Origin of the sequence: Citrobacter freundii complex sp. CFNIH4, from assembly GCF_002934505.1 — a bacterium.
In the GTDB taxonomy this organism is placed as follows: domain Bacteria; phylum Pseudomonadota; class Gammaproteobacteria; order Enterobacterales; family Enterobacteriaceae; genus Citrobacter; species Citrobacter freundii.
Genome location: NZ_CP026231.1, coordinates 2,343,120 through 2,398,076, shown reverse-complemented (window position 1 = coordinate 2,398,076; position 54,957 = coordinate 2,343,120). Strand labels below are relative to the sequence as shown.

General features: G+C 52.2%; 64 protein-coding genes, 2 tRNA genes, 2 pseudogenes and 1 riboswitch (2 of these 69 running past the window's edge). Of the genes and pseudogenes, 34 read left to right on the top strand and 34 right to left on the bottom strand.

Annotated elements, in window-relative coordinates:
- From sbmC to C2U41_RS12480, 3 genes are all read left to right on the top strand, one after another.
- A protein-coding gene (gene sbmC / locus C2U41_RS12490) for a DNA gyrase inhibitor SbmC (protein ID WP_003838984.1) crosses the window boundary here: on the top strand, positions 1–141 show its 3' portion. The gene continues 327 nt to the left of window position 1, outside the view; 141 of the gene's 468 nt are visible here — the last part of the coding sequence; its start codon lies off the left edge, out of view; its stop codon occupies positions 139–141.
- Positions 142–248: 107 nt separating this feature from the next.
- A complete protein-coding gene (locus C2U41_RS12485) occupies positions 249–1,307 on the top strand; it encodes an FUSC family protein (protein WP_003030186.1) in 1,059 nt (352 codons plus the stop codon).
- Between the two features lie 238 nt (positions 1,308–1,545).
- Positions 1,546–1,881 (top strand): DUF496 family protein, encoded by a 336-nt coding sequence (locus C2U41_RS12480; protein WP_003030187.1) that lies wholly within the window; start codon positions 1,546–1,548, stop codon positions 1,879–1,881.
- Between the two features lie 40 nt (positions 1,882–1,921).
- On the opposite strand, the gene C2U41_RS12475 is transcribed toward C2U41_RS12480, so the two are convergent.
- The 21 genes from C2U41_RS12475 to pduA all read right to left on the bottom strand — a co-directional run bounded on the left by C2U41_RS12475 (position 1,922) and on the right by pduA (position 18,682).
- Positions 1,922–2,788, bottom strand: coding sequence for a GHMP family kinase ATP-binding protein (locus tag C2U41_RS12475; RefSeq protein WP_032936756.1), 867 nt, complete (start codon positions 2,786–2,788; stop codon positions 1,922–1,924).
- A gap of 92 nt (positions 2,789–2,880) precedes the next feature.
- The gene (locus C2U41_RS12470; RefSeq protein WP_003030191.1) at positions 2,881–4,095 is read right to left on the bottom strand and encodes an acetate/propionate family kinase; all 1,215 of its coding nucleotides are present in this window, start codon (positions 4,093–4,095) and stop codon (positions 2,881–2,883) included.
- On the bottom strand, positions 4,080–4,532 hold the full coding sequence (gene pduV / locus C2U41_RS12465; protein WP_003030195.1) for a propanediol utilization protein PduV: 453 nt from the start codon (positions 4,530–4,532) through the stop codon (positions 4,080–4,082). Before pduV ends, C2U41_RS12470 begins: the two co-directional genes overlap by 16 nt.
- A gap of 4 nt (positions 4,533–4,536) precedes the next feature.
- The gene (gene pduU, locus C2U41_RS12460) at positions 4,537–4,887 is read right to left on the bottom strand and encodes a propanediol utilization microcompartment protein PduU (RefSeq protein WP_003030198.1); all 351 of its coding nucleotides are present in this window, start codon (positions 4,885–4,887) and stop codon (positions 4,537–4,539) included.
- On the bottom strand, positions 4,887–5,441 hold the full coding sequence (gene pduT / locus C2U41_RS12455) for a propanediol utilization microcompartment protein PduT (protein ID WP_003030201.1): 555 nt from the start codon (positions 5,439–5,441) through the stop codon (positions 4,887–4,889). Before pduT ends, pduU begins: the two co-directional genes overlap by 1 nt.
- Positions 5,442–5,443: 2 nt before the next feature.
- Positions 5,444–6,799, bottom strand: a complete 1,356-nt coding sequence (gene pduS / locus C2U41_RS12450; protein WP_103848411.1) for a cobalamin reductase PduS — start codon at positions 6,797–6,799, stop codon at positions 5,444–5,446.
- Positions 6,796–7,908, bottom strand: coding sequence for a 1-propanol dehydrogenase PduQ (locus C2U41_RS12445; protein ID WP_103848412.1), 1,113 nt, complete (start codon positions 7,906–7,908; stop codon positions 6,796–6,798). The genes pduS and C2U41_RS12445 overlap by 4 nt, the downstream gene beginning before the upstream one ends.
- Positions 7,909–7,918: 10 nt before the next feature.
- The gene (gene pduP, locus C2U41_RS12440; RefSeq protein WP_103848413.1) at positions 7,919–9,304 is read right to left on the bottom strand and encodes a CoA-acylating propionaldehyde dehydrogenase PduP; all 1,386 of its coding nucleotides are present in this window, start codon (positions 9,302–9,304) and stop codon (positions 7,919–7,921) included.
- On the bottom strand, positions 9,301–10,308 hold the full coding sequence (gene pduO, locus C2U41_RS12435) for a two-domain cob(I)yrinic acid a,c-diamide adenosyltransferase PduO (RefSeq protein ID WP_103848414.1): 1,008 nt from the start codon (positions 10,306–10,308) through the stop codon (positions 9,301–9,303). The genes pduP and pduO overlap by 4 nt, the downstream gene beginning before the upstream one ends.
- A gap of 8 nt (positions 10,309–10,316) precedes the next feature.
- Entirely contained in the window at positions 10,317–10,592 is a 276-nt protein-coding gene (locus C2U41_RS12430) for a EutN/CcmL family microcompartment protein (RefSeq protein WP_003030211.1), read from the bottom strand.
- A gap of 3 nt (positions 10,593–10,595) precedes the next feature.
- Positions 10,596–11,087, bottom strand: a complete 492-nt coding sequence (pduM, locus tag C2U41_RS12425; RefSeq protein ID WP_003839004.1) for a microcompartment protein PduM — start codon at positions 11,085–11,087, stop codon at positions 10,596–10,598.
- Complete coding sequence (locus C2U41_RS12420; RefSeq protein ID WP_003839005.1) at positions 11,084–11,716, bottom strand: phosphate propanoyltransferase; 633 nt, start codon at positions 11,714–11,716, stop codon at positions 11,084–11,086. Before C2U41_RS12420 ends, pduM begins: the two co-directional genes overlap by 4 nt.
- Complete coding sequence (locus C2U41_RS12415) at positions 11,716–12,180, bottom strand: BMC domain-containing protein (protein ID WP_016150574.1); 465 nt, start codon at positions 12,178–12,180, stop codon at positions 11,716–11,718. Before C2U41_RS12415 ends, C2U41_RS12420 begins: the two co-directional genes overlap by 1 nt.
- Positions 12,181–12,204: 24 nt before the next feature.
- On the bottom strand, positions 12,205–12,480 hold the full coding sequence (gene pduJ / locus C2U41_RS12410; protein ID WP_001057752.1) for a propanediol utilization microcompartment protein PduJ: 276 nt from the start codon (positions 12,478–12,480) through the stop codon (positions 12,205–12,207).
- A gap of 19 nt (positions 12,481–12,499) precedes the next feature.
- A complete protein-coding gene (locus C2U41_RS12405) occupies positions 12,500–12,850 on the bottom strand; it encodes a glycerol dehydratase reactivase beta/small subunit family protein (RefSeq protein ID WP_003844243.1) in 351 nt (116 codons plus the stop codon).
- Entirely contained in the window at positions 12,840–14,672 is a 1,833-nt protein-coding gene (locus C2U41_RS12400) for a diol dehydratase reactivase subunit alpha (RefSeq protein ID WP_003839013.1), read from the bottom strand. The genes C2U41_RS12405 and C2U41_RS12400 overlap by 11 nt, the downstream gene beginning before the upstream one ends.
- Positions 14,673–14,687: 15 nt before the next feature.
- Entirely contained in the window at positions 14,688–15,206 is a 519-nt protein-coding gene (gene pduE, locus C2U41_RS12395; protein WP_016150572.1) for a propanediol dehydratase small subunit PduE, read from the bottom strand.
- 14 nt (positions 15,207–15,220) lie between these two features.
- Positions 15,221–15,895: a propanediol dehydratase medium subunit PduD gene (gene pduD, locus C2U41_RS12390; protein WP_032936764.1), complete on the bottom strand. Its 675-nt coding sequence runs from the start codon at positions 15,893–15,895 to the stop codon at positions 15,221–15,223.
- Positions 15,896–15,905: 10 nt separating this feature from the next.
- Positions 15,906–17,570, bottom strand: coding sequence for a propanediol dehydratase large subunit PduC (gene pduC, locus C2U41_RS12385; protein ID WP_003030249.1), 1,665 nt, complete (start codon positions 17,568–17,570; stop codon positions 15,906–15,908).
- Positions 17,571–17,588: 18 nt separating this feature from the next.
- Positions 17,589–18,401 (bottom strand): propanediol utilization microcompartment protein PduB, encoded by an 813-nt coding sequence (gene pduB / locus C2U41_RS12380; RefSeq protein ID WP_003030252.1) that lies wholly within the window; start codon positions 18,399–18,401, stop codon positions 17,589–17,591.
- Positions 18,401–18,682, bottom strand: a complete 282-nt coding sequence (gene pduA, locus C2U41_RS12375) for a propanediol utilization microcompartment protein PduA (protein ID WP_003030255.1) — start codon at positions 18,680–18,682, stop codon at positions 18,401–18,403. Before pduA ends, pduB begins: the two co-directional genes overlap by 1 nt.
- 525 nt (positions 18,683–19,207) lie before the next feature.
- Here pduA and pduF point away from each other — a divergent pair.
- The 23 genes from pduF (at position 19,208) to ldtA (ending at position 39,272) form a co-directional block, all read left to right on the top strand.
- Positions 19,208–20,017, top strand: a complete 810-nt coding sequence (pduF, locus tag C2U41_RS12370) for a propanediol diffusion facilitator PduF (protein ID WP_103848415.1) — start codon at positions 19,208–19,210, stop codon at positions 20,015–20,017.
- 203 nt (positions 20,018–20,220) lie between these two features.
- The gene (gene pocR, locus C2U41_RS12365; protein WP_003030260.1) at positions 20,221–21,132 is read left to right on the top strand and encodes a transcriptional regulator PocR; all 912 of its coding nucleotides are present in this window, start codon (positions 20,221–20,223) and stop codon (positions 21,130–21,132) included.
- A gap of 332 nt (positions 21,133–21,464) precedes the next feature.
- Positions 21,465–21,639: riboswitch (cobalamin riboswitch) on the top strand.
- Between the two features lie 88 nt (positions 21,640–21,727).
- Positions 21,728–23,107: a cobyrinate a,c-diamide synthase gene (locus C2U41_RS12360; protein WP_048217359.1), complete on the top strand. Its 1,380-nt coding sequence runs from the start codon at positions 21,728–21,730 to the stop codon at positions 23,105–23,107.
- Entirely contained in the window at positions 23,104–24,063 is a 960-nt protein-coding gene (cbiB, locus tag C2U41_RS12355; protein WP_003839024.1) for an adenosylcobinamide-phosphate synthase CbiB, read from the top strand. Before C2U41_RS12360 ends, cbiB begins: the two co-directional genes overlap by 4 nt.
- A gap of 10 nt (positions 24,064–24,073) precedes the next feature.
- Positions 24,074–24,706, top strand: coding sequence for a cobalt-precorrin-8 methylmutase (locus tag C2U41_RS12350; RefSeq protein ID WP_003030267.1), 633 nt, complete (start codon positions 24,074–24,076; stop codon positions 24,704–24,706).
- The gene (cbiD, locus tag C2U41_RS12345; RefSeq protein WP_032943892.1) at positions 24,703–25,839 is read left to right on the top strand and encodes a cobalt-precorrin-5B (C(1))-methyltransferase CbiD; all 1,137 of its coding nucleotides are present in this window, start codon (positions 24,703–24,705) and stop codon (positions 25,837–25,839) included. Before C2U41_RS12350 ends, cbiD begins: the two co-directional genes overlap by 4 nt.
- Positions 25,833–26,438 carry a cobalt-precorrin-7 (C(5))-methyltransferase gene (locus C2U41_RS12340; protein WP_016150568.1) on the top strand — a complete coding sequence of 202 codons (606 nt, stop codon included), beginning with the start codon at positions 25,833–25,835 and terminating at the stop codon, positions 26,436–26,438. Before cbiD ends, C2U41_RS12340 begins: the two co-directional genes overlap by 7 nt.
- The gene (locus tag C2U41_RS12335) at positions 26,428–26,997 is read left to right on the top strand and encodes a decarboxylating cobalt-precorrin-6B (C(15))-methyltransferase (protein ID WP_003030273.1); all 570 of its coding nucleotides are present in this window, start codon (positions 26,428–26,430) and stop codon (positions 26,995–26,997) included. The genes C2U41_RS12340 and C2U41_RS12335 overlap by 11 nt, the downstream gene beginning before the upstream one ends.
- The gene (locus C2U41_RS12330) at positions 26,990–27,763 is read left to right on the top strand and encodes a cobalt-precorrin-4 methyltransferase (RefSeq protein ID WP_003030275.1); all 774 of its coding nucleotides are present in this window, start codon (positions 26,990–26,992) and stop codon (positions 27,761–27,763) included. The genes C2U41_RS12335 and C2U41_RS12330 overlap by 8 nt, the downstream gene beginning before the upstream one ends.
- Positions 27,744–28,799 carry a cobalt-precorrin 5A hydrolase gene (gene cbiG / locus C2U41_RS12325; protein ID WP_003030276.1) on the top strand — a complete coding sequence of 352 codons (1,056 nt, stop codon included), beginning with the start codon at positions 27,744–27,746 and terminating at the stop codon, positions 28,797–28,799. Before C2U41_RS12330 ends, cbiG begins: the two co-directional genes overlap by 20 nt.
- Complete coding sequence (locus C2U41_RS12320; RefSeq protein WP_003030278.1) at positions 28,799–29,524, top strand: precorrin-3B C(17)-methyltransferase; 726 nt, start codon at positions 28,799–28,801, stop codon at positions 29,522–29,524. Before cbiG ends, C2U41_RS12320 begins: the two co-directional genes overlap by 1 nt.
- Positions 29,521–30,306, top strand: a complete 786-nt coding sequence (locus C2U41_RS12315; RefSeq protein WP_103848416.1) for a cobalt-precorrin-6A reductase — start codon at positions 29,521–29,523, stop codon at positions 30,304–30,306. The genes C2U41_RS12320 and C2U41_RS12315 overlap by 4 nt, the downstream gene beginning before the upstream one ends.
- A 10-nt stretch (positions 30,307–30,316) precedes the next feature.
- Positions 30,317–31,111, top strand: coding sequence for a sirohydrochlorin cobaltochelatase (gene cbiK / locus C2U41_RS12310; protein ID WP_103848417.1), 795 nt, complete (start codon positions 30,317–30,319; stop codon positions 31,109–31,111).
- A complete protein-coding gene (locus C2U41_RS12305) occupies positions 31,108–31,821 on the top strand; it encodes a cobalt-factor II C(20)-methyltransferase (RefSeq protein WP_003839034.1) in 714 nt (237 codons plus the stop codon). The genes cbiK and C2U41_RS12305 overlap by 4 nt, the downstream gene beginning before the upstream one ends.
- A complete protein-coding gene (cbiM, locus tag C2U41_RS12300; protein ID WP_003834098.1) occupies positions 31,818–32,555 on the top strand; it encodes a cobalt ECF transporter S component CbiM in 738 nt (245 codons plus the stop codon). The genes C2U41_RS12305 and cbiM overlap by 4 nt, the downstream gene beginning before the upstream one ends.
- Before the next feature lie 2 nt (positions 32,556–32,557).
- Positions 32,558–32,839 (top strand): energy-coupling factor ABC transporter substrate-binding protein, encoded by a 282-nt coding sequence (locus tag C2U41_RS12295; RefSeq protein WP_003030289.1) that lies wholly within the window; start codon positions 32,558–32,560, stop codon positions 32,837–32,839.
- Complete coding sequence (locus C2U41_RS12290) at positions 32,826–33,503, top strand: energy-coupling factor ABC transporter transmembrane protein (protein ID WP_003030290.1); 678 nt, start codon at positions 32,826–32,828, stop codon at positions 33,501–33,503. The genes C2U41_RS12295 and C2U41_RS12290 overlap by 14 nt, the downstream gene beginning before the upstream one ends.
- Before the next feature lie 8 nt (positions 33,504–33,511).
- The gene (locus C2U41_RS12285) at positions 33,512–34,327 is read left to right on the top strand and encodes an energy-coupling factor ABC transporter ATP-binding protein (protein ID WP_003839037.1); all 816 of its coding nucleotides are present in this window, start codon (positions 33,512–33,514) and stop codon (positions 34,325–34,327) included.
- Positions 34,324–35,844, top strand: coding sequence for a cobyric acid synthase (locus C2U41_RS12280; protein ID WP_003844229.1), 1,521 nt, complete (start codon positions 34,324–34,326; stop codon positions 35,842–35,844). Before C2U41_RS12285 ends, C2U41_RS12280 begins: the two co-directional genes overlap by 4 nt.
- Positions 35,841–36,386 (top strand): bifunctional adenosylcobinamide kinase/adenosylcobinamide-phosphate guanylyltransferase, encoded by a 546-nt coding sequence (cobU, locus tag C2U41_RS12275; RefSeq protein ID WP_003030294.1) that lies wholly within the window; start codon positions 35,841–35,843, stop codon positions 36,384–36,386. The genes C2U41_RS12280 and cobU overlap by 4 nt, the downstream gene beginning before the upstream one ends.
- The gene (gene cobS / locus C2U41_RS12270; protein WP_103848418.1) at positions 36,383–37,126 is read left to right on the top strand and encodes an adenosylcobinamide-GDP ribazoletransferase; all 744 of its coding nucleotides are present in this window, start codon (positions 36,383–36,385) and stop codon (positions 37,124–37,126) included. The genes cobU and cobS overlap by 4 nt, the downstream gene beginning before the upstream one ends.
- A 24-nt stretch (positions 37,127–37,150) precedes the next feature.
- A complete protein-coding gene (gene cobT / locus C2U41_RS12265; RefSeq protein WP_103848419.1) occupies positions 37,151–38,215 on the top strand; it encodes a nicotinate-nucleotide--dimethylbenzimidazole phosphoribosyltransferase in 1,065 nt (354 codons plus the stop codon).
- A gap of 127 nt (positions 38,216–38,342) precedes the next feature.
- The gene (gene ldtA / locus C2U41_RS12260) at positions 38,343–39,272 is read left to right on the top strand and encodes a L,D-transpeptidase (RefSeq protein WP_003839047.1); all 930 of its coding nucleotides are present in this window, start codon (positions 38,343–38,345) and stop codon (positions 39,270–39,272) included.
- 24 nt (positions 39,273–39,296) lie between these two features.
- Here the strand turns inward: ldtA and C2U41_RS12255 are convergent, their stop codons facing one another.
- The 5 genes from C2U41_RS12255 to mtfA all read right to left on the bottom strand — a co-directional run bounded on the left by C2U41_RS12255 (position 39,297) and on the right by mtfA (position 43,933).
- Complete coding sequence (locus C2U41_RS12255; protein WP_048217364.1) at positions 39,297–39,980, bottom strand: ABC transporter ATP-binding protein; 684 nt, start codon at positions 39,978–39,980, stop codon at positions 39,297–39,299.
- Between the two features lie 10 nt (positions 39,981–39,990).
- Positions 39,991–41,679 (bottom strand): ABC transporter permease, encoded by a 1,689-nt coding sequence (locus tag C2U41_RS12250; RefSeq protein WP_048217365.1) that lies wholly within the window; start codon positions 41,677–41,679, stop codon positions 39,991–39,993.
- A complete protein-coding gene (locus C2U41_RS12245) occupies positions 41,663–42,700 on the bottom strand; it encodes an extracellular solute-binding protein (protein ID WP_003030303.1) in 1,038 nt (345 codons plus the stop codon). The genes C2U41_RS12250 and C2U41_RS12245 overlap by 17 nt, the downstream gene beginning before the upstream one ends.
- 260 nt (positions 42,701–42,960) lie before the next feature.
- A tRNA-Asn gene (locus tag C2U41_RS12240) sits at positions 42,961–43,036 on the bottom strand.
- A gap of 132 nt (positions 43,037–43,168) precedes the next feature.
- Entirely contained in the window at positions 43,169–43,933 is a 765-nt protein-coding gene (gene mtfA, locus C2U41_RS12235; protein ID WP_103848420.1) for a DgsA anti-repressor MtfA, read from the bottom strand.
- A 93-nt stretch (positions 43,934–44,026) separates the two neighbouring features.
- Here mtfA and C2U41_RS12230 point away from each other — a divergent pair.
- Positions 44,027–44,116 (top strand) — tRNA-Ser (locus C2U41_RS12230).
- Between the two features lie 27 nt (positions 44,117–44,143).
- On the opposite strand, the pseudogene C2U41_RS29720 reads toward C2U41_RS12230, so the two are convergent.
- Positions 44,144–44,323 (bottom strand): annotated as a pseudogene (locus tag C2U41_RS29720) (hypothetical protein); the annotation flags it as partial.
- Positions 44,324–44,619: 296 nt separating this feature from the next.
- On the opposite strand from C2U41_RS29720, the gene C2U41_RS12220 reads away from it, so the two are divergent.
- Entirely contained in the window at positions 44,620–44,952 is a 333-nt protein-coding gene (locus C2U41_RS12220; RefSeq protein ID WP_003839058.1) for an EmrE family multidrug efflux SMR transporter, read from the top strand.
- Positions 44,953–45,090: 138 nt separating this feature from the next.
- Here C2U41_RS12220 and C2U41_RS12215 read toward each other — a convergent pair.
- Together C2U41_RS12215 and ompC are read right to left on the bottom strand one after the other, a co-directional pair.
- Positions 45,091–45,788 (bottom strand): IS1-like element IS1B family transposase gene (locus C2U41_RS12215; protein ID WP_095033700.1). Its coding sequence is split into 2 segments (ribosomal slippage): positions 45,091–45,539 and positions 45,539–45,788, totalling 699 coding nucleotides; the frame shifts between segments, so codons are not numbered across the junction.
- Positions 45,789–45,816: 28 nt separating this feature from the next.
- Positions 45,817–47,022, bottom strand: a complete 1,206-nt coding sequence (gene ompC / locus C2U41_RS12210) for a porin OmpC (RefSeq protein WP_104427101.1) — start codon at positions 47,020–47,022, stop codon at positions 45,817–45,819.
- 441 nt (positions 47,023–47,463) lie between these two features.
- Here ompC and C2U41_RS12205 point away from each other — a divergent pair, with 441 nt between their 5' ends.
- The 3 genes from C2U41_RS12205 (at position 47,464) to C2U41_RS12195 (ending at position 50,111) form a co-directional block, all read left to right on the top strand.
- Positions 47,464–48,156: a phosphohydrolase gene (locus C2U41_RS12205; protein WP_048217367.1), complete on the top strand. Its 693-nt coding sequence runs from the start codon at positions 47,464–47,466 to the stop codon at positions 48,154–48,156.
- Between the two features lie 76 nt (positions 48,157–48,232).
- The gene (locus C2U41_RS12200) at positions 48,233–49,663 is read left to right on the top strand and encodes a DNA cytosine methyltransferase (RefSeq protein ID WP_032933152.1); all 1,431 of its coding nucleotides are present in this window, start codon (positions 48,233–48,235) and stop codon (positions 49,661–49,663) included.
- Positions 49,644–50,111 (top strand): very short patch repair endonuclease, encoded by a 468-nt coding sequence (locus C2U41_RS12195; protein WP_032936825.1) that lies wholly within the window; start codon positions 49,644–49,646, stop codon positions 50,109–50,111. The genes C2U41_RS12200 and C2U41_RS12195 overlap by 20 nt, the downstream gene beginning before the upstream one ends.
- Here C2U41_RS12195 and yedA read toward each other — a convergent pair.
- Positions 50,103–51,023 carry a drug/metabolite exporter YedA gene (gene yedA, locus C2U41_RS12190; RefSeq protein ID WP_003839069.1) on the bottom strand — a complete coding sequence of 307 codons (921 nt, stop codon included), beginning with the start codon at positions 51,021–51,023 and terminating at the stop codon, positions 50,103–50,105. The genes C2U41_RS12195 and yedA overlap by 9 nt on opposite strands.
- Positions 51,024–51,198: 175 nt before the next feature.
- On the opposite strand from yedA, the gene C2U41_RS12185 reads away from it, so the two are divergent.
- Positions 51,199–52,113, top strand: a complete 915-nt coding sequence (locus tag C2U41_RS12185; RefSeq protein ID WP_169316136.1) for a DUF808 domain-containing protein — start codon at positions 51,199–51,201, stop codon at positions 52,111–52,113.
- A gap of 77 nt (positions 52,114–52,190) precedes the next feature.
- The gene (locus tag C2U41_RS12180) at positions 52,191–52,376 is read left to right on the top strand and encodes a YodC family protein (protein WP_003030415.1); all 186 of its coding nucleotides are present in this window, start codon (positions 52,191–52,193) and stop codon (positions 52,374–52,376) included.
- 206 nt (positions 52,377–52,582) lie between these two features.
- On the opposite strand, the gene yodD is transcribed toward C2U41_RS12180, so the two are convergent.
- Positions 52,583–52,810 (bottom strand): YodD family peroxide/acid resistance protein, encoded by a 228-nt coding sequence (gene yodD, locus C2U41_RS12175; RefSeq protein WP_003030417.1) that lies wholly within the window; start codon positions 52,808–52,810, stop codon positions 52,583–52,585.
- 163 nt (positions 52,811–52,973) lie between these two features.
- Between yodD and dsrB the strand changes: the two genes are divergently transcribed.
- Positions 52,974–53,162 (top strand): protein DsrB, encoded by a 189-nt coding sequence (gene dsrB, locus C2U41_RS12170; protein ID WP_003030419.1) that lies wholly within the window; start codon positions 52,974–52,976, stop codon positions 53,160–53,162.
- A 54-nt stretch (positions 53,163–53,216) separates the two neighbouring features.
- Here the strand turns inward: dsrB and rcsA are convergent, their stop codons facing one another.
- The 3 genes and pseudogenes from rcsA to fliQ form a co-directional block, all read right to left on the bottom strand.
- The gene (gene rcsA, locus C2U41_RS12165) at positions 53,217–53,840 is read right to left on the bottom strand and encodes a transcriptional regulator RcsA (protein WP_003030421.1); all 624 of its coding nucleotides are present in this window, start codon (positions 53,838–53,840) and stop codon (positions 53,217–53,219) included.
- Between the two features lie 278 nt (positions 53,841–54,118).
- Positions 54,119–54,914 (bottom strand): annotated as a pseudogene (gene fliR / locus C2U41_RS12160) (flagellar biosynthetic protein FliR).
- A gap of 8 nt (positions 54,915–54,922) precedes the next feature.
- Positions 54,923–54,957: the final stretch of a flagellar biosynthesis protein FliQ gene (fliQ, locus tag C2U41_RS12155; RefSeq protein ID WP_003030425.1), read on the bottom strand. It continues 235 nt past the right edge of the window; 35 of the gene's 270 nt are visible here — the last part of the coding sequence; the start codon falls outside the window, past its right edge — the gene reads right to left on this strand; it ends in the stop codon at positions 54,923–54,925.

The following is a 54,957-nucleotide window of genomic DNA, read 5'->3' as shown; positions in this document are numbered from 1 at the left end:
TGGTATCAGTTTTTTGAGCGCCTGATGCAGGATTCGACGTATGCGATAGCCGCTAAACCCTGTTTTGAAGTTTATCTGAACAACGGCATGGAGGACGGTTACTGGGACATTGAAATGTACGTGCCGGTACAGTTGAAGTAACTGTTTTTGGTGCAAATCAGGATGAATGTCCTGGTCATCAGGATGATGTTTTCACCGTAAAAACAGGTACAATTCGCTTTTTTGCTATTCCCTGACGGAGTGCATGAGTGCGTGCAGATAAGTCGCTGAGTCCTTTTGAAATTCGTTTGTATCGTCATTATCGTGTGGTGCATGGCATTCGCATTGCGCTGGCGTTTCTTCTTACTTTTCTGTTGGTACGCCTGTTAAACATTCCCGAAGGTACATGGCCTCTGATCACGCTAGTGGTGATTATGGGGCCAATTTCTTTTTGGGGTAACGTTGTTCCCAGAGCGTTTGAGCGTATAGGCGGAACGATCCTGGGCTCGGTGCTTGGATTGATTGCCCTGCGTCTGGAACTCTTTTCGCTTCCGCTAATGCTGATCTGGTGCGCGGTGGCGATGTTTCTCTGTGGCTGGTTGGCATTGGGTAAAAGGCCGTATCAGGCGCTGCTGATTGGCATTACGCTTGCCGTGGTCGTGGGGGCGCCTGCCGGAGATATGAATACCGCGTTATGGCGCGGTGGCGATGTTATTTTGGGTTCGTTACTGGCGATGTTGTTTACCGGCATCTGGCCGCAGCGGGCATTTATACACTGGCGTATCCAATTGGCACATTGTGTGACGGGATATAATCGGGTGTATCAGGCCGCGCTATCCCCTAATTTGCTTGAGCAACCGCGGCTTGAGAAGCATTTACAGCAGCTCTTAAGCGACGTTGTCAAAATGCGCGGGCTCATCGTTCCCGCCAGTAAAGAAACCCGTATTCAAAAATCCATTTTTGAGGCTATTCAAACGGTTAACCGCAATCTGGTCTGCATGCTTGAGCTGCAAATTAATGCACTTTGGGCCAGCCGCACCAGCCACTTTGTCATGCTGAATGCGCAAACTTTGCGTGAAACTCAGCTCAGGACGCAGCAGGCGCTACTGACCATAACCCACGCCTTGTACGAAGGGAATCCGCAGCCGGTGCTTGCCAATACGGAAAAGCTCAATGACACCGTGGCGGAGTTACGTCAGCTCATTGCTGAGCATAAAGGCGATTATGTCGCAGAAACGCCCATTCACGGCTACGTTTGGTTGAACATGGAAATGGCGCGACAGCTGGAGTTGCTCTCACATTTAATCTGTCGCGCGCTGCGCAAATAAAGAGCAGATGAGGCGATAGGTTCTACTGCTGCTTCGATTCAGCAAAGATTAGAGGTATGATACTGAAAAAGGCTAAAACCATTGGTAACTGCAATGGCTTTACCCTCGATAATTCAGGTTTCAACCATGCATTGTCGATGCAGATGCAACTTGAAGTATGGCGGGCATGAAAGTAATGTTGACCCACTTTAGCCGTTGTTTTAACGAATCCGAATCTCACATTATCAGGGGTGTAAAAATGGAAACTACCAAGCCTTCTTTCCAGGACGTGCTGGAATTTGTTCGTCTGTTCCGTCGTAAAAACAAACTGCAACGTGAAATTCAGGACGTTGAGAAAAAGATCCGTGACAACCAGAAACGCGTTCTGCTGTTGGACAACCTGAGCGACTACATCAAGCCTGGAATGAGCGTGGAAGCGATTCAGGGCATTATCGCCAGCATGAAAAGCGATTATGAAGATCGTGTTGATGATTACATCATCAAAAACGCTGAGATCTCTAAAGAGCGCCGCGACATCTCTAAAAAGCTGAAAGCGATGGGCGAAGTGAAAAACGCCGATGCGAAAGCTGAGTAACGATTTTATGCTCGTTTGGGTCGCTGCTTAGCGGCGGCCCTTATTGCAGTTCGACCCCGCCAGTTACCATCCGCAACAAATGTTGTTCCGGCCAGTGCAATGTTAATTTTTTCTGTGTCAGCATCCATTTTATGTAGTCCACATCATGACGCCTTCTGTCGAGCATCAGACCGACGACGCTGCCGCTGTGCGCGACGTTGACGCCATATAAATCACATTCTTCTACCAGTGCTAATAGTGAATCAAAATCTGGTTTAGGTAACAGCAACTGGCTGGCGATCGCGCTCAGCGTGGCGGCTTCGCCCATCCGATAAGGGTTTTGACTGATACAGGCTTCCTGTAACTTTTCCCATGCGCGTTTCAGAGCTGGGGCGCCCGCCAGTAGCCCTGACTGACGTGGAGTACGGTGATAATCAGCAGTAAGCAAGGTTTCCGGACTTTCGAGAACCAGCAGATCGAGTTGAGGCTGGGATTCACAGGCAATTTGCGTGGAGGCGTCGTTATGATCGAACAGCGTAAGCTGGCGGAAAACGGTGCTGTCGGTAGGTTCCAGCGAAACGCAAAGCTGCGCCAGAGTGGATTCGTCTAGCTGATGCCCCAGATACTGTGCCGTGGCGATTGCCGTGGCGGCGATATCCGCTGTGCTGCTGGCCATCCCTTTAGCGACAGGAATGGTTGACTGGACATCTATTCGGATATCCTGACTCATGTGTGCCGGGTATTGCCAGTGCAGCAATAACCTCTCAACCATTGCCCGCGAAAGTGGACGTTCATCTGTCAGCGGTGAACCTGAAGTGACCTCAACGGTGCTATACCATTCAACCGGGCAGGAGACCAATTTCTCACTGCCCAGAATCCAGCCCTGGATAAGTTCTCCGCACGATGCGGGACATTGCGCAACAGCCACGTCTTCACCTATGTGATCAGCAATCCTCGGCGCATAGTGTCATGGCGATCGCGCTATTACCATGATTTGCCGCAATTTGCGGTGCGGCAGTATTATGCAGGAATGCCCAATGTCACAGTTTCAGATATCGCTAAACGCATAACGTCTTGCGCAATCATTAGCTCTTCATTGGTATTAATCACTGCTACTTTGACCATCGCATTTTCCGTTTGAATGAAGGTGGCATTACGCTGATTTTTTTCCTCATCAACGGCCAGACCCAGGAAATTCAGGTTACGGCAAATCGCAGCGCGCGCCCGTGCGGAGTTTTCGCCAATACCACCGGTAAACACCAGGGCATCCAGACCGCCCATCTGCATAATATAGCTACCAATGGTGGCACGAATGCGCTCAGCAAAAAGCGTCAACGCCAGCGCAGCTTGGTGATTGCCCGTATCTGCGGCATGTTCAACGTCGCGGTAGTCAGGTGAGATGCCAGAAACACCGAGCAATCCGGACTCATTGTTGAGCAATTGGTTGAGCTGCTGGGGTGTTTTGCCTTCTCGCAGGGCTATCCAGGGCAAAATGGATGGATCAATATCGCCACTTCGCGTGCCCATCATCACGCCAGACTGTGGTGTAAAGCCCATTGACGTATTCACCGATTGTCCGCCTTTGATCGCGCAGATGCTGCTGCCGTTGCCCAGATGACAACAAACAACGCGCAGGGCGCTGAGTGGCACACCCAGTTTTTCAGCAAGCTGTGAGCTAACGTATTTGTGGCTGGTACCATGAAAACCGTAACGACGAATACCCAACTCGACATAGTAACGCCAGGGCAGGGGATAGATGAAAGAAGGCTCATCAAGCGTTTGATGAAACGCGGTGTCGAACACCGCAACGGCTGGCGTTTTGGGCAATAGCTGGCGGAATACCGCGATCCCCAACGCATTTACCGGGTTATGCAGAGGGGCCAGTTCCGCTAGGCGCTCGATTTCTGCCAGCGTTTCATCAGTTACCAGCGCGGAGTCTTTAAAGGATTCCCCGCCGTGTGCGACGCGGTGGCCAACGCCGTCGATCTCTTCCAGACTGCTGATAATGTGGTGGTTGAGCAGTTTTTCCAGAAGCAACGTTACGGCTTCACGGTGATCTGCTACAGGCAAAGTCTCCTGCCATTTCTGCGCTGGTGTTTTTAGGGTGACCTGTGCATCAGACAAACCGATACGTTCTATCAACCCCTGGCAGATCATTTCACCCTGCGGCATCGCCAGTAGTTGAAACTTAAGCGAGGAACTACCTGCATTAATGGCCATTATTTTGTGAGACATGAAGGTTCCTTTGCATTCAGAAAAATGAACATCTCATCGACCCCGGTATTCTCCAGCGCGCTGGTGACAAATACTTTTTGCGCGCCAGCCTGAACTAACCAGCTCTCCACAAGTGAAATACGCTGCGGGTTGGCTAAATCGGCTTTGGTAACGAGGCCAATAACGGGTCGGTTCATTGGTCCGGTAAAACCGGGAGAAAATGGTGACCACGGCGCGTCAGCATTGAGTACCAGCGCAATAATGTCCGCTTCACAGGCGCTGGCCAGCAGCGCACTGTACAGGCAGCGGTTCTCAAGATATTCACCCGGTGTGTCTATTGTCGTAGGAGACCAGACTATGGCCTGGGTCTTCTGATAGTGGAGCACCTCTCCGCGCATGCACTGCGTGAGCGACGTTTTACCGCACTGGCTGGGACCAATTAGCATGATACGTTTCATGAGATTACGTCCGGGTGATGGGACACGCGGTAAAACGCATCATTTCGCCCAGCGTTCGGGTTACCTGTTTCAGCGCGTACTCAACGGCTGAAACATCGCCCGTCAGTACCACCGCGCCGGTAAACCGGTCGAGAAAACCAATCTCTACCGCCCCTGATTTCGTGGCGATATCACAGGCGATGATTGAGGCTTCGCTAGGGGTAATGGTCAGAATACCGATCGCAGAAACCGAATCAGGTAATCCCAGTTTCTTGAACAAATCCTTACCGGGATTGGCGATAAGGTGCGCCAACGTGACCTGTTTGCCAGGAACATATTCCTGAATCATACGATCCGTGGTGGGTTGTCTTTCCATTATCCTTCCACCATTTGTCGCCACATGCTTTCGTGTGGACGGGGGATGACCGAGCGGTAAACCAGCAGGCCTTTTTCACCCGCACTTTCACTGGCAACCGTCACCGCGTTATTCACATCGGATACATCGCCAGCTACGACCATGTAACACTTGCCGCCAATACCAAATGCCATATGGACGCGGACCAGCGTGACGTTGGAGGCTTTAACCGCCCGGTCGGCGGCGCAGATGCAGGCAGCAACGCTCCATGTTTCGACAATACCAACTGCCTGACGCTTATCTACGCTGTTTAGTCCGCTGATTGCGGGTAGTACGCTGGCATGAATGTTGGGGAGTACCAGACTATCAACGAGCATATCGCCAGCAAGAGATGTTCCAGTGGCAATCGCCTGTTGTACGGCACCTACGTCACCACCGAGCATGAGTAGAAATTTTCCCGGGCAGATGGTCTTGCTGACCAGTAAATTCACATTCGCGCTTTTTAACATGGCATCGCCAGCTTCCATTCCTTTGGCAATGCTGGTGAGTTCTAAAATCCCTATAGCCTGAGACATGATTAACCTCTTATTACCGTGATGGATTGCTCAGTGATTTCGCTGACAATACCGTCAATACTGGCGTGAACAGGCGCGCCTAATGCACCGGACGGCACATCGGCAACGCATTGACCGCGAACAACGCGTTCGCCTTGTTCTACACATGGGATAGCGCTGGCACCTATATGCTGGCGTAACAACAGCGTCGTTTTGTCTGTGGAGTAGTCAGTCTCAGCCAGTGGCGCATCGTGATACCAGTCGCTAAGGCCCAGTTTGGTAATAAGGCGCTTAACCGGGATCAGCCGGTACTTCGCCATTTCATCCTCAGGATTTAGCTGCCCTTCATAACGATGGTTGAGCGCCCGCAGTTCGCGTTTAAGCATGCGGTTGATTCGCATCGGCGAAATCCCAACTGGACAGGCAACGCTTTCACACACATTGCATTCTGAGCAGGTCAGGGCCGTGAGCAGCAATTGCGGCGTGGCTGCCTGCTGATAATTAACCGCACGAACCAGCAGATGCGGGGATAATTCATGACCGATCAAATGCCTTGGGCACAAATCCGTACACAAACGGCACTGCTCGCAAACGGTTTTTGCAACGGAAAGCACGGTACGTTCATCCTGCATCCGCCGCTGAATCAACGCATGAGATTTAGGCAAAACCAGCAGGCCCCCGGTGGTCTTGCTGACTGGGGTATCCAGTGAAGTAATCAGGCCGCCCATCATCGGACCACCGTTAATAAAGCGGGGATCGTCAACGGTTGCACCCCCGGCCAGCGCCAGAACGTCACGTAAAGACATTCCGATAGGGACTGTGAGTGTGATGGGACTGGCGACTGCGCCGTTAACGGTCAAGGTACGACGCGTAACCGGGTACTGCTGCTCAACTGCTCTCGCGATGTTGAGCACGGTCTGGACGTTATTGACCACTACGCCGACGCTGACAGGCAGCGCGGCAGGCGGAACTCTCCGGCCTGTTGCCATCCAGATGGTCAGAACCTCGTCACCTGCCGGGTAGACATCGGGCAAAATATGTAAGCGGATCCCGGCAGGCAGAAGGGGCGTTAATGCATTGATAGCCTGTTGGTATTTCTCTTTGAGCGCAATAATTCCGGAACTGGCTCCGGTAGCCGTCATGGCATATTGAACGCCGTGGATAAGTCGCTCAGCCTGGACGGCCATCAACTGCTGGTCAACTTTCAGCATTGGCTCACATTCAGCCGCATTGACCAGAAAGGTATCGACCTGCGCCTGTAATTTTACGTGAGCAGGAAAGCCTGCGCCTCCGGCTCCGACAACACCCGCTGCGCGAACGCGTTCGCGAATTGTCTGCGCATCATAGAGCGTGGACTCTGCCGTCATGGCTGTCTTCATAATAATTCCTCAAGCAGTTCCTGCATGGCACTGGCGTCGGCAACACGAGGATTGGTTTGCAGCGTGACGTCAGCCAGCGCGGCCTGAACCATCGACGGGATACGTTGCGACCAGGCTTGCTTTCCGTCTTTAAGCGCGTCAACTAAAGAAGGCAACGCACACTGTTTTTTGAGTAGCTCGATATGATGAATGAGCGCATTCAATGCCGCTGTATCGTTCGCGTTATCCGGGCATAAATGGCAGGCTTTAGCGAAACGGGCATAGCGCTTCGCAGCCCGCGGATCGCGAGCATTAAAATGAATGACATGGGTCAGCAGCAGCGCATTGGCAAGTCCGTGTGGCAGATGAAACTGACCGCCCAACTGATGGGCAATCGCATGATTGATCCCCAGTCCAGCCTGACTAAATGCCATTCCCGCGAGCGTTGACGCATTGTGCATTTTCCCTCTGGTTGCCAGGCATTCGCCTTTGCTGACGGCGACAGGCAGATACTGGAAGACGATTTGAGCCGCTTTTTCAGCTAGTGCATCGGTGAAGTCGCTGGCCTTCGTGGACACGTATGCCTCCAGCGCATGCGTTAACACGTCCATGCCGGTATTCGCGGTTATGGCTGGCGGTACGCTGACGACCAGCGTTGGATCAAGGATGGCCATGTCTGGATAAAGCGCATTATTAAACAATGGATATTTAATGCCTTTATCCGGATCGCTAATCACGCAGGCGCTGGTTACCTCGGAGCCCGTACCGCTGGTAGTGGGAATTGCGACACAGGTTTCAATTTCAATACCGAACTGTCGGCTGAACCAGACGATGGCCTTTGCGGCGTCCAATGCTGAGCCGCCACCAAAACCCATCACGACGTCCGGCCGCAGGGACTGCATTTGTGCAATCCCTTGAACTACAGTGCCGATGGTGGGATCGGGGGTGATATCGCTGAAAATGCTGATGCGGTTATCCGCTGGCAGAGCGTTGCGCAGCTTTTCAATCAGGGGAGAACGCGCGAGAAAACCATCGCAAATAATCCAGATATGCTTATTCGTGAAGCGCTTGAGCACATCCAGACTTCCCAGGCCGCTGTACAATCGAGTTTGCAGTGAAAAGCTATTCATAACGGCCCCATTAACGAATAGAAAAACCGTTTGTCAGCACGCAACGACGAGAGCGTGCGAAAGTGCGCGCAGATGTTGTTCCTTCACCGGTTGGCGTCGCAATAGTGAAGGTTGTAAAGCCTTCACCACCAACGCCGATCCCGGCGTAAGAGGGGCCATTTTTCACAAAGATGGAGGTCTGAAGCGTGCGCGCGGCAAGGTTCAAACGTGACACATTTTGCGAATGCATAATGGCCGTGTGATGCAATCCCTCTTCAACCTTCAGGGCCAACGTTAATGCACTATCAAAATCGCTCACCGTTACGACGGGGAGCATTGGCATCAGTTGCTCGCTGGTAACCCACGGGTCGTCCGCCTGGACGATGCCTATCAGTAATCGAGGTGCTTTTGCCGGAACCGGTATTCTTGCTGCTTCCAGTAAGGTTGCCGGGCTTTTACCCACCAGTTTTTTATTAGCTATGCCTTCTGGTAGGCAGATGGCTCGCAGTTTGTCTACCTCTTCTCTATTGAGAAGCATTGCACCAAAAGACTGCATCTGTTGAACCAGTCGTTCGGCAACGGCATCAACAACAATCAGGCTCTTCTCAGCAATGCAGGGGAGGTTGTAATCAAAGGATGCGCCATTGATGATATCTTCCGCTGCCTTAACCAGGTCAGCCGTTTCATCAACAATGCAGGGTGGATTTCCTGCACCTGCGCCGATGACTTTTTTCCCGCTTTTCATGCCCATAGCAACAATGCCTGGGCCACCGGTAATCGCCAGAACTGCGATTTTAGGGTGCGCCATCATCTGCTGGGTAGCCTCAAAAGTGGGTTCTGTGACCGTGACGACAAGATTACGAATTCCGCAGCAACGGAAAGCGATATCTTCAATCATGGCAATCAGCTTGAGTGAAACCTTTTTAGCACCCGGATGCGGACTGAAGTAAACGCTATTCCCTGCCGCCAGCATGCTGATGCTGTTGTTAATAATGGTCTCTGTCGGATTAGTACTGGGGGCGACAGAACCAATCACGCCAAACGGTGAATACTCGAATAACACCATGCCGCCATCGCCGGTTAGCGCCGTGGTGGTGAGATCTTCGATACCCGGAGTGTTGTCCAGCGCGGCTTTATTTTTAAGGAACTTATCCTCTTTGTTGCCCATACCCGTTTCGGCAGCGCTCTCAGTGGCCAGTGACGCAAGATGAGGCGTCAGTTCTTCGCGTAGGGCGTTTATGATGGCGCTGCGGGTTTTCAATGGACATTGCTGGTAACGCAGAAAAGCCTGATGAGCGGCATCGATCGCTTCGCCAACGGACGGAAAAATACCGTTACCCTTAACTTCTGCTTTTGCCGGGGCGAGTTGCTCACTCAAAATGTTACGAATAAGGGTTTCAAGTTCTGAAGTATTCATTGATGTGTTCTCACGTTAATCGCCGCAATGGCCGTTTCTGCAATGTCCATATCCTGTTCAACGCTTCCTCCGCTGATGCCAAGACCCCCGAGGAGTAAACCCTCACGCCATAATGCGTACCCGCCACCGAAGGTGACGACTTTTCCCTGCATATGGCTTTCCAGACCGTAAAGCGCGGCGCCTGGTTGTACTACTGATGTCAGCTCATGAGTGGCGGTTTTCATCGCCACGGCAGTCCAGGCTTTTTTCGGTGCCAGTTCGCTACTCACGAGTAATGCGTCAGGCATGCGCCAGGCCACCGTTTGGGTCCCATTCGCATCAACAATACTAATGACGACCGGAACCTGAAGTTCTTCTGCTCTCGTCACCGCAGCGCGAGTGAGTTGGTGGAGCTCCTGAAAAGACAGAGACATAGTCGGCTCCTTTGTGGCTGGTGGTTGAACGGCAGCGAGATAGCGCTCAGCCACTTTCTCAATGATTTCGTTTTGATGGGCGTCATGATCTTCTGCTCGTGCAAGCGCATATAAGCAGTCGGACAGGCGGTTGATATAACGCATCAGCACGTGTCTGACGGAGATCTCGGTGGACAGCTCGACCAGTCGTCTCTCTGCGCGGCGTGCCAGAGTTCGGGCAAAGTGCAGTCGGCTGGCGGCTTCGCTGCGGCCTGGTAAAATAAAGCTGCGCAGGGGCGGTACTCTTCCCATTGCGATATCGATGGCAGCTTCCAGTGCCGCAATTTCTTCTGAGCTGATGTAGCGCTGCTCTGGCGTCGGTTCTTCGCTTTCGCTTGCCAGTTCGGCGCTGAACCAAAAAAGCTGCAGCTGGATATTTTCAAGTAACTGCCGGTGCTGAGGGTTTTTCGCCACGCAAACGCACAGGCTAAGCGCCGCATTCAGTTCGTCCAGCGTACCGTAGGCTTCCACGCGCGGATGCGTTTTGCTCACGCGCTGTCCGGTAAATAGGGCTGTTGTTCCGGCATCACCTGTGCGGGTATAAATCGCCATAGTTCCTCCTAACGAGAAAGCGTGTCGACAATGCCGACGATAGCCAGATCAATGGCCTCATTCGGGCCGGAAAAAACGTGTCTGGCGCTGGACCCGCTGCTGAGTAATACCAGTTCGCCGGTCCCCGCGCCGACAGAATCAACAGCGACTTCATCTCCACTCACTGGAGACGCAGGAAGCTCTCCGTCAGCACTTACCCGACGTACCAGCAACAGTTTTTTTCCCACCAGTGATGGAGATTTTTGCGTGGAAACCACAACGCCTGTAACCCGTGCCAGATGCATAGCTCACTCCTGCTTAATTAGTTGGACATTTCGCAGACTGACAGCTTCCTGAGCCAGAGCCGTCACGACACATCGACGGCGTAGCACCAGTACGCCATCCCTCAATTGGGCGACGTCGGCATAGCTGAGAAGCTTCTCAGGATGCAAAAAGATGATTCGCCCCAGTTCGTCACTGAACTCCAGCGGCAGACGCGCGAGTTTTTTCACGGGGATTGCGGGTAACAATCGGTGTTGTAGTGAAATCTTCACGCGGACTCCGCATGCCAGCGCGTCGTGAATCATTACCACCGACATGTTGACTGGGCAGCCTTCGGCAATTTGCTCCAGAAATGGCAGGTCCACTTGCTGGAGATGGAGCGACGAGTACTGGCAGCATACTGTCCGTGAATCGATTTCCCGTAACTGCGCGACGCTAAGAGTGAGCGTGCTTTCCGCGCGTTTTTTTAATCGGGAAACAACCTCCTCGATAATGCGTTGCAGCAGTTCGTTGTTCATCGTGAGGTCACCAGTGTGGCGAATGCCTGGGGATTATCAGCGCCTGCAGCATTGGCTTCGTCTGTATCGATATGCATTTCGAGGCGCATATCCGGCGAAACGCGGACGGCGACGTTATCGAAAATCAGTCGACGTTCATCGCCATTAATGGCTACCGAGACTTTATCACCATGGGAAACTCGCAGAATCAGAGCATCGAGCGGCGACATATGGATATGCCGTTGGGCAACGATCACCCCGGATGCTAAGTCCAGTTCAGCAAATGGGCTGACAAGACGAACACCGGGTGTGCCCTGAATATTGCCCGACATCCGCAGCGGAGCAGCAATTCCCAACGTGCGGGCGTCAGTACGGGAAATTTCGACCTGGCTGGTATTGCGCAGCGGACCGAGTAAACGCACATTTTTTAACTGACCTTTTGGCCCCACCAGCGTGACAGTCTGCTCTGCTGCATATTGCCCTGGCTGCAGCAGCTCTTTTTTCTCACTAATTGGGTGATTGGGAAACAAGCGACCGTAATCTTCAGCGCACAGATGAATATGCCGATTAGAGATCCCCAGCGGAATCGGGCGCTCGCGCATTTCATCCAGAACCTTAGCGACAGTGGTTTCCAGTTGCTGTTTATCCATCACGCTTCACCTCGTTTGCCGGAATGAAGACAAAGTGTGCGCGGCTCACCTTTTTGGCGAGGGCAGGCAGGATCAAGACACAAATTGCAGCTAATCAATTCTGCATCTTGCGGTGCTTCGGGTGCCGCATGGTCTACAAATATCTCTTCATGCGGTATGGCTGGTATGGGTTCGGGCGTTGGTTCAGGCTCCAGGACAACACTATGCGACAGGATCCCGTCCCCGGGTCTGGAAATGACTTTGTGAGCCACCAGTCCATCTCGCTGGTCAGCGAAACTGACACCAGTGGAAATGGCCGCCTGGACGGAGGCCACATCCCCGATTATCTTGATCACCGTCCAGCCTGAGCCGTTGGTTTTTTCTAGGCCCACCAGCGTGATGGAGGCGGCTTTCGCCATGACGTCCGCGCAACTGATGGCTAATGCCAGACCACTAACTTCAAGTAATCCCAGTGATTGCTTCACGCTGTGCTCCTTGGTTGCAACGACTTATGCGGATTTAGGTAAAATGGCTTCAACGTCGCTGTGCGGACGCGGGATAACGTGGCAGGATTTCACCTCGCCAACGGCGCTTGCGGCTGCGCTTCCAGCATCTACGGCTGCTTTCACCGCGCCGACATCACCGCGAACCATAACGGTGATGAGGCCAGAGCCGATTTTTTCGTAACCAACCAACTGCACGTTTGCGGATTTCACCATGGCATCAGCGGCTTCAATAGCGCCGACAAGCCCTTTTGTTTCAACCAGTCCCAGTGCGTTATTCATACTGCTTTTCTCCTGTGGGTTATGAGTGGCATTCCCGGAACGGAATGCCTTTAACCAGCCGCGCAGCGTTGTTACCAATGCTGCGGCGATCGTGGCTATTTTGTTGATACGTCAGCGTAAAAAGCGGTGCTGATGAGGGTAAGTTTTTGTAGTGCACGACCAGTTTTTCACGGCTACAGCCAATACCAACCAGCAATGGAGATTGGCAGGCGGCCAACCATGCGTTGTGGATAACGTCAGTTGAGTCATTCTCCTGAATCACAAAGGGGATCCCTTCTTCTTCAATACCCAGCAGTACGTCATTCCAGACGTCAGCGCAGTCAGCACTGGTGAAGATAACGATGGCTGGCGTGGTGAGATTACTTTCCATGAGCGAATGCCTTATGCCAGGAGAGAATCAGCCCTGTCGCAACCGCATTGCGCGGACCTTCGGTACCACGAATATTGCCGCGCCCGGCAACCAGTCGATAATGCGCCAGAGCATCGGTGACCAGCTGCGGAACTTCAAAATCCAGGGATGAGCCGCCAACCAGTACCACAAAGGGAATATCCCGAATGTTCCCGGTCGGACTCACCTGACGTAGCGCTCTGAGTGCGTTAGTAACGAAAACGCGTTCCTTAGCACTTCGACGAATGGCCCGTACTTTCTCCAGCGCCAGTTCACCCGGCAGTGGCACCAGTTCATCGGGCTTCACTACGCACACGCGCGCAAAAACCGTTGGCGGGAGAGGCGTAGGGAAGAATTGAACGCTGCCGTCTTCGTGGCGAAGATGGAACAAGCTCTCAACTTTCGCCAACGGATACTTTTTAATCTCTTCCGCGAGATAACGGTCATCCAGACCCAGTTCACGGGCAATGATCATCGTGACCATATCGCCTGCACCCGCCAGGTGCGTGGCAATAATTTCGCCCTTAGGATTGATGATAGAAGCGTCGGTTGAACCCGCGCCGAGGTCCAGAATAGCCAGTGGTCGCGTGGTGCCCGGAGTAGTTAAGGCCCCCAGAATGGCAGCTTCGGCTTCGGCCCCGCCAACCTGGACGTCAATGTTGAGCTTTTGCGTGATCTCCTGGGCAATCATCGCCATTTGCAGGCGGTCTGATTTCACCATGGAGGCTATGCCGACAGCCTGTTCCAGCGAGAACTCACCGGCAAGTCCACCCGTCACGCTGACAGGAACCGAGGTATCGACCGCCAGCAGATCCTGAATAAAAATTTCATGACTGGGTTTATTGGTTAATTCAGCCATCGTCTGGCGCACATGCTCCAGCATGCCGCCAATATTGGTGCCAGCTTCTCCAGTAACGTTATCCAGTTTCGGGCATTCACCAACCGCTTTCATAATCGCTTCGGCGCCCGCTGCAACGTCGACCCGTACTGTACGACCCTGAGACTGTAGCTCCAGATTTCCGGCAGGAATCGCTCGCGCTTTCACATCACCTGACGGCGTTTTCACCACCACGGCTGAACGGTTGCCGATCAGCGCCCGTGCCATCGGAACAATGTTTTTAGTCTCATCGGCATTGAGGCCAAAGACAGTTGCAATACCGTAGGGGTTAGAAAGCGTTTCAATAACCTTTCCTGGTACGGCGACCTCAATGGCAGCCAGCATCCCCAACGGGATACGGTCAATATGAAGGACTTCATCGACGATGGGCAGGGGATGAGTCAGACGATTACTGACCAACACACCATCGTCCTGCTGCAAAATAACGCCAGTCAACTGGTATCCGGCACGGACGGAAGCATTAATCATCGTAGCAACATCGGCGAAATCAAATGCCGATGACACCACCAGAATATAGGGCGTATCCGCCGGGCGACTGAGAAGGTCTTCCGGCGTAATAGTGACACCCACGCCTAACCCGACGCCGCCCGGTGTTTTAGGGTTATGGCCGATCATGGTGGATTCAGTGATGATGGTTTCGGTTATTGTTTCCATCGCCACGTCGCCAATGACCGGGGTGGCTTCGTTAATACGGATGAGCGAAATATCGCTGACATTGATACCGGCGTTTTTTGCCGCCAGCGTAAGGGCCTCCTGAATGCCAAACACATTACGTAATGTGCCCTTAATTCCGGTGGTTTCTGCCAGCGCGCTGCCGGTGATGCTCAGCACGCCAGACTCATCCAGAGTAGCCAGAGCGACTTCCGTTGATGAGTTGCCTATGTCAATGCCAGCTATATATCGCATGATCCTGTCCCTGAGTTAGTCGTCGCCTTTGAGTTTTTTACGCTCAACGTACAGCGCTGCCGCTTCACGAACGAAAGCTGCACAGATTTTTGCCTGATAACGATTTTCGAGATCGTCGGCGATAGCCATCAGCTCATCTTTTGTTGAGCGGTACGGGCGCAGCGCGTTGTAGATCTCAAGAATGCGATCGTCAGGAACAGCGGTTAGCTCGGCAGCGCGCTCAAAGTTCATCGCCAGCCTGTCACGTCCGGCATCTTTGGCGATTTCCGCCTGGAGGCGCAGTGTTTCAGGAGTGATGCGCATGTCCTGCGCGGTCACTTTGTTGCTCAGAACATTTTCAAGCGTGAAGTCGTCCAGCGTTTTGTTGGTCGCAGTTTTTACCCACTCAGGATGTTTATTCGCGAGAGGGTAATCCGTGACTTTCGCGGTATGTGCTGATGAACTTGCCGCGGACGGAGTCGCGGACTCGCCTTGCAGGCTGTTCATCCGGCTCAACACATCCCGAACCATCGATTCAATTGCGTCGGTATTCATGGAGGTATCCTTTATCAAAGCGCCACGCGCAGTTCCTGCGGGTTTTTGCCTGTCACAACGTATTTGGTCTCTTTAATGTGCAGAATGGCTGATTTCGCCTGGTACTTAGGACGAGCCATCTGGTCATTCAGCGTAGGGACCGGTTGCGGAGATTCACGCTTGGCATAACGCGCGGCGTTTTTACCGATCTGACGATAGGTTTCTAGCGTCAGAAGCGGTGCCTGAGGGAACAGCTCCAGGTTTGAAAGCGGCGGTAACCCCTGCTGGTGGATAACCGTCGTGCCTTTTGACTGGATACCGATAGAGATCCCGGAACCGCTCAGACGGTTACCCTCAACGGCAACAAACGCCACATCGGAGGATTTAAAGCAGCGGATAACGCGCGCTTTTATGCCTTCTTCTTCAATACCGGCAATCACTTCGCGCAAGATATTCTTATGCGGGATCCCAACAATATTGACGGTTTGTGACAGGCCAAACGCCGGCCCTACGGCAATAATCACTTCGTCCTGTTGCTGGCCTTGTTTGGCTTCACCAATCTCGGTCAGAAAGCTGTCGCCCTGTGCCGTAGCAGCCTGAGGTGCGCTTGCCGCTGTAGATGCACGGAAAGAGACGGGTTTGTCGCTGGTCTGCATTTCAGACAACACATCTTCAATTATCTGGCGCAGCAGTTTTTCATTAATTTCCATTTTTCACCCCTTAGCCAAGCTCGTTGGGATCAAGTGCGCCAGGGATGTTTTTGATCTCTTCCCAGCGTTCGCCTTGCAGGCGATAACCTGTTGCCGGACCGGCATAGTCGTTAACATCATTGACAGCGGATAGCACCTGTCCGTCGCCAACGATAATGGCGGAGGTATGCAGGTAATCCCCGGTTAACTTGGCTTTCTGGATGTTGAGCATGTCTTGAGCGACATCGGTAAATCCGCCCTGAGCAAGGGCTTTCACCACTTCCAGACCGTTACGGTTTTTGTTGATGATCTCTTGTGCAAACTTGATATCTTCAACGATGTTACGTTCCGGCATATCTTTCGAACCGTGGGCGTAGGTCGCCGCTTCCACTTCTTCATCAGTGATTGGCGGTAATCCCATCCCGGCAAAGACGGCCTGCAGCGCACGCGCCGCTTTGTTACGAATGGCGATAACGTCTTCTTCACGAACCGGGCGCAGACCACCGTCTACTTTCAGGTCACGCTGGAGAACGTTGTAGTCGTCAAAATCTTCAGCATCCTCGTTCGAACCCGCAAACATGTTGTCGTAGTTCGGCACTGCGGAATAACCAGAGGAAATGAAGTCAGTACCCGGCAGGAACTGCATCAGCAGACGCGCAGTACGACGCATATCCGAATGGGTAAAGGTTTGGTCGTTGCTGGAGGCGCATTCCAGATCCAGAGAGGAGCAGATCAGGTTTTCAGCCAGCACTGCACGAATTCCTGACGGCACGGCGGAAGGGACTCCGATGCAGCTTACGGAACCGTTTTGCAGACCCTGTACGCCAGCAGCTTTGGTGATGTAAATACAGCGGGCTTCCAGATAAAGCATCGATTTGCCTTCGGCGTAACCCATCTGAACTTCTGAGCCAGAGCCGGAGGTAAAGCGCATTTTCAGACCACGGGATGCGTAGGATGAGGCGAGGAAGCCTTTAGACCATGGCGTGTCATCGCCGTCGGTAAAGACGGGTTCAGTACCATAGACGGAGATGGTTTCAGCGTAGCAGGTGTGGCCTAGCATCCCGAGTTTGAGTTCGGTTGCTTCTTCCAGAGAACACTGAGTTAACACGCCCGGGCGTCCAACCTGTGAGCCGACTAACAGCGCAATGGCGTTAAATGGCGCATAACGCGCAACGGCAACGGTCGTTTCCTGTTCGTCAAATCCACGCCATGCGCCTTCAGCGGCATCAGCGGCAATTTGCACGGGGTTATCTTTGACATTAGTGACGTGCGCTTGTTGAGATGGTGTACGACGAGCACGCATTTTCTGCATGGCCATCATCATCTCAACGACGTTCATATGGGACACGACTTCGACAATTTTTGCCGGCGTCATTGCGGTGGTCAGCGGCACAATGTCTTTGCGCTTCACGTTAGGATCGCAAAGCATATTGGCCAGTTTGACCGAATCCATCGCCATGACTTCTTCAGCGCGCGCCAGGTTAATGCCATAGCGGGCAATAAAATGGTCGATTAAGTCAAATTCACTAGCGGATTTACCGTCCAGTTCAGTGACTGTACCGTTGACGATTTTAATCGACGGTTTGGGGTCGTTCGGGCTTTCCATCGCAATGAAGCCTTCTTCGATCCACTCCTTAACGAAGCCATCCTGATTCACAGGGCGCTTCGCCAGTGCTTCAAATCTTTTCGATCTCATGAATCAGCCTCACTGATATCAGATGTAGGACGGACGATCGTTTTTCGGCTCTGAGCCGAGGGTCCCGAGTACGGTTTTACCGATTTCACGGGCGGAGATAACAGCCTGACGAACAGCGCCAGAGTCACCCGAAATAACCAGAATGGCTTCGTTACTGAAGCTGGTGCCATGAGCAGGGGAGCTGTAAGCCACAACTTCCACGTTGGCGGATTTCAGGGCAGTATCAGCCATCAGGACACCAACGGATGCTGGTGCGCCGACGATGACGCCACAGGCACGACCAATCGGTGCGCCAAAGGCTTTTTCCAGTGCGTAGCTGGCGCGTGCGGTGTACTGCATTTCGATGTGACCGGCTTCGTTGGCATAAACGTCGCCAAAGGTGCGATCCAGTTCTTTCAGTGCGACTTCAATGCCGCGTTTCACGTCGGAAACATCGTTGCCGCCAAGAATAATCAGCGAGCCATGACCTGCGCCGCCTTTGGTATCACGTGGTAACTCAATACTGACGACTTCAGTATTGGTGGCTTTCACCGCTTCATCAGCGGCCATGATGTGTGGACCCGCACCAGTACGGGCGCCAAGGATGCCAATGGAGCGATAGCGTTTTTCAAGTTTCATTGCGTCCAAGAGGGCACTGTCTACGTTGGCGATTACCAGACCGACGGTGTCGCCAATCGCGGTACCGACAAACTCCGTTAAACTGCAGCTTTTCTCTGCCATAGCCGTTTCTCGTGTTGGGTGATTATTTTCTGGGATAGCCTGCTGTTCCGGCGTTGCCACACGAGCAATCACCTGCGCCATGATCTGTTCAACCAGTTCATTGCTGCTCATTAGCTAATTCCCTTCGGTAAGATTTTTTCTACATCGGTATGCGGGCGTGGGATAACGTGTACGGCTTTCACTTCTCCCACATTACGGGCTGCGGCGGCACCGGCATCTGTTGCTGCTTTGACTGCGCCGACATCGCCGCGGACAATAACTGTTACCAGCCCCGAACCAATTTTTTCGTAGCCGACCAGCATTACATTGGCTGACTTCACCATTGCATCTGCGGCCTCTATGGCTGCAGTTAAGCCTTTGGTTTCTACCATTCCTAACGCTTCTTGTTGCATAAAGACCTCGCCTGGGTTGTCCCGATTTTCATGACTATAAAAAGAAGCGAGGAAAAAGAATGGCTGAGTTGAAAGTAAGAGTGAAAAAATAGTGGGGTTACGGTGAGATAAAATTGCTGTTTGTTATTGTAATATACTGTTTTTGTTGGTTATTTTAAGCTTTATCGATATGATTATTTGGTTATGTTAATTCCATATTTACACTTTTATGAGTGACAGTTTAAATATCATTTGCTATGCGAGAAAAATGAAATTGTGATGATCGTTTGAAAATGGAATTCTGCTTTTCGCAATATTTTATTATTTTGAAAATGTACTTTTAATAGGGTGAATCCTCGTTTTGTCACCTGTTTTAATAAAGGTGATGGCAAAAATTTGCTATCACAACACGATTTTTAAGGGTATGTCGCTTGCAGATTGCCAACAATTTGCCGATACAGATTTTTATAGTAAGTCTTGAAGTAATCTTCCTGCCAGCAAGGAGTCCGCTGGTAAAGACACGAACTCTGCTTAGAAGGTGTCACAATGAACGATTCACTAAGAGCGCAATGTATTGCTGAGTTTTTGGGTACCGGGCTATTTTTGTTTTTTGGTATTGGGTGCCTGAGCGCCCTTAAAGTCGCGGGTGCCAGTTTGGGATTGTGGGAGATCTGCATCATATGGGGCTTGGGGATCTCGCTTGCAGTTTACCTGACAGCCGGGATTTCTGGGGCCCATCTCAATCCTGCTATTACCATCGCACTTTGGTTGTTTGCCTGTTTTCCTGGTCGTAAAGTACTGCCTTATTCTGTCGCTCAGATAGCGGGTGCCTTTGGTGGCGCTATGCTGGCCTATTTGTTGTACGGCAGTTTATTCATTGAGTATGAATCAGCCCACCAAATGGTACGCGGCAGTCTGGAAAGCCTGCAACTTGCCAGTATTTTTAGCACGTATCCTGCCGCCGCACTGAGTGTCTGGCAGGCCGCACTAGTCGAAGTGGTGATTACCTCCATTCTGATGGGGATGATTATGGCGCTAACGGACGACGGTAACGGCGTTCCCAAAGGCCCTCTGGCACCACTGTTGATTGGTATTCTGGTTGCTGTTATCGGCGCATCAACCGGTCCACTTACCGGTTTTGCGATGAACCCGGCACGTGATTTTGGTCCTAAATTGTTTGCCTGGATGGCCGGGTGGGGTGATGTTGCGATGACTGGTGGGCGCGATATCCCTTATTTCATCGTGCCGATTGTGGCTCCCATCATCGGCGCCTGTGCGGGCGCAGCAATTTATCGCTATTTTATTGTCAAAAATTTACCGTGTAATTCGTGTAAGTTGGAGGAAAACGAGAGCTAGCTTCATGAAAGATGTTTATTATTGAAAGGCAAAAACTGTTTTCGTGATCCGGTTTCCTGAACGGCTTAAAAAGTCTCCCAAGAATGGGAGACTTTTGTTATGTTCAATGCTGACTTTCATCAGAGCGCTGGATCGCGAGATGAAAATGAATGTGTGAATAATATGTTTTATTTATAACAATAAATTAACTGAGAGGTTTTATCATGATTTCTGCGAGTGCCCTGAACTCAGAACTCATTAATAAAATCGCACAGGATTTTGCACAGGCCACCAGTCTGGCTGTTGTGGTTGTCAATATTCACGGTGATGAAATTTCTGAGCTTTTTAATTTCACTCCTTTTTGCCAGTTGATGCGCCAGCATCCTCAGCATAGTACGCGTTGTCGTATGAGCGACCGCTGTGGCGGGTTGGAAGCCTCTAAGTCCGATCAACCTTGCATTTATCGCTGCCATGCCGGGCTTACCGATTTCTCAATTCCGCTGGTCATCGCGGGACACCTGGTAGGGTTTGTGCTTTGTGGACAAGTACGCTTAAGTAACGATGTAGGTCTCGTTGATATTCTGAACGTCGATGACCGCTGGCAAGCCGATCCAGAGCTGGTCAACGAATTCCGTAATGTACCTGAGATGGACTATTCTCGAGTCATTGCCTCAGCGGATTTACTCAAGCTCATCGTCGAAAATTGCCTTAAGAAACAACTCAATTTTGTTGTTATCAAAGATAACCCGCAGCAGTCAGAGCCGGTACGCGCTAACCGCAGTACCAACCCCCATGACAGTAAAATGAAAAAAGCCCTGCGCTACATTGATGCACATTTATCAGACGAGTTGCGTCTGGAAGATGTTGCCTCTCATGTTTTCCTTAGCCCGTACTATTTCAGCAAATTGTTCAAAAAATATCAGGGTATCGGTTTTAACGCATGGGTAAACCAACAGAGAATGGCAAGTGCCAAAGAGTTGCTTTGCCACAGTGACTGGAGTATAGCCAGCATTGCACGTAATTTAGGCTTTTCGCAAACCAGCTATTTTTGCAAAGTGTTCCGTCAAACGTATCAGGTTACGCCGCAGGCATTTCGCCAGCAAATTAATGTCATTTCACGCGGAGAGTCCGCTTAAATAGCAATATTTTGCTATTGCCGATTTTTGATATATGGTGCTATGTCCGTCATTATAAAATGAAAAATAATGACAGCTGCCAATAAATTGTCATAGCGCAACAAAATAATGGTATTAGAGGGATAAACTGCACCAGTTTTTATTTTTGTGATGAGATACAGTGTCTGTGTGAATGACTTTCTTTATTCTTAGCTGATACTTTCATTCAAAAAGTGAACGTATGAATATGAGGGAAAAGGCCAGGAAATTGGCTGAATGAATTCGGAAAGATATTAAACTGAATTATTGTCATGAGGTCGTGAATTTACCTCATAACAGAGAGCTTAATTAACCAGGCTCTTGAACTGACAGGTTTGCCACATATGTGGTAGGGAAGGGGGTGAGAATCCCCCGCAGCCCCCGCTGCTGTGATGCTGACGACCCCGTATGGACCACTGATCGCAAGATTGGGAAGGACGGGTGAGGATGACGCTAAGCCAGAAGACCTGCCTGTCAGTGACTACCAACAACTTCGGTGGGAAGTGGGTGGTTCAGATGCATACAGTCGAGAGACTGGGTATCTCTACACCCCTACCACCCTGAACAGGATCAGGGTATGGCGGCCAATTTTCACGCATTTGTTCTTGCAGGTACCGGAAGCGGCTGTGGTAAAACCACGGTGACGCTGGGCTTGTTGAGCTTGTTGAAAAAACGCGGTTTGCGCGTCCAGCCTTGCAAAGTGGGTCCTGATTACCTTGATACCGGCTGGCATACAGCGGTATGCGGTACTGCTTCCCGCAATCTTGATAGCTTTATGCTTCCCGTCCCCACGCTGAACGCTCTATTCAATGAGCAGATGCAACATGCGGATATCGCTGTTATTGAAGGTGTGATGGGGCTGTATGACGGCTATGGTACCGACCCAAACTACTGCAGCACCGCCGCGATGGCTAAACAGTTAGGCTGTCCGGTCATCTTACTGGTTGATGGCAAAGCCGTTTCCACCTCAATCGCCGCAACGGTAATGGGTTTTCAGCATTTTGATCCCACCCTGAACATCGCTGGCGTTATTGTTAATCGGGTTAACAGCGAAACGCATTACCAGTTACTGAAAGTCGCAATCGAACGTTACTGCGATGTACCCGTCTTAGGTTACGTACCCCGTATGGATGGGGTTGCCCTTCCCGAACGACATTTGGGTTTAGTCACCGCACGTGAGTCGGTTATCAATCAGCAACCGTGGCAGGAGTTTGCTGCCACGCTGGAGCAAACCCTTGATATTGACGCACTGCTGACATTAAGCCAGTCAACCAATCTTCCTGCTGGCGAATGGCCCGCGCTGCCTGCCCCAGATGCTGGAGCAGGGCTAACGCTTGCAATTGCCGATGACGAAGCCTTCAACTTCTACTACCCGGACAACATTACGCTGCTGGAACGCACGGGGCTTAATATTGTTCGTTTTAGCCCGTTGCACGACACCTGCTTACCCGACTGTCAGATGATCTGGTTAGGCGGTGGATATCCTGAGCTACACGCTGCGGCGCTGGCTCGCAATGTCTCGATGCTGAAGCAATTGCGAGCGGCACATCAACGTGGCGTCGCGATTTACGCAGAGTGTGGGGGGCTGATGTATCTCGGCAGTTCGCTTGAGGACAGTAACGGCGATACCTGGCTGATGGCGGATATCATTCCCGGCCACAGCAAAATGGGAAAACGTCTGACCCGATTTGGCTACTGCGAAGCGCAGGCCGCACAGCAAACATTGTTAGCAGCAGAAGGCGAAGTGCTGCGCGGGCATGAATTCCACTATTCCGATTTTACCCCTGAAACGCCAGCGGTGATGAACTGTCGCAAAGTGCGCGATGGTAAAACGCTGCAAGCCTGGTCCGGCGGCTGGCAGGTTGGAAACACCTTTGCCAGCTATTTACACGTTCATTTTGCTCAACGTCCGCAGATGCTTAGCCACTGGCTGACAGCCGCGAGGAGCGCGCTATGACGATCCTTGCGTGGTGTGTTGCCTGGCTGCTTGATTTTATCATCGGTGATCCGCAGAACTGGCCGCATCCGGTGCGCTGGATTGGCAATCTGATTTCTGCCGTGCAGCGAATTATTCGGCGTTATTGTCATAGCGACCGAGCGCTGCGCATTGGTGGCGCGGTGATGTGGATTGTGGTGGTTGGTCTGACCTGGGCTGCGTCCTGGGGCGTGCTGGTACTGGCAAAATCTGTTCACCCCTGGTTGGGTTGGGTGGTAGAGGTATGGATGATCTTTACCGTGCTGGCCGGGCGATGCCTGGCGAATGCCGCACAGGATGTCGAACGTCCTCTACGGGCCGGTGACCTTGCTGCGAGTCGGGAAAAACTGTCGTGGATAGTGGGGCGTGATACCTCGCAACTGCAACCGCAACAGATCAATCGTGCGGTGGTGGAAACCGTGGCTGAAAACACCGTAGACGGCATTATCGCGCCGCTGTTTTTTCTCCTTCTCGGCGGTGCGCCCCTGGCGATGGCCTACAAAGCGGTAAACACCCTTGACTCCATGGTGGGCTACAAACATGAAAAATACCGCGCTATCGGTATGGTCAGCGCGCGTCTGGACGATGTCGCGAACTTTATTCCTGCAAGACTGAGCTGGCTGCTGCTGGGCGTGGCGGCATTTTTATGCCGTAAAGACGGCTCGCGAGCTTTACAGATTGGCTGGCGCGATCGCTACAACCACAGCAGCCCAAACTGCGCGTGGTCAGAGGCATCCGTAGCCGGGGCATTAGGCATTCGTCTGGGTGGTCCTAATGACTACTTTGGCGAGCGCGTTGAGAAACCGTGGATCGGTGATGCACAACGCGACATTTCGGTAGACGACATTTCCCATACGATTCGACTGATGTGGGTGGCATCGACGCTGGCACTGGCGCTGTTTATTGCGCTGCGGTGGCTGTGGGCCGGTGTAGCCTGAGGACAACATAATGCAATATATCCAGCAACCCCAGGCGATTGAAGCCAAAAGTTTCGACATTATTGGCGAGATCATCCGTGAAACCCGTCCGGACTATCAGTTTGCCAGTCCGTTACATGAAGCCATTATCAAGCGGGTCATTCACACGACGGCAGATTTCGACTGGCTGGACATTCTGTGGTTTTCCAGTGATGTGCTGGAGCAGTTTTGTGCGGCGCTTAGCCGTTCGAGCGTGATTTATACCGACACCACGATGGCGCTTTCCGGGATCAATAAAACGCTGCTGGCAAAATTCGGCGGTGAATGCCGCTGTTACATCAGTGACCCGAGGGTTGTGCGTACGGCAAAAGAGCAGGGTATTACCCGGTCCATGGCTGCTGTCGACATTGCGGTGAAGGAAGAGGGGGAAAAGCTGTTTGTCTTTGGCAACGCGCCGACAGCGCTGTTTCGCCTGCTTGAGCATGATGTCGCTGTCAGCGGTGTGGTTGGCGTACCGGTCGGGTTCGTTGGTGCAGAAGAGTCGAAAGATGCCTTGACCCAAAGCAAGTTGCCCGCCATTGCCGCGTTAGGCCGTAAAGGGGGGAGTAATGTCGCTGCCGCTATCGTCAACGCCATGCTTTATCACATGCAGGGGGCGCGATGAGCGAGGCCTTCGATACGCCGGTGTGGCACAACGGTAAAGCGCTGCGTAAAGGATATACCACGGGATCGTGCGCCACGGCGGCGGCAAAAGTGGCAGCGTTGATGGTATTGCGCCAACACCTCATCCATCAGGTTTCCATCGTCACGCCTTCCGGGGTGACGTTGTGCCTGAATGTTGAGTCGCCACATATCGAAGGGCAGCAGGCGATAGCCGCCATCCGCAAAGACGGTGGTGATGATGTGGACGCCACACATGGGATGCTGATTTTTGCGCGCGTGACGTTAGACGATAGTGGCGTGATTGCCTTACAGGGCGGTGAAGGGGTTGGTACGGTAACCCGCAAAGGGATTGGCCTACCGGTCGGTAGTTCGGCGATTAACCGTACACCTCGCCAGACCATTGAATCTGCCGTCCGCGAAGCGATTGGCCCAAATCGTGGGGCGCAGATTGAAATCTTCGCGCCAGAAGGTGAAGAACGGGCGCAAAAAACCTACAACTCCCGCCTTGGCATTCTGGGCGGCATTTCGATTATCGGTACCACGGGTATTGTCACGCCGATGTCGGAAGAGAGCTGGAAACGTTCTCTGTCGCTGGAGCTGGAAATTAAGCGGGCGGCTGGGCTGGAGCGTGTCGTACTGGTGCCGGGAAACCACGGCGAGCGTTTTGTGCGCGAGCAGATGGGTATCGACACCCAGGTTGTGGTCACCATGAGCAACTTTGTCGGCTACATGATTGAAGAAGCCGTACGTCTTGGATTCCGGCAAATTGTGCTGGTGGGACATCCCGGTAAGCTCGTCAAAATCGCGGCGGGGATCTTCCATACCCATAGCCATATTGCCGATGCCCGCATGGAAACGCTGGTGGCCCACCTCGCATTACTTGGCGCACCGCTGGAGCTGCTGACGCTGGTCAGCGAGTGCGATACCACCGAAGCGGCGATGGAACATATCGAGGCATACGGTTTCCAGCACATTTATGACCATCTGGCTCAGCGCATTTGTATGCGTGTTCTGCAAACATTGCGCTTTACCAAAAATCCGCCGACCTGCGATGCCATCATGTTTTCCTTTGATAATCAGGTTCTTGGCAGTAATCGTCCGGTCGCAGAAATTGCTGAGGAGATGCAATGTTAACCGTTGTAGGGATGGGCCCCGCCGGTTTGCATTTGATGACGCCTGCGGCACGTGAAGCGGTCGCGGCGGCGGATGTTCTGGTCGGTGGAAAGCGGCATTTGCAGCAATTCACGGATTTTGCCGGTGAACAGTTTGCTCTTGGCGCCAATATCCCGGAACTCCTGAGCTGGATTAGCGCGCACCAGGAGAAGCATGTTGTGGTACTGGCATCTGGCGATCCGCTGTTTTACGGCATCGGGACGCGCATGGTGGCGCATTTTGGTATTGAGAATGTGCGGATTATTCCCGGCATTAGTGCGGTGCAGTACCTGTGTGCGCAGTCCGGTATTGATATGAACGATATGTGGCTGACCAGTAGCCATGGCCGCAGCGTCTGTTTTGATGAGCTGGCGCGACATAACAAGGTAGCGATGGTGACTGATGCGCTGTGTGGCCCGCGTGAAATCGCGCAGCAGCTCATTGCCCGAGGCAAGGGGCATCGCTGGATGGTGATTGGCGAAAACCTGGCGATGGAAAACGAAAAGATCCATTTCCTGCCTGTGCGTGAAGTTAACGCCGACTATGACATGAATGCAGTGGTGATCCTCGATGAAAGATGAGCTGTTTCTGCGTGGAGAGAAAGTGCCGATGACCAAAGAAGCGGTACGCGCACTTGCCCTCTCAAAACTTGAATTACACCGCGCCAGTCACCTGATTGATATAGGCGCCGGAACCGGCAGCGTGTCGATAGAGGCGGCGTTGCAATATCCCGGATTACGTGTAACGGCCATCGAACGTAACCCGGCGGCGCTCAGGTTGTTGGATGAAAACCGCCAGCATTTTGCCTGCGCAAATATCGATATTTTTCCCGGCGTTGCTCCCATGACCATCGCGGAAAAAGCCGATGCCATTTTTATGGGCGGCAGCGGTGGTCATCTGACCGACCTGATTGACTGGTCGATGCGTCAATTGCATCCCGCAGGGCGTTTGGTGATGACATTTATCCTCCAGGAAAACCTCAACACCGCGCTAACACATCTGGACCATCTTGGCGTACAGGGAGTGGATTGCCTGCAGCTACAGGTTTCCTCGCTTACCGCGCTTGGCAGTGGTCACTATTTTAAACCGAATAACCCCGTATTTGTTATCGCCTGTCAGAAGGAAGGAAACCATGTCTGAGATTTTTGATCCCCGTAGCGTGTGGTTTGTTGGCGCAGGTCCTGGCGATCGCGAGCTGATTACCCTCAAAGGTTACCGGTTGCTGCAACAGGCGCAGGTTGTTATCTACGCCGGATCGCTGATTAACACCGAACTGCTGGAGTATTGCCCTGCTGGTGCTGAATGTCACGACAGTGCCGAACTGCATCTGGAGCAGATCCTTGATCTGATGGAAGCCGGAGTGAAAGCGGGTAAGACCGTTGTGCGTCTGCAAACCGGCGATGTCTCGTTGTATGGTTCCGTGCGCGAGCAGGGCGAGGAGCTGACCAAACGCGGGATTGACTGGCAGGTGGTGCCCGGCGTCAGCGCGTTCCTCGGCGCGGCGGCGGAGCTGGGTGTTGAGTATACCGTGCCCGAAGTGTCACAGAGCCTGATCATTACGCGCCTGGAAGGCCGCACCCCGGTACCAGAGCGTGAACAGCTGGAGTCTTTTGCCAGCCACCAGACATCAATGGCGATATATCTTTCCGTCCAGCGTATTCATCGGGTGGCTGAGCGTCTGATTGAAGGCGGCTATCCGGCGACCACGCCCGTAGCGGTGATCTATAAAGCGACCTGGCCGGAAAGCCAGACCGTGCGCGGGACCCTGGCGGATATTGGCGACAAGGTTCGCGATGCTGGCATCCGTAAAACGGCCCTTATTCTGGTCGGTAATTTCCTGGGCTCGGAGTATCACTACTCCAAACTCTATGCGGCGGACTTTAGCCATGAATACCGTAAAGCCTGAGTCAATTGCGCTTTTTTGCCTGACTCCTGGCGGCGTTGTGCTGGCGAAACGTCTGGCAGCTATGCTGCCGGTTACCTGTTTTACCAGTGAAAAGCTGCTGGAGGAGGGGTTTATTCCCTTCGAAAACGGCTTTGCGAATACCGCTCGCGAAGCGTTTACGAATTATTCGGCGCTGATTTTTATCGGGGCGACCGGCATTGCGGTGCGCGTACTGGCCCCGCTGGTCAACGACAAGTTTTGCGATCCGGCGGTGGTGGTCATTGATGAACGTGCCCAGCATGTCATCAGCCTGCTCTCCGGTCATGCGGGCGGTGCTAATGCGTTGGCTCGTTATCTGGCGGGCATGTTGGGTGCCGACCCGGTTATCACCACCGCGACGGATGTGAACGATATGGCGGCACTGGATACGCTGGCATTTCAACTGAATGCCCGAATGAGTGATTTCCGTTCGGCGGTGAAGATCGTCAATCAGATGTTGGTCAGCAATAAGCGGGTTGGGCTGTGGTGGGATGACGAACTGACGCAGGATGTCAGCCATTGCGACCGGCGCGGATTTATTACGGTCACCGATCTCAACCAACTCCCTGAACTGGATGCTTTGGTGTGCATCACCTTACGCACCAATTTACCTGAGCTGCCTGTTCCGCACTGGAAGCTGGTGCCGCAGCGGGTTGTGGCCGGAATTGGTTGTCGCCGTGATACGCCGTTCCCGCTGCTGGCTGCGCTGCTTGCCCGCCAACTCGAAGCCCAACAGCTCGATCCGCTGGCGCTAAAAGCGATTGGCAGCATCACGCTGAAAAAAGATGAACAGGGACTTATCCAACTGGCTTCATGCTGCCGCGTTCCTTTCGAAACCTTTACTGCTGACGCGCTGCGTGAGCATGAGCACCGTTTTCCGGCCTCATCGTTTGTTCGCAAAACGGTGGGTACAGGAAGCGTTTCTGGTCCTGCAGCCTGGCTGTTGAGCCACGGACAACTGTTAGGCGAGACCCTGCGAGAACAGGGCGTCACTATCACTTTGGGAGTTTCACACTGATGTTAAGCGTAATTGGAATTGGCCCTGGCTCGCAGGCAATGATGACCATGGAAGCCGTTGAAGCACTGCAGGCAGCGGAAATCATCGTGGGCTATAAAACCTACACCCATCTGGTAAAAGCGTTCACTGGCGACAAGCAGGTGATCAAAACCGGGATGTGCAAAGAGATTGAACGCTGTCAGGCGGCGATCGAACTGGCGCAGGCGGGGCACAACGTGGCGCTGATCAGCAGCGGTGACGCGGGGATTTACGGTATGGCCGGGCTGGTGCTCGAACTGGTCAGCAAGCAAAAGCTGGACGTTGAGGTCAGGCTAATCCCAGGGATGACCGCCAGCATTGCCGCCGCCTCTTTGCTGGGTGCGCCGTTGATGCACGATTTCTGCCACATCAGCTTAAGCGATCTGTTAACGCCGTGGCCGGTTATCGAAAAACGCATCGTTGCCGCCGGTGAGGCCGATTTTGTTATCTGTTTCTACAACCCACGCAGTCGGGGTCGCGAAGGACATCTGGCGCGCGCATTTGAGCTGTTATCTGCCAGCAAGAGCGCACAAACGCCGGTTGGTATTGTGAAGTCAGCCGGACGTAAAAAGCAGGAAAAATGGCTGACCACGCTGGGTGAAATGGACTTTGAGCCGGTTGATATGACCAGTCTTGTGATCGTGGGCAATAAAACAACCTATGTTCAGGACGGCCTGATGATCACGCCACGAGGTTATGTGCTGTGAATTATGGTGATGTGCTGGTCATGGGCGGCACCAGCGACGCGCGCATGCTGTGCCAGCAACTGGATGCAGCAAACGTGGCCTACACCCTGTCCGTTGCGACCCCGACGGGAAAGCAGCTGGCGGGAGACATCAAAGGCCAGGTGCGCTGCGGGCGTCTGGAACGCGAGCAAATGATTGCCTGGCTGCAGGAAAATCAGACGCGCTGGGTGATCGATGCCTCGCATCCGTACGCCGAGGTGGTGAGTCGCAACATTATGAATGCCTGCGAAGCGGCGGGCGTACTGCTGAGCCGCTACCAGCGCCCTGAGCAGTTGAGCGGATTAACTCACCCGCAGCTTTATACCGTACAAAGTATTCCGCAAGCCTGTGAGGTGGCGCGACGCTTCGGCGATCGCGTGCTGCTGACGACCGGTAGTAAAGATCTGGCCACCTGGCGCGAAGGGTTGCCTGAAAAAACGCTGCTGGCGCGTGTTCTGCCTGTTCCTGAGGTCATTCAGCAATGCGCGGATCTGGGATTTGGCGTCGGTGAAATCTTCGCACTGTGTGGGCCGTTTAGCGCCGAGTTCAACGCCGCGTTTTATCGCCAGTGTCAGGCTGATGTGGTGATCACTAAGGCTTCAGGCGCTGAAGGTGGTTATCAGGAAAAAGTTCAACCCTGTCTGGATGCCGGTATCCCCTGCATCGTGATTGCACGTCCGGCACCGTTGGTGACGGGAGACGAGTTACTGGAAAGTCAGGCCGCCTTTGCGGCGCGTTTAACGCGCTGGCTGGCCGCGGCTTAAGGAGTTAGAGATGAAAAAGGCGCTTCTGGTGGTCAGCTTTGGCACCAGCTATCACGACACCTGTGAAAAAAATATTGTGGCCTGTGAGCGCGATCTCGCAGCCAGTTGCCCTGATCGCGACCTGTTCCGGGCGTTTACCTCCGGGATGATTATCCGCAAGCTCAAGCAGCGTGACGGCATTGAAATCGACACACCGCTGCAGGCGCTGCAAAAACTGGCGGAGCAGGGGTATCAGGATGTGGCTATTCAGTCGCTGCACATTATCAATGGCGACGAATACGAAAAAATTGTCCGCGAAGTGCAAAGTATGCGTCCGCTGTTTTCACGCCTGACGTTGGGTGTACCGCTACTGAGCAGCCATGAAGATTACGCCCAGCTGATGCTGGCGCTGCAACAGCAAATGCCGACGCTTAGAGAAAATGAAAAAGTGGTGTTTATGGGACACGGCGCCAGCCATCATGCCTTTGCCGCCTATGCCTGTCTCGACCATATGATGACGACGCAGCGCTTTCCGGCGCGGGTTGGGGCGGTGGAAAGCTATCCGGAAGTAGATGTGCTGATTGAAAGTTTATCTCAGGAAGGGGTGACGGCGGTGCATCTGATGCCGCTGATGTTAGTTGCTGGTGACCATGCCATCAATGATATGGCCTCTGACGAAGATGATTCGTGGAAAACATTGTTCAATGCGGCCGGGATAAAGGCTACGCCATGGCTCAGTGGACTGGGTGAGAATCCGGCGGTTCGCGCCATGTTCGTGGCACATTTACAGCAGGCGCTTAATGTGGCGCTGGAGGAAGCAGCATGAGCGGGAAACTGTACGCATTAAGCACCGGACCTGGCGCTTCCGATCTGATCACCGTACGTGCTGCACGTACGCTGGGCATGCTGGATATTCTCTATGCGCCTGCCGGGCGTAAAGGCGGCGATAGCCTGGCGCTGTCGATTGTACGGGAGTATATCGGCGAGCAGACCGAGGTCCGCTGCTGCCATTTTCCCATGAGTGCCGACAGCGCGGAAAAAGAGGCCGTCTGGGATGAGGTTGCAACCGCGCTGGTTCAGGAAGTCGAAGCTGGAAAAAAAGTAGGTTTTATTACGCTCGGCGACGCCATGCTGTTCAGTACCTGGGTCTTTTTACTGCAGCGCATTGGTTCGCCTGACTGGTTAGAAATCGTCCCGGGCGTGACTTCTTTCGCTGCGATTGCCGCGCGTTCGAAAACCCCGCTCGCCATGGAGCAACAATCGCTGGCAGTGGTCTCCTGTACCGCGCCGGAAGCTGAAATTCAGCAGGCGTTAAAGCAGCATGACAGTCTGGTGTTGATGAAAGTGTACGGTCGTTTTGCGCGTATCAAAGCGCTGCTGCAACAAGAAGGTTTGTTGGGCTGCGCATTAATGATGTCTGAAGCCACGCTGCCAGGTGAACAGTGCTGGCGTCATCTCGATGAGGTGAGCGACGATCAGCCGCTGCCTTATTTCTCGACCATTCTGGTCAACAAACAGTGGGAGTATGCACAATGAAGCTTGAACAACAGCTAAAACAGCTGTCTTTCAGCGGGTTGGCTGCGGCGCTATTACTGATGATTGTTCCTGAGCAAGCGTTCGCCATGCACATTATGGAAGGCTTCTTGCCGCCGATGTGGGCGCTGGCATGGTGGCTGCTGTTTTTACCCTGCCTGTGGTACGGTCTGGTGCGCTTGCGCCAAATCGTGCAGGAAGATAACCACCAGAAAGTTTTACTGGCACTGTGCGGCGCCTTTATTTTTGTGCTGTCGGCGCTGAAAATTCCTTCCGTTACCGGAAGTTGTTCACACCCTACCGGCGTAGGCCTGGCAGTTATCCTGTTTGGACCTGGCGTAGTGGCCATCCTCGGGGCGATCGTTCTGCTGTTCCAGGCACTGCTGCTGGCACACGGTGGTTTAACGACGCTTGGCGCGAACGGCATGTCGATGGCGGTAATTGGCCCGGTAGTGGGTTACATGGTGTGGAAAATGGCCTGCCGTGCAGGGCTGCGTCGTGATGTTTGCGTCTTCTTGTGCGCGATGCTGGCGGATCTCGTCACCTATTTCGTGACGTCGGTACAGCTGGGCGTGGCGTTCCCGGATCCCTCTGCTGGCGCTACCGGTTCAATCATTAAGTTCATGGGGATTTTCTGTCTGACGCAGATCCCAATCGCGATTGCGGAAGGGTTACTCACCGTGCTGATTTACGATCAGCTAACCAAACGCCAGTTAATAACCGCACAAGGACATTAACGATGAAAAAGACGCTGATTATATTGGGCATGGTAGTGGCGCTGGTGATCCTGCCGTTCTTTATCAACCACGGTGGAGAGTACGGCGGTTCAGACGGTGAGGCGGAGAGTCAGATTCAGGCTATTGCCCCGCATTATGAACCCTGGTTCCAGCCGCTGTATGAACCGGCAAGCGGTGAAATTGAAAGTCTGCTGTTTACACTTCAGGGATCGCTGGGCGCAGCCGTGATTTTCTATATTCTGGGTTATACCAAGGGCAGGCAACGCCGTGATGACCGGGCTTGACAGGCTTAGCTATCAAAGCCGTTGGGTTCATGTCTCGCCAGTGCGGAAATTTCTGCTCTGGCTGGTGATGATGATTCTGGCGTTTACTCTGCCCCCGTTGGGGCAGGGTATTGAGCTGTTATTGATTGCCGCGCTGAGCTGCTGGCTGCTGCGTATTTCCTTCTGGCGCTGGTGCCGTTGGATGGCATTACCGTTTGGTTTTCTGGCGGTTGGCGTAGTGACCATCCTGTTTAGCATCAGCCGCGATCCACAGACGCTGTTGGCCAGCATACCTGTGGGAAGTTACTGGTTGGGGATCAGCGCACCAGGTCTGGTGACAGCGAATGAAACATTCTGGCGCAGCCTTGCAGCGCTGGCGGCAACCTTCTGGCTGGTACTGAATCTGCCGTTTCCGCAATTAATTATCCTACTCAAACGCGCGCACGTTCCTCGCCTGCTAACTGAGCAGATCCTGCTGACCTGGCGGTTTATTTTTATTCTGTTAGACGAGGCGCTGGCTATTCACCGCGCACAAACGCTGCGTTTTGGTTATCGTAGCTTGCCGTTGGGCTACCGCTCTCTGGCAATGCTGGTGGGATTGCTGTTCACTCGCGTGTTGATCCGCTACCAGCAAATGACCACCACACTGGATATCAAACTTTATCAGGGTGATTTTCACCTGTAAGGAAAAGTATGCTTGCCACCTCAGCGCTTTGGTTTCGCTATCAGGATGACCCGATCCTCAAAGGGCTAACGCTGGATTTTTCTACGCATGCCGTCACCGGGTTGGTAGGCGCTAATGGTTGCGGGAAATCCACGCTGTTTATGAACCTGAGTGGCTTATTGCGCCCACAGCAAGGCGCGGTGATGTGGCAGGGCAAACCGCTGGATTACAGTAAACGCGGCCTGCTGGCGCTGCGTCAACAGGTGGCAACGGTATTTCAGGACCCCGATCAGCAAATTTTTTATACCGATATCGACAGCGATATCGCCTTTAGCCTGCGCAATCTCGGGGTGGATGAGGCTGAAATCGCCCGACGCGTGGAAGATGCGCTTACGCTGGTCGACGCCCAGCATTTTCGCCATCAGCCCATTCAGTGTTTAAGCCATGGGCAAAAAAAACGCGTAGCGATAGCCGGGGCGTTGGTGTTGCAGGCGCAGTATCTGCTGCTGGATGAACCTACTGCGGGCCTCGACCCGTCAGGCCGCACGCAGATGATTGAGATTATCAAACGCATCGTAGCGCAAGGAAACCATGTCGTAATTTCAAGCCATGATATCGATCTTATCTATGAAGTCAGCGATGCGGTGTACGTTTTACGCCGGGGCGAAGTACTCACGCACGGCACGCCAGGTGACGTTTTCGCCCGTACGGATCTTATTGAACAAGCGGGATTAACTCAGCCCTGGCTGGTGAAGCTGCATACCGAGTTGGGCTTCCCGCTGTGTAAAACAGAGGCTGAATTTTTTAGCTGTATGCGAGAGAACGCACTGAAGGAGGCGTCATGACGCAGGCAATAATGTTGCAGGGAACGGCATCTGATGTGGGTAAAAGCGTATTGGTCGCCGGGCTGTGTCGTATTTTTTATCAGGATGGACTGCATACCGCACCGTTCAAATCGCAGAACATGGCGCTGAACTCTGGCATTACGCCAGAGGGAAAAGAAATGGGCCGCGCGCAAATTTTTCAGGCTGAAGCCGCAGGTATTACGCCAGATGTGCGTATGAACCCGGTTCTGCTTAAACCGACCAGCGATCGCAAAGCGCAGGTAGTGCTGATGGGCAAAGTAGCGACGGATATGGACGCGGTGAGTTACCACGAGTACAAACCACGTCTGCGGGAACAGATCCTGTCAGTTTATAACAGCCTGGCGCAGGAGTTCGATGTGCTGGTGCTGGAAGGTGCGGGGAGCCCGGCAGAGATTAACCTGCGCGATCGCGATATCGTCAATATGGGCATGGCAGAAATGGCGCAGTGCCCTGTCGTTTTGGTGGCGGATATCGATCGTGGTGGGGTATTCGCCTCCATTTACGGCACGCTGGCGCTGTTGCACGATCACGAACGCGCACGCGTAAAAGGGGTGATCATCAATAAGTTTCGCGGTGATGTGACGCTGCTGCACTCCGGTATCGAGCAAATTGAAGCGCTGACCGGTGTTCCGGTGCTGGGCGTGATGCCATGGCTGGATGTTGATCTGGAAGATGAAGATGGCGTTGCGCTGCAAAAGGGCAAGTATTTGCGCACTGATAAACGCGACATCGACATCGCCGTTGTGCAAATACCGCACATTTCTAACTTTACGGATTTCAATGCGCTTGCTGCGCAGCCGGATGTGCGTGTGCGCTATGTTCGCCAGCCTGAAGAGCTGGCGGGGGCCGATCTGGTGATTTTGCCCGGCAGCAAAAATACCCTTGGCGATCTGGTGTGGCTGCGTGAAAGCGGGATGGCGCATGGCGTCGTGCAATTGCATCGTAATAACGTACCGGTGGTGGGGATTTGCGGCGGTTATCAAATGCTCGGCGATACCATCATTGATGAAGTGGAGTCAGGACTCGGTACGCTGCCGGGGCTGGGCTTGCTCAATACCGTAACCCATTTTGCCCAGCACAAAACCACGACCCTGGTTGAGGGGCAAATGTCCTCATCGCTGCCTGACTGGCTGGCGGGCACGGCGGGGCTATCCGTTCGCGGTTATGAAATTCATATGGGCGAAACAGCATTAACCGATGAATGTCAGTCGGTGATGACGTTGCACAAAGACGGCGGCAACGTGGTTGACGGCGCGGTCACTGCGGATGGTCTGGCGTTCGGCACCTATCTTCACGGTCTTTTCGACAGCGATGATTTCACCCGTGCGTTGGTCAATGGCCTGCGAGAACGTAAAGGGTTAGCTCCGCTGGATTCCACCTTCCATTACGCGCAATATAAATCGCAGCAGTTTGATCTGCTGGCGGATGCGATGCGGCAACACATCGATATTGAGAAAATTTATACCATCATGCAGCAACACCGGGAGCCAGTATGATGATTCTGGTTACTGGCGGCGCGCGAAGCGGTAAGAGTCGGCATGCGGAAGCGCTGATCGCTGATTCCCCAAACGTTTTGTATATTGCGACTTCGCAGATTTTTGATGAGGAGATGGCTGCGCGAATTCAGCATCATCGCGATGGACGTCCTGCGCACTGGCGTACAGCCGAACGTTGGCAACATCTTGATGAACTGATCACGGCAGCGAACGATCCTCAGGAAGCCATTCTGCTTGAATGCATCACTACGATGGTGACCAACCTGCTGTTTGCTCTGGGCGGTGACAGCGATCCGGATAGCTGGGATTACGCGGCGATGGAGCAGTCTATCGAAGGTGAAATCCGTTCGCTGATTGCAGCCTGTCAGCGCTGCCCGGCAAAGATCGTGTTGGTCACTAACGAAGTGGGAATGGGGATTGTGCCGGAGAACCGTCTGGCGCGGCATTTTCGTGATATTGCAGGACGCGTGAACCAGCGACTGGCGGCGGCGGCTGATGAGGTCTGGCTGGTGGTATCAGGAATTGGAGTCAAAATTAAATGAGTAAGTTGTTCTGGGCAATGCTCTCTTTTATCAGTCGCTTGCCCGTTCCTGCTCGCTGGTCGCAAGGACTGGATTTCGAGCACTATTCCCGCGGTATTGTGATGTTCCCCCTGATTGGCGTCGTGTTGGGAGGGTTGACGGGGCTGATCTTCATGGCGCTCCAGACCTGGTGCGGTATACCGTTGGCCGCCCTTTTTGCGGTGCTGACGCTGGCGTTATTGACCGGGGGATTTCATCTGGATGGTCTGGCGGATACCTGTGACGGCATTTTTTCGGCGCGTCGACGCGAGCGGATGCTGGAAATCATGCGCGACAGTCGTCTGGGAACCCACGGTGGACTGGCGTTAATTTTCGTTTTACTGGCGAAGGTGCTGGTGGTGAGCGAACTGGCTTTGCGTGGCACGCCGATGCTGGCTGCGCTGGCGGCGGCATGTGTCGCCGGGCGAGGAACGGCGGTGTTGCTGATGTATCGGCATCGCTATGCCCGCGAAGAAGGGCTGGGCAACGTTTTTATTGGTAAAGTCACCGGGCGTCAAACCTGCGTTACGTTGGGATTGGCGGCGATCCTTGCCGCCGTGCTGCTTCCCGGCATGCGCGGCGTGGCAGCGCTGGTTGTCACAATGGTGGCGATTTTTATTCTTGGGCAGTTATTAAAACGCACGTTGGGTGGGCAAACCGGCGATACGCTGGGCGCTGCCATTGAACTTGGCGAGTTGATTTTCTTGCTGGCTCTGCTCTGAGTCAGCCCACATACTGGAACCCTTATGCAGACTTTAACCTCTTTACACCGCGCGATCCCATTACCTGACAGTGCCGCGATGCTGCGCGCGCAGCAGCATATCGACGGTTTGCTTAAGCCGCCGGGAAGCTTGGGGCGACTCGAATCTCTCGCCGTGCAATTGGCCGGGATGCCTGGCCTGAAGGGTGTGCCGCATGTGAATGGCAAAGCGATGCTGGTGATGTGCGCCGATCACGGCGTGTGGGATGAAGGGGTTGCCGTTTCACCTAAAGTTGTCACGGCTATACAGGCTGCCAATATGACGCGTGGAACGACCGGCGTCTGCGTCCTCGCCGCTCAGGCGGGGGCGAAGGTCCATGTGATAGATGTGGGGATTGATGCTGAACCTATTCCCGGCGTGGTGAATATGCGTGTGGCACGCGGCTGCGGCAATATAGCCGAAGGCCCGGCAATGAGCCGTTCGCAGGCCGAGGAGCTGTTGCTGGAAGTCATTCGCTATACCCATGAACTGGCCAAAGACGGTGTGACGCTGTTTGGTGTCGGTGAGCTTGGTATGGCAAATACTACACCTGCGGCGGCCATTGTTAGCGTGCTTACCGGCAGTGATGCTGAGGAAGTCGTGGGTATTGGCGCTAACCTTCCTCTTTCTCGGGTGGGGAATAAGGTAGACGTTGTGCGTCGGGCAATTGCCGTCAATCAGCCGGATCGCCATGACGGTGTCGATGTGCTGGCTAAAGTTGGTGGGTTCGATCTTGTCGGCATGGCAGGGGTAATGTTGGGGGCGGCCTCCTGCGGCCTGCCGGTCGTGCTGGATGGTTTTCTTTCTTATTCTGCTGCGCTGGCGGCCTGCCAGATTGCACCACAAATTAAACCCTACCTAATCCCGTCACATTTCTCCGCTGAGAAGGGCGCCCGTACCGCGCTGGCGCATCTTGAATTGGATCCGTATCTGAATATGGGGATGCGTTTGGGCGAAGGCAGTGGGGCCGCGTTGGCGATGCCAATTGTTGAGGCTGCTTGTGCGATGTACAACAATATGGGGCAGTTAGCCGCCAGTAACATCGTGCTTCCGGATGGTAAGGAAGCGTAGTTACCGCTCAACCTGAACCTCGCCTGTTGGCGAGGTTTTTTTATGCGCAAATATGTCGTAACCCACTAAAACAGATAATAAAAGCTATAATTAACGGATATCTGCTGCGACGAAGGAAAGGAAAAAGATGCGTCGTGTAAAACTGCTTTGTTCACTCATTATGCTGCTTGCGAGTCAGGGCGCGCAGGCGGTGAGTTATCCACTGCCGCCAGAGGGCAGTCGCCTGGTGGGTAGCCCTTTGACTATTACGGTTCCACCAGGTAATACCAAGCCGCTGGAGGCATTTGCCGCTCAGTACGGGCAGGGGTTGAGCAATATGCTTGAAGCCAATCCGGGCGTCGATGTTTTTCTGCCTAAATCGGGTTCAACGCTGGTCGTGCCGCAGCAACTGATATTACCGGATACCGTACGCGAGGGGATTGTCATCAACGTCGCCGAGATGCGGCTTTACTATTATCCTGCTGGCAGCAATACGGTTGAGGTTTTACCCATTGGCATTGGTCAGGCGGGTAGAGAAACGCCGCGCAACTGGGTGACGGCGGTAGAGCGTAAGCAGGAAGCACCAAGCTGGACACCGACGCCAAATACCCGACGCGAATACGCCGCTCGCGGGGAAAGCTTGCCAGCATTTGTTCCTGCCGGGCCAGAAAATCCGATGGGCCTGTATGCAATTTATATCGGCAGGCTTTATGCCATTCACGGGACAAATGCCAATTTCGGTATTGGTCTGCGGGTAAGCCAGGGGTGTATCCGTTTGCGGAATGACGACATCAAGTACCTGTTTGATACGGTGCCTGTAGGGACCCGTGTACAATTAATTGACCGACCGGTGAAATACAGCGAAGAGCCGGACGGTAGTCGTTGGGTGGAAGTGCATGAGCCGCTGTCGCGAAATCGTTCGGAATACGAGTCTGACAGAAAGGTACCTTTGCCAGTCACTCCCGCTCTGCGTACCTTTATCAGCGGGAATGACGTGGATGTGAGCCGTGGGAACCAGGCACTGGAAAGACGTTCCGGTATGCCGGTGAACATCAGCCTGGTACAGAAACATTATTAATTTTCAGGGCGACCCTGGTGACCTTCAGGTCGGATGGGTCGCTTTTTTTATTTGATACTGCCCCATTTTTACCACGCCAATATGGTCTGCCATTAGTTGAGCTTCGTGTTCGCTGTGGGTAACAAGCAGTGCCGTTTGTCCGGCAGCGCGCAAAATATCCCGTACCTCGTTGCCAAGACGTTCACGCGTGCGCTTATCAAGGCTGGAAAAGGGTTCATCCAGTAACAGGATTTCCGGATGTGGTGCCAACGCGCGCGCAAGGGCGATACGCTGTTGTTGCCCGCCTGAAAGCTCATGCGGATAGCGGTTGGCATGGCTGTGTAACTCCACCATTTTCAACAGCTCAGTCACTCTGGCCTGTTGTTCCTCACGCGGCATGCGACGCAATCCAAAGGCCACATTTTGCTGCGCGGTCAGATGGGGGAATAACGCATATTCCTGGAAGACCATGCCGACATGACGTTTTTCCGGTGGCAGATGAATGCCGGGACCGGCAACACGGCGCTGTGACACATAGATCTCTCCGTTTTGCAGGCGTTCAAATCCGGCAACTGCGCGTAGCACCGTGGTTTTTCCGCAGCCTGAAGCGCCCAGCAGACAGGCGATTTCACCTTTATGTACGGACATTGAAAATCCGCTCAGTACCGATTGCTGGCTGTTGCCATAAGTAATGTGTACATCCTGGAGTCGTAATGCAATTTCTGACATTGTTGCTCTCTTAACCACGGCGAGTCATTTGGTGACGCACCAACAAAATAACCGGTAGCGTGCCAGCTAAAACAATCATTAGCGCGGCGATAGCACCTTCTTCATAGGTTCCACGGGCGGCTTCCGCATACAACAATGTTGCCAGCGTTTCGAAATTGACCGGGCGCAAAAGCAACGTTGTTGGCAGTTCTTTCATGGCATCGGCAAAAACCAGCAGGGCACTGCTGACTAACGCTGGGCGCAGCAGGGGAAAATGGACCCGTGCAAACGTCCCCGTACCATTCTCACCCAACAGACGAGACGCCTGTTCCAGCGAGGGGGGGATACGGCCCAGACCAGAATCCAGTGCGCCAATGGCAATCGCCTGGAATCGCATGGCACAACAAATTACCAGCAGGATCCCGGCGGACATCAGCGGCAGACCACGAACATCCAGTAAATCGGCCAGCCAGCGGTCGACCGCCATGGCTGGTGTCAAAAAACCAATTGCCAGAATCGTGCCGGGGACTGCATAGCCTAAAGAAGCCAGACGCATCACGCCGCGACGAAATCCTGGCATGGCGTTGTCTGCGGCGCTATGACGCGCGCTCCAGGCCACTAACATACTGACGCAAACCACCACCAGCGTGGTTCCCGCCGCCAGCGATAGCGTATTTTGTAATGCTGACAGTAACGAAGAGGAAAGCGGATTCTCATCACCTATGCGTTTGGCGCTTTCCCACATTAAAAACAGAACCGGAGCCAGAAAACCCAGCAGGACAGGCAGTGAAATAACGCCACCGAGCAGCCAGCCACGCCAGCCCTGCACGCGCGTAGGTTGAATTTCCCGTAGGCTGCGACTGCTGAATCCTTGTTTTCTGCGACCATAAAATTCCAGCGTCAGAATAAGGAATATAAACATCAGCATCATGCAGGCAATTTGTGCCGCGGCAGATAAATCAGAACGCGAGATCCATGTGGTGTACACGGTAACGGTTAACGTCTGTACCCCGAGAAACTCCGATGCGCCAATATCGTTGAGCGTTTCCAGCAGTGCAAGGCTGATCCCAACGGCCAGTGCCGGACGGGCCATGGGCAATGCAACACGAAAGAAGGTTCCGGTTGCGCTGCATCCCAGCGTGCGTGCGGCTTCCAGTAAATGGGCCGGTTGGCTAATAAACATGGCACGGGTTGTCAGATACACGTATGGGTAAAGCACCAATCCGAGTAGGATGATTGCGCCGGAAAGTGAGCGTAAATCTGGCAGACGGAACTGTCTTGGGCTGTCAAAACCCAGTAAAAAACGGATAAAGGTTTGCAGGGGGCCAATCGGATGCAGCAGATCAAGCCACGCAAAGGCCACAATGTAGGTCGGCATCGCCAGCGGCAACAGTAACGCCCAGCTAAGTATTTTACGTCCGGGGAAATCCCATGCCGTTACCGCCCATGCGCTGCCTACGCCAATCACGCCGACCATCACCGCGACACCGGCTAATAACAGCACGGTATTTTTTAGTGCTGCAGGTAGTACATACGTCAGGAGATTATCCCAGTGAGATAAATCGGCCTGGGTAGCCTGCCAAATCAGCGCTATGATCGGTGTCAGAACGCCAAGTGCTACGCACAGTGCGCCAAGATGTAGCGGCGTTAATAATGACTGCGGCCCGGAAACCAGGCCGCGTAACGTCGGAAACTGCAGAGGTTTATTGATCGAATCCAACTTTATCTACCAGCAGACTAGCTTGTTTACGATATTTAACGATTTCGGTTAATGGTGTTTTATCGACGTCGATTTCGCCAATAGTTGCGTTGATAACCGGGTCAAGCGTCACGCCTTTCAGTACCGGGTATTCGAAGTTCGCTTTCGCATATTGCTGCTGGGCAGGTGCTGAAACCAGATATTCCATCAGCTTAACGGCATCGGCTTTATTTGGCGCATAGCGGGCTACAGCTGCACCACTGATGTTGACGTGTGTACCGCCATTTTCAAAGGTAGGTTTAACGACTTTAATCGCATCGCCCCATTGACGCGCATCGCTGCCTTCTTTGGCATTTTTCATATGGCCGACGTAATAGGAGTTGGCGAGACCAATATCGCAAATGCCGCCGAGGATATCGCGAGCAACATCGCGATCGCCACCAGTAGCTTTACGCGCCAGGTTAGCTTTCACACCGCGCAGCCATTCTTCGGTCTTTGCTTCGCCGTGATGAGCAATCATTGCGGCGATCAGCGCCGTGTTATACGGGTGCTGTCCGGAACGAATACAGACTTTACCTTTGTACTCAGGGCTGGCGAGTTGTTCGTAATGCCAGTTATCGATTGGCAGTGACTTCTCGGCATACAGCACGCGGGCACGCATCGACAGCGCAAACCACTGATTATCTGCACCGCGCAGATTAGCCGGAATAGCGGTTTTCAGTGCTTCTGACTCTACTGGCTGAGTTACACCCGCTTCCACTAAATCAATGAGATTACCGGCATCGACGGTCATCAGCAGGTCGGCAGGTGAATTTTTACCTTCAGCTTTAACGCGCTCAAGCATACCGTCCTTGATATAGACCGTACTGACTTTGATGCCGCTGGTTTTGGTCCAGCTATCAAGCAAAGGCTGGATCAGACCCGGTTCACGGGTTGTATAGAGCGTTAACGTTTCCTGAGCGAAAGCCGGTAGGCTAACTGAGAAGACCAGGGAAGAGGCAAGAGTGATACGGCGCAGTCCGGCGCGAGGCAGAGAATTCATCGTTTATATCCCAGAGTAATTGGAACGTACAGTGAACCGAGCGGGGGCTCGTTCCTTTGGCTCGCGTACAATAAATGATAATCACTAGCACTTACAATAATTGCAAAGTTTAAACGATTTACATTTACATAACTTTAATCAACGTTGTGATGCGGCATGTAACGGGGGTGCAGAGCAGGCAGGGTGCTTATCAGAGGGGATTTTATAGCGACCGAAAAAGCAAAAAGCCTGCTTAGTTTCCTAAGCAGGCTTCTTAAATATGGCTCCTCTGACTGGACTCGAACCAGTGACATACGGATTAACAGTCCGCCGTTCTACCGACTGAACTACAGAGGAATCGTGTGAACGAGGCGCATATTACTGACCTCACCATGAGGTGTCAACAGTAAAATTAGCGCGTCATTTCAATTGCTTAATTAATCTTCAAATTCAGCGTTAATGCACATTTGGTGAGCGATAATGACCATCTTAGCGGGTATCGCGTAACCGCTCCATGGGGTTCTGGCGGTAAAACTGAATAAAACGCTGCCATAAGGCCGGAAAACGTGGCGCAAATAATTCAGGAGCACTGAAGAAATACTCCGAAAGAACGGCAAAGCATTCGGCCGGGTCGGTTGCTGCGTAAGCATCTATACTGCACGCGGTTTCACCGACCAGATCAATTTCATCCTGAATGTTATTCATTGCGGCATACAGGTCGTGCTCCCAACCGGCAATATCTCGCAGAGGGATCGCCGGAATACCGCTGGCGCGGTCGCCATTACGCATATCAAGCTTATGTGCCACTTCATGGATGATCAGATTAAAGCCGGAGGCATCAAAAGAATCCTGAATGTCGAGCCAGTTAAGGATTATCGGACCTTGCTGCCAGCTCTGCCCGGACTGTACAACCCGTTGATTATGCACCAGCCCAATATCGTCTTCCCATTCATCGTCAACGACAAACGGGGCAGGGTAGATGAGAACTTCATGAAACCCGTCGAGCCACTCGACCCCTAATTCCAGGACAGGCAAACAGAAAAGCAGCGCAATGTGCGCACTTTTCAGTGGGTCAAGTTCAAACCCCTGAAGCGCTACCAATCTTTTTTGCTGTAAAAAGCGCTCGGCCAGGGCGATAAGTCTGGCTTGTTCTTGCTCGGTGAGATTCACCAGAAGAGGAATAGCCAGGGCGTCGTCCCACGGCCAGTCGTCACTCCGGGTTGTTTCTTGCTCTTTCCAGGGCCACTTAATCATCGTTTTGCTCGCAAACTCGTCACTTGAACGAAATTGACGGAACGGGGTCTGTTAAAATGCCAAATTACCTGGCATCATGGCAACCGCCAAAACGGAGAGATGCCAGAGCGGCTGAATGGACCGGTCTCGAAAACCGGAGTAGGGGCAACTCTACCGGGGGTTCAAATCCCCCTCTCTCCGCCACTATTCAAACACTTAGCTCAATTCCTTTCAACGACTCATGTCACACTTGGTATAGTGTCGGTATATTCGCTTAGTATAAAGCTCGCCATCATCATGTTCTGATTTGCCCAATACTGGAAGATCCAGTGTGGGGGAAATTTTCACTTTTCTGTCGTAAACCGCAACCTGGCGTTCAGTTTTGTGATCTGAGAATAGTTGTTTGTCCTTTCTCGTTTCTATCAAGTTTTTTTCCTGCGGCTCAAAGTTAAACCAGGGGCAGGGTAGCTAAAGTTATTTTGGCTTTTATGCTAGAAGAAGATAGCCCCAGAAACCAGGCCGTTAGAGAAATTAGCAACAAGCCTCAAGAATAAATCTGACAGTTATCTTTGAGCGATGAGCGGGCGCACAAGACGGTGACAAGATTGCAATATTTGTTGGGGTTATGCCCACGCCTTGTTTTGGATAAACTCACTTAACCCTTTGTGATATGATAATTATCGTAGATTGTCACATGGGGCCAGATTTTGAATTCATACATTTTCCTTGCCGGGGCCATTGTAGCTGAAGTAATAGGTACAACCCTGATGAAGTTCTCTGATGGGTTTACACGTCTATGGCCATCTGTCGCAACCATTGTGTGCTACTGCACTGCTTTTTATCTTCTCGCTCAGACGCTGTCGACGATTCCAACGGGTATTGCGTACGCAATTTGGTCTGGTGCTGGAATCGTATTAATCAGCCTTTTGGGCTGGTTGGTAAGTGGGCAAAAGCTGGATTTCCCGGCGATCGCAGGCATGTTCCTGATTTGCGCTGGGGTTCTGGTTATCAATATTTTTTCAAAATCTTCCCCGCATTAATTCTAAAAGAATGTCGGATATCTGGCGCTGTTAGCAGAGCTTATCCCTGTGCGGTGAAAAAGCCCGCTTGGTATGAAGCGGGCTTGCGTATTTTTGTCGTAATTAGAACTGATAGACTAAACCGGTAATGACTCCAACTTATTGATAGTGTTTTATGTTCAGATAATGCCCGATGACTTTGTCATGCAGCTCCACCGATTTTGAGAACGACAGCGACTTCCGTCCCAGCCGTGCCAGGTGCTGCCTCAGATTCAGGTTATGCCGCTCAATTCGCTGCGTATATCGCTTGCTGATTACGTGCAGCTTTCCCTTCAGGCGGGATTCATACAGCGGCCAGCCATCCGTCATCCATATCACCACGTCAAAGGGTGACAGCAGGCTCATAAGACGCCCCAGCGTCGCCATAGTGCGTTCACCGAATACGTGCGCAACAACCGTCTTCCGGAGCCTGTCATACGCGTAAAACAGCCAGCGCTGGCGCGATTTAGCCCCGACGTATCCCCACTGTTCGTCCATTTCCGCGCAGACGATGACGTCACTGCCCGGCTGTATGCGCGAGGTTACCGACTGCGGCCTGAGTTTTTTAAATGGCGGAAAATCGTGTTGAGGCCAACGCCCATAATGCGGGCGGTTGCCCGGCATCCAACGCCATTCATGGCCATATCAATGATTTTCTGGTGCGTACCGGGTTGAGAAGCGGTGTAAGTGAACTGCAGTTGCCATGTTTTACGGCAGTGAGAGCAGAGATAGCGCTGATGTCCGGCGGTGCTTTTGCCGTTACGCACCACCCCGTCAGTAGCTGAACAGGAGGGACAGCTGATAGAAACAGAAGCCACTGGAGCACCTCAAAAACACCATCATACACTAAATCAGTAAGTTGGCAGCATCACCGACTAAACCAACGGCAACGATGTCGTCAGTTGCGATACCATTGCTTTCATAGAAGCTGTCGTCTTCGTCCAGCAGGTTGATTTTATAATCAACGTAGGTGGACATGTTTTTGTTGAAGTAGTAAGTCATACCCACTTCAACATATTTGACCAGATCTTTGTCGACGTAACGCCAGTTACCATGGCTCACTTCCTGACCACCTAAATCCTTGCCTTTAGACTGCAGGTAAGCGATGGATGGACGCAGACCGAAATCGAACTGATACTGAGCCACAACTTCAAAGTTCTGGGTTTGGTTAGCAATGCCACCATTATTCTCGCCGTTGCCGCCGCCGTAATAGGTCATATTGCGGGTTTCTGCATACATGGCTGCCAGGTAAACGTTGTTAGCGTCATACTTCGCGCCAACAGTCCAGGCTTCAGCTGTTTCGCCGCCAGCGTAGTTATTGCGCTTGTTCATACCGTCCTGGTAACCGCGAGCAACTTGAGAGTCGGTACGGTCAGATGCGGAGTATGCCGCACCGAGGCTTAAACCGAAGTCGAAGTCATAGGAAGTAGACATACCGAAACCGTCGCCGTTTTCTTTCGCCAGTTTGCGGCCTTCACTGTTACCGGAACCTTCCTGACCACTCCACCGACTGTCACCATTTTCATTATTACCCTGATACTGCAGGGCAAAGTTCAGGCCATCAACCTGACCAAAGAAGCCTTTATTACGATAGGTAGCAACGCCGTTGGTACGGCCCAGCATGTAAACGTCGGTCTGAGTGTAGGTATCACCACCGAATTCTGGCAGCATATCGGTCCAGGCCTCAACGTCGTACACGACGCCGTAGTTACGACCGTAGTCGAAAGTACCGTTTTGACCAAAACCTAAACCGGCAAAGGCCAGACGAGTCCATGAATCGCCTTTGTCACCTTCGGTACCGTTGGCCTGAATGTTATATTCCCACTGACCATAGCCAGTCAGCATATCGTTGATCTGCGTTTCGCCCTTAAAGCCCAGACGCGCATAGGTCATGTCGCCGTCGCTGCCTGCATCATCAGAGAAATAACGCAGACCATCGACTTTTCCGTACAGATCCAGTTTATTGCCGTTTTTATTATAGATTTCAGCCGCATTTGCTGCGCCTGCAGCTAATAAAGCAGGGAGAAGCAGTGCCAATACTTTTCTTTTCATTATGTATTCCCTTTGCATGATAATTAAAATGAATATGTAGTACTATCCAAGCAACTACATTTGGATACTATCTATGAAGTTCATTTAATTTAAAATATAACATGTAACAAATGTATTTAAAATATTTCTAAATGTTTCATCGGTGTGTTTTTATAACTATAAATATATGTTAGTTAAATTGTTATTTGTCACATAAATTATTTTTAATCAATATCTTATGTATATCTGGCTATTTATTTGAAATTTGAATTTTATTTGTGTGGAGTATTTATTTTTGTTATTCATATAATATGGTTGTTGATATTGAAATTATGGTTTTTATAAATTCATGTGGATTTTGTTTTCGGTGTGATAATAAAAGTTAATTATGTAATGGGGCAGGCAGTGGTTTGCAATGAAAATTGTTGCTAAGGTGATTTTCTTTCTACAAAGGGAGATAGCATGAAACTGCACGACTGGCAGTCGCAATTTGAAGCTTGGTTAGCTGATAACCATTCCGGACAAGATGCCGCGCATGACATCTTTCACTTTCGTCGTGTGTGGATGACGGCGCAAAAGCTGAGTACAGATGCTACTGTAGACTGGCTAGTGGTGCTGACCGCGTGCTACTTCCATGATCTCGTCAGCCTGCCAAAGAACCATCCTGAGCGTCATCGTTCGTCGGTACTGGCAGCTCTGGAAACGCGTCGCATTTTGATGCGCGATTTTCCGGATTTTCCACAACAAAGAATACCTGCCGTGTGCCATGCCATTGAGGCGCACAGTTTTAGCGCCAAAATTGCACCAGAAACCCTTGAAGCGAAAATCGTGCAGGATGCGGACCGGCTTGAGGCGCTGGGGGCTATCGGTCTAGCGCGCGTATTTGCTGTGTCTGGTGCGTTAGGCGTGGCGCTATTTGATGCGGAAGATCCGTTTGCCCGCCAGCGTGGCCTTGACGACAAACAGTACGCGCTCGATCACTTCCAGACGAAGTTATTGACGTTGCCGTCGACGATGCACACTGAACAAGGACGACATTTAGCGCAGCATAATGCTGACTTCTTACTGACGTATATGGCGAAGCTGAGTGCGGAGTTAAAAGGAGAGTATGAAATGCTGGATCTTGACGCGATTCAACCCTTTAAAGCACGTTAGTCGCCAGTACAGCCGCAACGTCAACCACACTATTTTATGTTAATCTGTCGGTTATCCATTTCGGCCGGTTAAATGTATGCAGGATAATTTTTCAGTAGCAGGCTCCATGAACCCGATGACAGATGATAACAAGGCCGCCGCGCAGGTGATTTTGGCTAAGTTGCTTGAAATATATGACGTGAAAACCCTGGTTGCTTATCTGAACGGTGTTGGCGAGAACCGCTGGAGTCCGGCCATCTTTAAGCGAGTGGTGGCGAACGAAACATGGCATCGCCTCAGCGACAATGAGTTTACTTATCTGAATTCCTTGCTGCCGACGCCACCTGCGCATCATCCGCATTATGCCTTTCGATTTATCGATCTGTTTGCCGGCATTGGCGGGATTCGTCGCGGCTTTGAGGCAATTGGTGGGCAGTGCGTGTTTACCAGCGAGTGGAACAAGCATGCGGTGCGTACCTACAAAGCGAACAACTATTGCGATCCCTTCCAGCATCACTTTAATGAAGATATTCGTGATGTCACGCTGAGCCATCAGGATGGGGTGAGCGACCAGCAGGCGGCAGAACATATTCGCCAGCACATTCCAGAACATGATGTACTGCTGGCGGGATTTCCTTGTCAGCCCTTCTCCCTGGCCGGGGTGTCAAAGAAAAATGCGTTAGGGCGGGCCCACGGTTTTGCCTGTGATACACAAGGCACACTCTTTTTTGACGTGGTGCGCATTATCGACGCTCGTCGACCTGCAATATTTGTGCTCGAAAACGTCAAAAACCTGAAGAGTCACGATCAGGGCAAAACGTTTCGCATCATTATGCAGACGCTGGACGAGCTGGGTTATGACGTGGCAGATGCGGCAGATAACGGTCCGGATGATCCGAAAATTATCGATGGGCAACATTTTTTGCCTCAACATCGCGAACGTATCGTGCTTGTCGGCTTCCGACGCGATCTGAATTTGAAATCAGACTTCACGCTGCGGGATATTGTCACGCGTTATCCGCAGCGGCGTACTACGCTGGCGGAACTGCTTGAGCCGACCGTCGATGCGAAATATGTGCTGACGCCGGTGCTGTGGAAATACCTCTATCGCTATGCGAAAAAGCATCAGGCGCGGGGAAATGGATTTGGCTATGGCATGGTGTATCCCGGTAACCCTGATAGCGTAACGCGCACATTATCTGCGCGTTATTATAAGGATGGGGCGGAGATCCTGATTGACCGTGGCTGGGATATGGCGCTGGGTGAAAAAGATTTTGACGATCCGCAGAATCAGCGACACCGCCCACGCAGACTTACGCCCAGAGAGTGCGCGCGCCTGATGGGGTTTGAATCTCCGCAAGGCTATCAGTTCAGGATCCCCGTGTCAGATACTCAGGCTTATCGCCAGTTTGGTAATTCGGTGATCGTTCCGGCATTTGCGGCGGTGGCCAGGCTGCTGGAGCCAAAAATCAGGCAGGCAGTTGCTATTCGCGAGAAAGAGAACCTGCATGGCAGACGTTCACGATAAAGCAACACGCAGTAAAAATATGCGGGCGATAGCCACCCGCGATACCGCAATTGAAAAACGCCTTGCCAGCGTGCTGACAGAGCAGGGGGTAACGTTTCGCGTGCAGGATGCGACGTTATCCGGTCGCCCCGATTTTGTGGTGGATGATTATCATTGTGTGATTTTTACTCACGGTTGTTTCTGGCACCACCACAATTGCTATTTGTTTAAAGTTCCCGCGACACGAACGGAATTCTGGCTGGAAAAAATAGGCAAAAATGTCCAACGCGATGCGCGGGATTGTGAAAAATTGCAGGCTCTTGGCTGGCGCGTACTGATTGTCTGGGAGTGCGCCCTGCGTGGTCGCGAAAAGCTGGACGATGAAGCGTTATCTGAACGTGTCATCGAGTGGATCTGCGGCGGTGGCGACACCGCGCAGATCGACACTCTCGGTATTCATTTACTGTAATGTCTTTTCCGACGAACTCGCGACGGCATCCGCTTTAACAGGGAACAGGTATTTCCCCAACGTTACCAGCACCACAGCAAACACGATCACGCCGAGCGCCAGCCATTCGATAGGGGCCAGTCTTTCTCCCCCCAGACCGGTACCTAACAGCACCGCAACAACCGGATTGACGTAGGCGTAGCTGGTGGCTAGCGCCGGGCTGACATTGCGGATCAAGAACATATACGCATTAATGGCAATAATGGAGCCAAACAGGGCCAGGTAAGCCACCGCCATAAAGCCTGAAAATGTTGGCATGGTGGTCAGTTTTTCCCCGGAGAGTAACGATGCGCACATCAGCACAATACCGGCTGCTAACATTTCAATGGCTCCGGCCATCATGCCAACGGGCAGCGTAATGCGTGAACCGTACACCGAGCCAAACGCCCAGCTTATCGAACCGATCAGGATTAAAATAGCGCCCCACGGATTGCCACTTAAATTGCCTCCGCTGTTCAGCATGATGATCCCTGCGAGCCCAATCGCTATCCCCAACCATTCCAGTTTGCGCGTTTTGATGCCAAAAAAGTGGCTAAAACACAGCGTAAATAGCGGGACGGTGGCGACCACCACGGCGGCAATACCGGAAGGGACATTTTGATGTTCTGCGACGGTGACCAGTCCATTACCCACAGCCAGCAGCAGGATACCAATTAACGCGGCGTTCAGGATTAAGCGTAAGGGGGGGAGCTTATGCCCGCGGATAAGTAAAAAACTTGTTAATAAAATTCCCGCAGAGAGGAAACGTACGGCTGCCATCATTAACGGCGGCCAGCTTTCAACACCAATGCGAATAACGAAGTACGTGGAACCCCAAATGATGTACAGCGCGAATAGCGCACTGAAAAGCGGTAACAATTGCCTGAAACGCATAATCCCTCACGGTAGAAATAAAAAGGTGCAACATAGTAAACGTCAAAACTATCTTACTGGCGAGATTTATAATTACGTGTCGATGTTAAAAACTTGTTGACCAGAAAGGTCAGTTTCAGCATGGCGTGTTTTACTTCATACTTATGACTGCAAAAAAATAATATTGAGGGTCAAAATTTTGGCAGGAAGTAGCTTACTAACCTTACTCGATGATATCGCCACGCTGCTGGATGATATATCAGTGATGGGAAAATTGGCCGCGAAAAAAACCGCGGGCGTGCTGGGAGATGACTTGTCGCTTAATGCGCAGCAGGTATCGGGCGTGCGGGCGAACCGTGAACTCCCGGTGGTCTGGAGCGTGGCGAAGGGGTCGTTTGTAAACAAAGTTATCCTTGTACCGTTGGCGCTATTGATAAGCGCATTTATTCCCTGGGCGATCACCCCATTATTAATGGTAGGTGGGGCGTTTCTCTGTTTTGAAGGGGTAGAAAAGGTTCTGCATACCCTGGAGGCGCGTAAGCACAAAGAAAGCCCGGAAGAGCGTCAGCAGCGTCTGGCTGCTCTGGCCGCACAGGATCCACTCACCTTTGAGAAAGATAAAATCAAAGGGGCAATACGTACTGACTTCATTTTGTCTGCCGAGATTGTTGCGATTACGCTGGGTATTGTAGCGGATGCACCTTTGCTGAATCAGGTGTTGGTGTTATCGGGTATCGCGTTAGTGGTGACCGTGGGCGTGTATGGCCTGGTCGGGATTATCGTTAAGCTTGACGACATCGGGTACTGGCTGGCAGAAAAACGTAGCCAACTTGCCCAGTCGCTGGGGAAAGGGTTGCTGGTGGTTGCCCCCTGGCTGATGAAAACACTTTCTGTGGTCGGTACATTGGCGATGTTTTTGGTGGGGGGCGGTATTGTGGTACACGGAATATCACCGCTGCATCATGCGATTGAACATTTTGCTCAACAGCAAAGTACATTGATTTCGCTAATGCTTCCGACCCTGCTTAACCTGGTGCTCGGCTTTATCATCGGTGGGATTGTCGTTCTGCTGGTGAAAGCTGTCGCCAGACTGCGCGGAGTTTCGCACTAATTATTACAGGACTGATTATGCAAAACGCCTCTTTGTCATCTAAGGTGTAAAGGTTTCTCTTGATACAGGAGGCAGGTATGGTCTTTTCTGTCAGTGAGGAAGTCACCTCCAAAGAGGGTGGCCCACGTATGATCGTTACCGGGTATGCCAGCGGAATGGTGGAGTGTCGCTGGTACGACGGCTTTGGCGTTAAACGGGAAGCATTCCGTGAAGATGAACTGGTGGTGCCGGGCGAGCGAAGACAGCTCTGTCAGGATGCCTGAACATTTGACTCGACCGTAACCTGGTGATCTCTCACCCATTAGTTATATTTATCATTTTGGTGAGAATTATTTACTTGTCAGGCAAAAAAATTGCAGATAAGGTTTGGTTCACATCAGATTTTCTGGTGTAACGAATTTACAAGTGCTTCTTGCATAAGCAAGCTTGATCCCGACCCGATAAGGGCCGGGATTTTTTTCGCCCTCAGTCAGCGATTGATCTCCGATACGCTAAAGTCATGGATATCAAGCTCGAACGCGTCGGCCAGTTCATGCCATGTATGGTAATCTCGGCCGTCGACGCTAACGCGCTCCGGGTCATCCTGGCTGCGATGAATTTCACTCTCGCAGATTTCGTTGATTGCCTTTAGCAGCGCGTCGACATCGACGCTGACTTCACGTTTGGCCGTATCGCTGTACTCTTTCGCGGTTTTCATCCTCATACCTCTCAACCGTTAAGGATACCGGGGGAGCGTACCCAAACATCAGATACGCACAACTTAAGTATAGACCGTCGATAAAACCCGCAATCGCGCGTGCAGAGCGCTGCCAGAAAAAGGAATTTGTTCTACACTGGCACAAAGCCACAGGAGGAAAACTATGAAGGTGAATGATCGGGTCACAGTCAAAACGGACGGCGGTCCTCGTCGACCGGGCGTGGTACTGGCAATCGAAGAGTTTAGTGAAGGCACCATGTACCTGGTTTCGCTGGAAGACTACCCGCTCGGTATCTGGTTCTTTAATGAATCAGGTCATCAGGATGGTATCTTTGTGGAAAAAGTGGAGTGAGATGAGTTCCGCTGTTTGATTCTGACTGGTGGAGTCGCCACCAGTCAGAACGTCTTAGCGCATATTCACAAAGATACCATTGGTGACGTTGTCCGTAAGTCTCACAACGTGATAGATAACTTGCTTATTATGCGTCTTAATCTTTCGTTTTATATTCCCCTTATGGGATGACACCGTCTTGGCTTTGATATTCATTTGATCTGATATCTGTATTGTTCCCTGACCCTCCATCCACATACGCAACATGCTGGATTCGGTTCGACTTAATGATAATGTCGGCAGATTCACATCAATAGCAATATCTACTTCTTTTTTCAGAATATCGCCAAGTAGTTTATCCAGTGAGTCAGGTTTAATCGATTTAGAACTAATCAATAAGTTTTTTCTGACGAGTAGATATTCATCAAAATGCACGTTGGCAATTGCCATAAACACAATAAATAATGTGCTGGGATGCTGATTAATGATTTGCTTTATTTGCTGGCTATTAGCAGGATCGTGGATAAAGCAGTCCTCATTAATAAACACCACAGCGGGTTGTTGAGAGACACAGGCGAGACTGAGTTCATCAACGTTGGAAATGTTGTTGATTTCCCTTTTTTTCACTCCCCGACTTACCAGATACCCGGTTAACCCTAGTCGGGTGTAACTGCATAAATCCATAATAATCGTTGACATGGCATACCCTCACTCAATGCGTAACGATAATTCCCCTTACCTGATTATTTCATCACAACTAAACGGAATAATAACGACCCAAGATGACGCTTTCGCTGTTTTTCAGGCGAATTTACTATCCCGTAAAGTTGCGTATAATTTGCCAGGAAACATCTTAAAGTAAAGTGAATGTTGCGTTATGTGAGTGAGGCAAAAACAAATAAGCCGCGACAGAGATATCCTGGTGGATGTTGTCACTTTTTAAAATTAGGACAATCCTTAGTAAAACAGGATAAAAATTAAGGGTTATTATTTTCCAGGCATTTCGCTAACGATATCGGCCAGTAAATTAAAAATCTCACTGAATAATCGTTCGCAGAATGGCGCAATTAATGGCATTAGCGCCGCCATCAGTGAAATACCTACGGTCAGAGTGAGAGGAAAGCCGATGACGAAAACCGACAGCTGTGGCGCCATGCGATTTAACAAACCAAGTGCGAGGTTCAGCGTGAGTAGCAGCGTCATTACCGGCAGGGCCAGCATTAGCCCGTTGAGGAAAATCAGGCTGCCCGCCCGTGCCAGCGCGAGAAACGCATTGCTGTTCACCGGATTGCCACCGATGGGCAGAGTATGAAAAGTATCTACCAGCAGCGAAATCAGCCATAAATGACCGTTAAAGGTCAGGAACAGCAGCATGGCGAGCATGTCGATCAGTCGTGCCAGAACCGGCATATTCAGACGGCTACCGGGATCGAAGAACGTCGCGAAGGAAAGGCCCATTTGCAGGCCAATTAATTCCCCGGCGGTACGTACCGCGGCAAACGCAAACTGCATGGTGAAGCCTAAAGCGATACCGATCAGGATTTGTTGCATTGCCTGCCATATTGCGCCGATCGAAAAGATGGGGACGTCAACGGTGGGAATTGACGGGGCGATAACGACGGTTATCATCAACCCCAGCCCCAGCTTTACCCGTTTGGGGATGGCTCGTTCACTGAGGATGGGGGCCGTTGAGATGAGCGCCAGTATGCGCAGCAAAGGCCAGAAGTATAAATTCAGCCAGTGGAGCCACTCAACGCTGGTCACCTGCAACATAACGTTGTCTACCCGATGATGTAGGGGATATTGCTGAACAGCG

Excerpts from the sequence above, each read along its gene's own strand:
- C2U41_RS12320 (WP_003030278.1), top strand. The coding sequence starts at position 28,799 with ATGTTAAGCGTAATTGGAATTGGCCCTGGCTCGCAGGCAATGATGACC.
- C2U41_RS12255 (WP_048217364.1), bottom strand. The coding sequence starts at position 39,980 with ATGTCAGAAATTGCATTACGACTCCAGGATGTACACATTACTTATGGC.
- mtfA (WP_103848420.1), bottom strand. The coding sequence starts at position 43,933 with ATGATTAAGTGGCCCTGGAAAGAGCAAGAAACAACCCGGAGTGACGAC.
- cbiD (WP_032943892.1), top strand. The coding sequence starts at position 24,703 with ATGAGCGAGGCCTTCGATACGCCGGTGTGGCACAACGGTAAAGCGCTG.
- pduS (WP_103848411.1), bottom strand. The coding sequence starts at position 6,799 with ATGAAGACAGCCATGACGGCAGAGTCCACGCTCTATGATGCGCAGACA.
- C2U41_RS12400 (WP_003839013.1), bottom strand. The coding sequence starts at position 14,672 with ATGCGATATATAGCTGGCATTGACATAGGCAACTCATCAACGGAAGTC.
- C2U41_RS12470 (WP_003030191.1), bottom strand. The coding sequence starts at position 4,095 with ATGTCTCACAAAATAATGGCCATTAATGCAGGTAGTTCCTCGCTTAAG.
- pduT (WP_003030201.1), bottom strand. The coding sequence starts at position 5,441 with ATGTCTCAGGCTATAGGGATTTTAGAACTCACCAGCATTGCCAAAGGA.
- C2U41_RS12480 (WP_003030187.1), top strand. The coding sequence starts at position 1,546 with ATGGAAACTACCAAGCCTTCTTTCCAGGACGTGCTGGAATTTGTTCGT.
- C2U41_RS12350 (WP_003030267.1), top strand. The coding sequence starts at position 24,074 with ATGCAATATATCCAGCAACCCCAGGCGATTGAAGCCAAAAGTTTCGAC.
- C2U41_RS12205 (WP_048217367.1), top strand. The coding sequence starts at position 47,464 with ATGAAACTGCACGACTGGCAGTCGCAATTTGAAGCTTGGTTAGCTGAT.
- pduV (WP_003030195.1), bottom strand. The coding sequence starts at position 4,532 with ATGAAACGTATCATGCTAATTGGTCCCAGCCAGTGCGGTAAAACGTCG.
- C2U41_RS12305 (WP_003839034.1), top strand. The coding sequence starts at position 31,108 with ATGAGCGGGAAACTGTACGCATTAAGCACCGGACCTGGCGCTTCCGAT.
- C2U41_RS12360 (WP_048217359.1), top strand. The coding sequence starts at position 21,728 with ATGGCGGCCAATTTTCACGCATTTGTTCTTGCAGGTACCGGAAGCGGC.
- C2U41_RS12330 (WP_003030275.1), top strand. The coding sequence starts at position 26,990 with ATGTCTGAGATTTTTGATCCCCGTAGCGTGTGGTTTGTTGGCGCAGGT.
- pocR (WP_003030260.1), top strand. The coding sequence starts at position 20,221 with ATGATTTCTGCGAGTGCCCTGAACTCAGAACTCATTAATAAAATCGCA.
- cbiM (WP_003834098.1), top strand. The coding sequence starts at position 31,818 with ATGAAGCTTGAACAACAGCTAAAACAGCTGTCTTTCAGCGGGTTGGCT.
- C2U41_RS12405 (WP_003844243.1), bottom strand. The coding sequence starts at position 12,850 with ATGGAAAGTAATCTCACCACGCCAGCCATCGTTATCTTCACCAGTGCT.
- C2U41_RS12335 (WP_003030273.1), top strand. The coding sequence starts at position 26,428 with ATGAAAGATGAGCTGTTTCTGCGTGGAGAGAAAGTGCCGATGACCAAA.
- C2U41_RS12280 (WP_003844229.1), top strand. The coding sequence starts at position 34,324 with ATGACGCAGGCAATAATGTTGCAGGGAACGGCATCTGATGTGGGTAAA.
- pduP (WP_103848413.1), bottom strand. The coding sequence starts at position 9,304 with ATGAATACTTCAGAACTTGAAACCCTTATTCGTAACATTTTGAGTGAG.
- rcsA (WP_003030421.1), bottom strand. The coding sequence starts at position 53,840 with ATGTCAACGATTATTATGGATTTATGCAGTTACACCCGACTAGGGTTA.
- C2U41_RS12195 (WP_032936825.1), top strand. The coding sequence starts at position 49,644 with ATGGCAGACGTTCACGATAAAGCAACACGCAGTAAAAATATGCGGGCG.
- C2U41_RS12285 (WP_003839037.1), top strand. The coding sequence starts at position 33,512 with ATGCTTGCCACCTCAGCGCTTTGGTTTCGCTATCAGGATGACCCGATC.
- C2U41_RS12290 (WP_003030290.1), top strand. The coding sequence starts at position 32,826 with ATGACCGGGCTTGACAGGCTTAGCTATCAAAGCCGTTGGGTTCATGTC.
- C2U41_RS12430 (WP_003030211.1), bottom strand. The coding sequence starts at position 10,592 with ATGCATCTGGCACGGGTTACAGGCGTTGTGGTTTCCACGCAAAAATCT.
- C2U41_RS12340 (WP_016150568.1), top strand. The coding sequence starts at position 25,833 with ATGTTAACCGTTGTAGGGATGGGCCCCGCCGGTTTGCATTTGATGACG.
- pduU (WP_003030198.1), bottom strand. The coding sequence starts at position 4,887 with ATGGAAAGACAACCCACCACGGATCGTATGATTCAGGAATATGTTCCT.
- cbiK (WP_103848417.1), top strand. The coding sequence starts at position 30,317 with ATGAAAAAGGCGCTTCTGGTGGTCAGCTTTGGCACCAGCTATCACGAC.
- pduB (WP_003030252.1), bottom strand. The coding sequence starts at position 18,401 with ATGAGCAGCAATGAACTGGTTGAACAGATCATGGCGCAGGTGATTGCT.
- C2U41_RS12180 (WP_003030415.1), top strand. The coding sequence starts at position 52,191 with ATGGTCTTTTCTGTCAGTGAGGAAGTCACCTCCAAAGAGGGTGGCCCA.
- pduM (WP_003839004.1), bottom strand. The coding sequence starts at position 11,087 with ATGAACAACGAACTGCTGCAACGCATTATCGAGGAGGTTGTTTCCCGA.
- pduC (WP_003030249.1), bottom strand. The coding sequence starts at position 17,570 with ATGAGATCGAAAAGATTTGAAGCACTGGCGAAGCGCCCTGTGAATCAG.
- C2U41_RS12445 (WP_103848412.1), bottom strand. The coding sequence starts at position 7,908 with ATGAATAGCTTTTCACTGCAAACTCGATTGTACAGCGGCCTGGGAAGT.
- ldtA (WP_003839047.1), top strand. The coding sequence starts at position 38,343 with ATGCGTCGTGTAAAACTGCTTTGTTCACTCATTATGCTGCTTGCGAGT.
- yodD (WP_003030417.1), bottom strand. The coding sequence starts at position 52,810 with ATGAAAACCGCGAAAGAGTACAGCGATACGGCCAAACGTGAAGTCAGC.
- pduJ (WP_001057752.1), bottom strand. The coding sequence starts at position 12,480 with ATGAATAACGCACTGGGACTGGTTGAAACAAAAGGGCTTGTCGGCGCT.
- cbiG (WP_003030276.1), top strand. The coding sequence starts at position 27,744 with ATGAATACCGTAAAGCCTGAGTCAATTGCGCTTTTTTGCCTGACTCCT.
- pduO (WP_103848414.1), bottom strand. The coding sequence starts at position 10,308 with ATGGCGATTTATACCCGCACAGGTGATGCCGGAACAACAGCCCTATTT.
- yedA (WP_003839069.1), bottom strand. The coding sequence starts at position 51,023 with ATGCGTTTCAGGCAATTGTTACCGCTTTTCAGTGCGCTATTCGCGCTG.
- cobS (WP_103848418.1), top strand. The coding sequence starts at position 36,383 with ATGAGTAAGTTGTTCTGGGCAATGCTCTCTTTTATCAGTCGCTTGCCC.
- C2U41_RS12295 (WP_003030289.1), top strand. The coding sequence starts at position 32,558 with ATGAAAAAGACGCTGATTATATTGGGCATGGTAGTGGCGCTGGTGATC.
- cobT (WP_103848419.1), top strand. The coding sequence starts at position 37,151 with ATGCAGACTTTAACCTCTTTACACCGCGCGATCCCATTACCTGACAGT.
- C2U41_RS12200 (WP_032933152.1), top strand. The coding sequence starts at position 48,233 with ATGCAGGATAATTTTTCAGTAGCAGGCTCCATGAACCCGATGACAGAT.
- cbiB (WP_003839024.1), top strand. The coding sequence starts at position 23,104 with ATGACGATCCTTGCGTGGTGTGTTGCCTGGCTGCTTGATTTTATCATC.
- ompC (WP_104427101.1), bottom strand. The coding sequence starts at position 47,022 with ATGAAAAGAAAAGTATTGGCACTGCTTCTCCCTGCTTTATTAGCTGCA.
- pduD (WP_032936764.1), bottom strand. The coding sequence starts at position 15,895 with ATGGAAATTAATGAAAAACTGCTGCGCCAGATAATTGAAGATGTGTTG.
- C2U41_RS12420 (WP_003839005.1), bottom strand. The coding sequence starts at position 11,716 with ATGGATAAACAGCAACTGGAAACCACTGTCGCTAAGGTTCTGGATGAA.
- pduE (WP_016150572.1), bottom strand. The coding sequence starts at position 15,206 with ATGAATACCGACGCAATTGAATCGATGGTTCGGGATGTGTTGAGCCGG.
- C2U41_RS12245 (WP_003030303.1), bottom strand. The coding sequence starts at position 42,700 with ATGAATTCTCTGCCTCGCGCCGGACTGCGCCGTATCACTCTTGCCTCT.
- pduA (WP_003030255.1), bottom strand. The coding sequence starts at position 18,682 with ATGCAACAAGAAGCGTTAGGAATGGTAGAAACCAAAGGCTTAACTGCA.
- dsrB (WP_003030419.1), top strand. The coding sequence starts at position 52,974 with ATGAAGGTGAATGATCGGGTCACAGTCAAAACGGACGGCGGTCCTCGT.
- cobU (WP_003030294.1), top strand. The coding sequence starts at position 35,841 with ATGATGATTCTGGTTACTGGCGGCGCGCGAAGCGGTAAGAGTCGGCAT.
- pduF (WP_103848415.1), top strand. The coding sequence starts at position 19,208 with ATGAACGATTCACTAAGAGCGCAATGTATTGCTGAGTTTTTGGGTACC.